The sequence below is a fragment of the Pseudooceanicola lipolyticus genome (assembly GCF_002786325.1).
In the GTDB taxonomy this organism is placed as follows: domain Bacteria; phylum Pseudomonadota; class Alphaproteobacteria; order Rhodobacterales; family Rhodobacteraceae; genus Pseudooceanicola_C; species Pseudooceanicola_C lipolyticus.
In genome coordinates this window covers 1-42605 of sequence record NZ_PGTB01000021.1, presented here as the reverse complement: position 1 = coordinate 42605, position 42605 = coordinate 1, and the positions used below count along the sequence as shown (strand labels likewise).

The 42605-nt window shown below is 64.3% G+C and carries 37 protein-coding genes and 1 pseudogene; 21 read left to right on the top strand and 17 right to left on the bottom strand.

Annotated features, from left to right (window positions below; all coding sequences use genetic code 11):
- Together CVM52_RS27675 and CVM52_RS08580 are read right to left on the bottom strand one after the other, a co-directional pair.
- Window positions 1-136 (bottom strand): annotated as a pseudogene (locus CVM52_RS27675) (DUF455 domain-containing protein); the annotation flags it as partial.
- On the bottom strand, window positions 133-594 hold the full coding sequence (locus CVM52_RS08580; RefSeq protein ID WP_100162095.1) for a peroxiredoxin: 462 nt from the start codon (window positions 592-594) through the stop codon (window positions 133-135). The pseudogene CVM52_RS27675 and the gene CVM52_RS08580, both read right to left, overlap by 4 nt.
- Window positions 595-764: 170 nt before the next feature.
- Here CVM52_RS08580 and CVM52_RS08575 point away from each other — a divergent pair, with 170 nt between their 5' ends.
- From CVM52_RS08575 to lpdA, 6 genes are all read left to right on the top strand, one after another.
- Entirely contained in the window at window positions 765-4037 is a 3273-nt protein-coding gene (locus CVM52_RS08575; protein ID WP_172720950.1) for a YhdP family protein, read from the top strand.
- A gap of 45 nt (window positions 4038-4082) precedes the next feature.
- Window positions 4083-5171, top strand: a complete 1089-nt coding sequence (gene queA / locus CVM52_RS08570) for a tRNA preQ1(34) S-adenosylmethionine ribosyltransferase-isomerase QueA (protein ID WP_100162093.1) — start codon at window positions 4083-4085, stop codon at window positions 5169-5171.
- A gap of 105 nt (window positions 5172-5276) precedes the next feature.
- Window positions 5277-6539, top strand: a complete 1263-nt coding sequence (locus CVM52_RS08565) for an MFS transporter (protein WP_100162092.1) — start codon at window positions 5277-5279, stop codon at window positions 6537-6539.
- 119 nt (window positions 6540-6658) lie between these two features.
- Window positions 6659-7240, top strand: a complete 582-nt coding sequence (locus tag CVM52_RS08560; RefSeq protein ID WP_100162100.1) for a DUF924 family protein — start codon at window positions 6659-6661, stop codon at window positions 7238-7240.
- Between the two features lie 112 nt (window positions 7241-7352).
- Window positions 7353-8099, top strand: a complete 747-nt coding sequence (locus CVM52_RS08555; RefSeq protein WP_100162091.1) for an SGNH/GDSL hydrolase family protein — start codon at window positions 7353-7355, stop codon at window positions 8097-8099.
- Window positions 8100-8162: 63 nt separating this feature from the next.
- The gene (gene lpdA / locus CVM52_RS08550) at window positions 8163-9557 is read left to right on the top strand and encodes a dihydrolipoyl dehydrogenase (protein WP_100162090.1); all 1395 of its coding nucleotides are present in this window, start codon (window positions 8163-8165) and stop codon (window positions 9555-9557) included.
- Window positions 9558-9612: 55 nt separating this feature from the next.
- On the opposite strand, the gene CVM52_RS08545 is transcribed toward lpdA, so the two are convergent.
- Window positions 9613-10119: a YciE/YciF ferroxidase family protein gene (locus tag CVM52_RS08545; protein WP_100162089.1), complete on the bottom strand. Its 507-nt coding sequence runs from the start codon at window positions 10117-10119 to the stop codon at window positions 9613-9615.
- A 215-nt stretch (window positions 10120-10334) separates the two neighbouring features.
- Between CVM52_RS08545 and CVM52_RS08540 the strand changes: the two genes are divergently transcribed.
- Both CVM52_RS08540 and uvrA read left to right on the top strand, forming a co-directional pair.
- Window positions 10335-11504: an MFS transporter gene (locus CVM52_RS08540; RefSeq protein ID WP_240620905.1), complete on the top strand. Its 1170-nt coding sequence runs from the start codon at window positions 10335-10337 to the stop codon at window positions 11502-11504.
- A gap of 81 nt (window positions 11505-11585) precedes the next feature.
- Entirely contained in the window at window positions 11586-14468 is a 2883-nt protein-coding gene (uvrA, locus tag CVM52_RS08535) for an excinuclease ABC subunit UvrA (RefSeq protein ID WP_100162087.1), read from the top strand.
- A gap of 34 nt (window positions 14469-14502) precedes the next feature.
- Here the strand turns inward: uvrA and CVM52_RS08530 are convergent, their stop codons facing one another.
- The 4 genes from CVM52_RS08530 to CVM52_RS08515 all read right to left on the bottom strand — a co-directional run bounded on the left by CVM52_RS08530 (window position 14503) and on the right by CVM52_RS08515 (window position 18130).
- Window positions 14503-14931, bottom strand: a complete 429-nt coding sequence (locus tag CVM52_RS08530) for an excinuclease ABC subunit A (RefSeq protein WP_240620904.1) — start codon at window positions 14929-14931, stop codon at window positions 14503-14505.
- Window positions 14932-15074: 143 nt separating this feature from the next.
- Window positions 15075-15947: a 3-hydroxyisobutyrate dehydrogenase gene (gene mmsB / locus CVM52_RS08525; RefSeq protein WP_100162086.1), complete on the bottom strand. Its 873-nt coding sequence runs from the start codon at window positions 15945-15947 to the stop codon at window positions 15075-15077.
- Between the two features lie 12 nt (window positions 15948-15959).
- Window positions 15960-16991 (bottom strand): enoyl-CoA hydratase/isomerase family protein, encoded by a 1032-nt coding sequence (locus CVM52_RS08520; RefSeq protein WP_100162085.1) that lies wholly within the window; start codon window positions 16989-16991, stop codon window positions 15960-15962.
- Window positions 16988-18130, bottom strand: coding sequence for an acyl-CoA dehydrogenase family protein (locus tag CVM52_RS08515; RefSeq protein ID WP_100162084.1), 1143 nt, complete (start codon window positions 18128-18130; stop codon window positions 16988-16990). The genes CVM52_RS08520 and CVM52_RS08515 overlap by 4 nt, the downstream gene beginning before the upstream one ends.
- Window positions 18131-18488: 358 nt before the next feature.
- Here CVM52_RS08515 and CVM52_RS08510 point away from each other — a divergent pair, with 358 nt between their 5' ends.
- Window positions 18489-19151 carry a VPLPA-CTERM sorting domain-containing protein gene (locus CVM52_RS08510; RefSeq protein WP_100162083.1) on the top strand — a complete coding sequence of 221 codons (663 nt, stop codon included), beginning with the start codon at window positions 18489-18491 and terminating at the stop codon, window positions 19149-19151.
- Window positions 19152-19210: 59 nt separating this feature from the next.
- Here the strand turns inward: CVM52_RS08510 and CVM52_RS08505 are convergent, their stop codons facing one another.
- Window positions 19211-20326: a carboxylate-amine ligase gene (locus tag CVM52_RS08505; RefSeq protein ID WP_100162082.1), complete on the bottom strand. Its 1116-nt coding sequence runs from the start codon at window positions 20324-20326 to the stop codon at window positions 19211-19213.
- Between the two features lie 343 nt (window positions 20327-20669).
- Here CVM52_RS08505 and CVM52_RS08500 point away from each other — a divergent pair, with 343 nt between their 5' ends.
- Window positions 20670-21389 (top strand): VPLPA-CTERM sorting domain-containing protein, encoded by a 720-nt coding sequence (locus tag CVM52_RS08500; RefSeq protein ID WP_133119815.1) that lies wholly within the window; start codon window positions 20670-20672, stop codon window positions 21387-21389.
- A 67-nt stretch (window positions 21390-21456) separates the two neighbouring features.
- Here the strand turns inward: CVM52_RS08500 and CVM52_RS08495 are convergent, their stop codons facing one another.
- Both CVM52_RS08495 and CVM52_RS08490 read right to left on the bottom strand, forming a co-directional pair.
- Entirely contained in the window at window positions 21457-21876 is a 420-nt protein-coding gene (locus CVM52_RS08495; RefSeq protein WP_100162098.1) for a hypothetical protein, read from the bottom strand.
- A gap of 66 nt (window positions 21877-21942) precedes the next feature.
- Window positions 21943-23442, bottom strand: a complete 1500-nt coding sequence (locus CVM52_RS08490) for a CoA-acylating methylmalonate-semialdehyde dehydrogenase (RefSeq protein WP_100162097.1) — start codon at window positions 23440-23442, stop codon at window positions 21943-21945.
- Window positions 23443-23547: 105 nt separating this feature from the next.
- On the opposite strand from CVM52_RS08490, the gene CVM52_RS08485 reads away from it, so the two are divergent.
- The 4 genes from CVM52_RS08485 to CVM52_RS08470 all read left to right on the top strand — a co-directional run bounded on the left by CVM52_RS08485 (window position 23548) and on the right by CVM52_RS08470 (window position 25817).
- Window positions 23548-24447 carry a LysR family transcriptional regulator gene (locus tag CVM52_RS08485; RefSeq protein WP_100162096.1) on the top strand — a complete coding sequence of 300 codons (900 nt, stop codon included), beginning with the start codon at window positions 23548-23550 and terminating at the stop codon, window positions 24445-24447.
- 56 nt (window positions 24448-24503) lie between these two features.
- Window positions 24504-24941, top strand: a complete 438-nt coding sequence (locus CVM52_RS08480; protein WP_100162080.1) for a CBS domain-containing protein — start codon at window positions 24504-24506, stop codon at window positions 24939-24941.
- A gap of 72 nt (window positions 24942-25013) precedes the next feature.
- Complete coding sequence (gene coaD, locus CVM52_RS08475) at window positions 25014-25508, top strand: pantetheine-phosphate adenylyltransferase (protein WP_100162079.1); 495 nt, start codon at window positions 25014-25016, stop codon at window positions 25506-25508.
- A gap of 126 nt (window positions 25509-25634) precedes the next feature.
- Complete coding sequence (locus tag CVM52_RS08470; RefSeq protein WP_100162078.1) at window positions 25635-25817, top strand: hypothetical protein; 183 nt, start codon at window positions 25635-25637, stop codon at window positions 25815-25817.
- A 65-nt stretch (window positions 25818-25882) separates the two neighbouring features.
- Here CVM52_RS08470 and CVM52_RS26855 read toward each other — a convergent pair whose 3' ends face one another.
- The 3 genes from CVM52_RS26855 to gap all read right to left on the bottom strand — a co-directional run bounded on the left by CVM52_RS26855 (window position 25883) and on the right by gap (window position 28415).
- Complete coding sequence (locus tag CVM52_RS26855) at window positions 25883-26026, bottom strand: hypothetical protein (protein ID WP_172720949.1); 144 nt, start codon at window positions 26024-26026, stop codon at window positions 25883-25885.
- Window positions 26027-26137: 111 nt separating this feature from the next.
- Entirely contained in the window at window positions 26138-27226 is a 1089-nt protein-coding gene (locus tag CVM52_RS08465; RefSeq protein ID WP_100162077.1) for a hypothetical protein, read from the bottom strand.
- A gap of 184 nt (window positions 27227-27410) precedes the next feature.
- Window positions 27411-28415, bottom strand: a complete 1005-nt coding sequence (gene gap / locus CVM52_RS08460; protein ID WP_100162076.1) for a type I glyceraldehyde-3-phosphate dehydrogenase — start codon at window positions 28413-28415, stop codon at window positions 27411-27413.
- Between the two features lie 181 nt (window positions 28416-28596).
- On the opposite strand from gap, the gene CVM52_RS08455 reads away from it, so the two are divergent.
- A complete protein-coding gene (locus tag CVM52_RS08455; RefSeq protein ID WP_100162075.1) occupies window positions 28597-29571 on the top strand; it encodes a DUF808 domain-containing protein in 975 nt (324 codons plus the stop codon).
- Window positions 29572-29693: 122 nt separating this feature from the next.
- Window positions 29694-30974, top strand: a complete 1281-nt coding sequence (locus CVM52_RS08450; RefSeq protein WP_100162074.1) for a DUF3422 family protein — start codon at window positions 29694-29696, stop codon at window positions 30972-30974.
- 19 nt (window positions 30975-30993) lie between these two features.
- On the opposite strand, the gene CVM52_RS08445 is transcribed toward CVM52_RS08450, so the two are convergent.
- The 3 genes from CVM52_RS08445 to CVM52_RS08435 form a co-directional block, all read right to left on the bottom strand.
- The gene (locus CVM52_RS08445) at window positions 30994-31995 is read right to left on the bottom strand and encodes an ABC transporter permease (protein WP_100162073.1); all 1002 of its coding nucleotides are present in this window, start codon (window positions 31993-31995) and stop codon (window positions 30994-30996) included.
- Window positions 31988-32995 carry an ABC transporter permease gene (locus tag CVM52_RS08440; protein ID WP_100162072.1) on the bottom strand — a complete coding sequence of 336 codons (1008 nt, stop codon included), beginning with the start codon at window positions 32993-32995 and terminating at the stop codon, window positions 31988-31990. Before CVM52_RS08440 ends, CVM52_RS08445 begins: the two co-directional genes overlap by 8 nt.
- Window positions 32996-33086: 91 nt before the next feature.
- Window positions 33087-34793, bottom strand: a complete 1707-nt coding sequence (locus CVM52_RS08435) for a peptide ABC transporter substrate-binding protein (RefSeq protein ID WP_100162071.1) — start codon at window positions 34791-34793, stop codon at window positions 33087-33089.
- A 267-nt stretch (window positions 34794-35060) separates the two neighbouring features.
- Here CVM52_RS08435 and CVM52_RS08430 point away from each other — a divergent pair, with 267 nt between their 5' ends.
- From CVM52_RS08430 to CVM52_RS08410, 5 genes are all read left to right on the top strand, one after another.
- A complete protein-coding gene (locus tag CVM52_RS08430; protein ID WP_100162070.1) occupies window positions 35061-36881 on the top strand; it encodes an ABC transporter ATP-binding protein in 1821 nt (606 codons plus the stop codon).
- A 1-nt stretch (window position 36882) separates the two neighbouring features.
- Entirely contained in the window at window positions 36883-38055 is a 1173-nt protein-coding gene (gene argE, locus CVM52_RS08425) for an acetylornithine deacetylase (RefSeq protein WP_100162069.1), read from the top strand.
- Between the two features lies 1 nt (window position 38056).
- Window positions 38057-39223, top strand: coding sequence for a M20 aminoacylase family protein (locus tag CVM52_RS08420; RefSeq protein WP_100162068.1), 1167 nt, complete (start codon window positions 38057-38059; stop codon window positions 39221-39223).
- Window positions 39224-39322: 99 nt separating this feature from the next.
- Window positions 39323-40486 carry a M20 aminoacylase family protein gene (locus CVM52_RS08415; protein WP_100162067.1) on the top strand — a complete coding sequence of 388 codons (1164 nt, stop codon included), beginning with the start codon at window positions 39323-39325 and terminating at the stop codon, window positions 40484-40486.
- A 27-nt stretch (window positions 40487-40513) separates the two neighbouring features.
- Window positions 40514-41677 (top strand): M20 aminoacylase family protein, encoded by a 1164-nt coding sequence (locus CVM52_RS08410; RefSeq protein ID WP_100162066.1) that lies wholly within the window; start codon window positions 40514-40516, stop codon window positions 41675-41677.
- A 73-nt stretch (window positions 41678-41750) separates the two neighbouring features.
- Here CVM52_RS08410 and CVM52_RS08405 read toward each other — a convergent pair.
- A partial coding sequence (locus CVM52_RS08405; RefSeq protein ID WP_100162065.1) for a glycosyltransferase family 4 protein occupies window positions 41751-42605 on the bottom strand: 855 nt, incomplete at its 5' end.

The window sequence follows — 42605 nt, the reverse complement described above, 5'->3', positions numbered from 1 at the left end:
CGATGGCAATCGGCGGCGCCTCACCGGCGCGCGCTGCGAACCAGTCGGCGGCATGGCTGCGCGACAGCGCCGTTTTGGCGCGCCCGTCGGCGGTGGTCAGGATCTCGGCCGCCCGCTCGGCCAGGCTGACGCTCAAAGCGCGCGCACCGCGTCCAGCACCTCGGCGACATGGCCGTCGACCTTCACCTTGGGCCAGACCCTGGCGATCTTGCCGTCGGCGTCGATCAGGAAGGTCGACCGCTCGATCCCCATGAAGGTCTTGCCGTACATCTTCTTTTCCTTCCAGACGCCGTAGTCTTCGCAGACGCTGCCCTCGGCATCCGACAGCAGCGGCACGGTCAGGTCATGCTTGGCAACGAACTTGTCATGTTTGGCCACCGTGTCCTTGGAAATCCCGAACACCTTGGCGCCGGCCGCGTCAAAGGCCGAGATATCGGCGGAGAAGCCGATCGATTCCTTGGTGCAGCCGGGCGTGTCGTCCTTGGGATAGAAGAACAGCACCACCGGCCCGCCGCGCTGACCCGACAGGGTCACGGTGCCGCCGCCGTCGCGGGGCAGGGTGAAATCGGGGGCGGTGTCGTTGACGTCGGGCATTGCGTGGCTCCGGTGGTTGGGGCAATTGTGAGTTTCATAATAATCTGCTCTGGGCGACAATAAAGGCATTGAGGTTGAAATCGAGGGCAACCGCCCGCATGAACACGGACGACGACAGCACGCCCCCCGTTCGACCCCGCCGCAGGTCGCGTTGGGGACACGCCCTGCATATGTCGATTTCGTTCGTGCTGGGCATCTCGGTCATGGCCGCGCTGCTGGTCTATGTCCTGGTGGGGCAGACCATCCGTGCGCCCAGCTGGGTCCGCGACCGGATCGAAACCCGCGTCGAACAGGACCTGGGCGAAGATCTGCAACTGAACTTCTCCGAGCTGGAATTCGTGCTGCGGAAAGGCTGGCGGCCGCGCGTGCGGCTGCTCGACATGGCGCTGATCGCGCCGGATGGGCAGACCCTGGTGCAGCTGGCCAATGCCGAGGCCAGCCTGGCAATGCGGCCGCTGCTGAAGGGGCGGATACAGCCGAAGCGGATCTACCTGTCGGGCGCCATCGCCACCTTGCAGCGCAATGTCGACGGCAAGATCGAGCTGTATTTCGGTGAGGGCAACGCCCCGGTGCGCAGCGCCGCCAACCTGCCACAGCTGATCGCAACCTGGAGCGAGCAGCTGGCGATGCCGCCCTTATCGGCGCTGACCGCCTTCGAAATCGAGGGGCTGACGCTGCGCTATGAGGATCTGAGCCAGGGGCGCGGTTGGACCCTGGATGGCGGCCGCATCCAGCTGGACCGCGACGGTGACGAGCTGCGCCTGGCCTCCAGTTTCGCGCTGCTGGGCGGCGGTGATTCCGCCAGCCTGGCCGAGGCGAATTATACGACCCGGATCGGCGCGCCCGACGCGGAGTTTGGCATTTCGGTGCGCGACGTGCCAGCGCAGGACGTGGCGGCGCAGAATGTCGCGCTGAACTGGTTGGGCGTGTTGCGCGCGCCGATCTCGGGGGCGTTGCGCGGCAGCGTCGACGCGGAGGGTGCGCTGGGGCGGCTGTCGGCGACACTCCAGATCGGCGCGGGGGCGCTGCAGCCGGCCGACGCGGCGCACCCGGTGCCCTTCGAGGGCGCGCGCAGCTATTTCACCTATACGCCCAGCGAGCGGATGCTGAGTTTTGACGAGCTTTCGGTTGCCACGGCCTGGGGATCAGGCAGCGCCGAGGGCCGCGCCTATCTCGGCGGCGAAGGCGGCGCGCTGAGCGATCTGGTCGGGCAATTCAGCCTGACCGGGCTGAGCATCGATCCCGAAGGCATGTATGACCAGCCGCTGGAGCTGGACCGGGCCACTGCCGATTTCCGGCTGGAACTGAGGCCGTTCCGCCTGACGCTGGGCGAAGCCGTGGTGCAGGACGGCGACAGCGCGCTGCACCTGTCGGGCGGTTTCGATGCGGGACAATCGGGCTGGCGGCTGGCGCTGGATGGCCGGATCGACCAAATGACGCCGGACCGGGTGGTGGCGCTCTGGCCGGCGCGGGTGGCGCCCAAGCCGCGGGACTGGGCCGCGCGCAACTTTACCGGCGGGCTGCTGCGCGACATCAATTTCGCCCTGCGCGGCGAACCCGGCGCGCGCCCGAATATCTATGCCGATTTCGATTTTCAGGATGCCGAGATCCGGTTCCTTAAAACCATGCCGCCGATCACCGGTGCGGCGGGGCAGGCCACCTTCATCGACAATCGCTTTACCGTCACCGCAACCGCGGGGCGGGTGCTGGCGGATCAGGGCAGCGCGCTGGACGTGTCGGGCACTTCGTTCATCGTGCCCGATACCGGCATCAAGCAGGGCGCGCCGGGGATCGTCCGGATCCAGGGGGCGGGGCCGGTCAAGGCGGTGATGTCGCTGCTGAACCGTCCGCCGCTTCAGGTGCTGAAGGGCACGCCCTTTACCCCCGATCTGGCGCAAGGGCAGGTGCAGGTCGGCGGCACCCTGGCGCTGCCGCTGAAGGACAAGGTGCCGTTAAGCGAGATCGAGTTCCATGTCGACGGCGCGATCGCGGATGTCGCCAGTGACGTGCTGGTGCCGGGCCACACCGTCACGGCGCCGCGGCTGCGGATCACCGGCGATCAAAGCCGGATCACCCTGGCCGGGGCGGGGCTTCTGGACGACGTGCCCGCCGATGTCAGCTGGACCCAGCCGCTGGGCCAGGGCGTGGGCAAGGCCAGCCGGCTTTCGGGGGCGATCACCCTGTCGCCGGATTTGGTCGACACGCTGAATATCGGCCTGCCCCCCGGAAGCGTCGCCGGAGAGGGGCGCGGCGACTTCACGCTCGACTTTGCGCCCGGCGAACCGCCGGCACTAAGGCTGCGGTCCGATCTGGAAGGTCTGCGGCTGAGCCTGCCGGAACTGGGCTGGGCCAAGGCTGCGCAGACCGAAGGGCGGCTGGAACTGGAGGGCCGGCTGGGAACCGCGGCGCGGATCGACCGTCTGGAGCTGCAGGCGGCGGGGCTGGCCGCCACCGGCACGGTGCAGACGCGCGCGGATGGCGGGCTTGACCGGGCCAGTTTCAGCTCGGTCCGGATCGGCAACTGGCTGAACGCGCAGGTCGACCTGGTGGGGCGCGGCGATGCGCCGCCCGAGACCCAGATCAGAGGCGGCAGCCTGGACATGCGCAGCGCCGCCTTCGGCGGATCGCGAGGTGCCTCGGGGCCGCTGTCAGTGGCGCTGGACCGGTTGCAGATCAGCGACACCATCGCGCTGACCAACGTGACCGGCGATTTCACCACCTCGGGCGGTTTGAACGGCGCGTTTAGCGGGCTGGTCAACGGCCAGACCGCGGTGTCGGGCGAATTGGTGCCCCAGGGCGGGCGCAACGCGGTGCGGCTGCGGTCGGACGATGCCGGGGGAGTGTTCCGTTCGGCCGGGATCTTGCGGCAGGGACGTGGCGGCGATTTCAACCTGGTGCTGACCCCGGTGGACACGGCCGGGCAGTTCAACGGCACGTTGCGGGTCACCGACACGCGGGTGCGCGACGCACCGGCAATTGCGGCGCTGCTGAACTCGGTCAGCGTGATCGGCCTGCTGGATGAAATGACCGGGCAGGGAATCCAGTTCTCCGAGGTCGATGCGCGCTTCCGGCTGTCTCCGTCACAGCTGACCCTGTATTCCTCAAGTGCGGTTGGGCCGTCCATCGGGCTGTCGATGGACGGCATTTTCGATATGGTCAGCGGCCGGCTGGACATGCAGGGGGTGATCTCGCCCGTTTATGTTTTGAACGGCATCGGCGCGGTGCTGACCCGCAAGGGCGAAGGGCTGCTGGGGTTCAACTATACCCTGCGTGGCACCGCGCAGGACCCGGCGGTCAGCGTCAATCCGCTGTCGGCCCTGACGCCCAGCGTGTTCCGCGAGATCTTCCGCGCGCCGCCGCCGCAGGACCCGGATGCGCCGGCGCGCGAAACCGTTGATCGCTCGACCCCCTATCAGGGGGCGGACAGCACCGGCGGACGCTGAACTAGCTGTGGCAAAGCCGCGAACAAGCCGCTAAAGCGCGGCGGCATGAAACTTGCCGATTTTGATTTCGACCTGCCCGAGGATCTGATCGCCGACCGTCCGGCGGTGCCCCGCTCGGCCTCGCGCCTGCTGGTGGCCGAGCCGGAGGCGATCACCGATGCGCGGTTCACCGACCTGGCGCGCTGGCTGCGCCCGGGTGATCGGCTGGTGCTGAACGACACCGCGGTGATTCCGGCGCGCCTGAGCGGACAGCGCCACCGCAGCGGCGCACAGGGCGAGACCGCCGCACGGATCGAAGTGACGCTGCTGGAACCGCGGACCGACGGACGCTGGGCGGCGCTGCTGAAGCCGCTGAAAAAAGTGAAGGTCGGCGAAGAGATCCGCTTTGGGGAAACGCTTGCCGCGCGGCTGGAGGCGGTGGAAGACGGGCAGGGACTTCTGCGGTTCAACCTGGCGGGTGACGAATTCGACGCCGCGCTGGCGCAGGCCGGCGAGATGCCGCTGCCGCCCTATATCGCCGCGCGCCGGGGTGCGGATGACCGCGACCGGACCGACTATCAGACGGTCTTTGCCCGCGTGCCCGGTGCGGTGGCTGCGCCCACCGCTTCGCTGCATTTCGACCAGGCGCTGCTGAACCGGCTGGCCGGGATGGGAATCGGGTTCACCTATGTCACTCTGCATGTGGGCGCGGGCACCTTCCTGCCGGTGAAGGTGGAGGATGTCACCACCCACAAGATGCATGCCGAATGGGGCGAGGTGACCGACACCGCCGCCGCCGAGATTGCGGCGACACAGGCCGCCGGCGGGCGGGTGATTCCGGTGGGCACCACCGCGCTGCGCCTGATCGAAAGCGCGGCGCGGGGCGGCACCATCGCGCCGTGGCGGGGCAAGACCGATATCTTCATCTATCCGGGCTTTCGCTTTCAGGTCACCGATGCGCTGATCACCAATTTCCATTTGCCGAAATCCACCCTGCTGATGCTGGTGGCGGCGCTGATCGGCCATGACCGGGTGCGCCGGATCTATGACCATGCGGTGGCGGCGCGATACCGCTTTTTTTCCTATGGCGACGCGTCGCTGTTGATCCCCGGCGACGGGCCTGAAAGAAACGGGCAAGATCAGGCTGACCTGTAACGAAAACGACAGGGCGGCTGTCGCAGATCAAGGCGACCCATCGCGAGTCACCGGCCGATACCGGCCCGAAATCGAAACGACACAGTCGAACACGGGGAGATCCCCATGCTGCAAGTTCTCACCAGCGCCTGGGCGCTGTTCCTCGGACTCGGCCTGCTTATGGTGGGCAACGGGTTGCAGGGCACGCTGCTGGGCGTGCGCGGCAATATCGAGGGATTCTCGACATTGCAGATGTCCTTTGTCATGGCGGCCTATTTCGTCGGCTTCCTGGGCGGCTCGCGCATGGCGCCCGACATGATCCGCCGCGTCGGCCATGTCCGTGTCTTTGCGGCGCTCGCCTCGCTGATCTCGTCGGTGATGATTCTTTACCCGCTGCTGAACGAGGCCGCGTTCTGGATCATTGGGCGGGTGATCATCGGGTTCTGCTTTTCCGGCGTGTATGTGACCGCCGAAAGCTGGCTGAACAATGCCGCCAGCAACGAGAACCGCGGCAAGGCGCTGTCGCTCTATATGATCGTGATGATGCTGGGCGTGGTGGTGGCCCAGGCGCTGATGCTGGTGGCCGACCCGTCGGGATACGAGACCTTCATCATCGCCTCGGTGCTGATCTCGGTTTCCTTCGCGCCGATCCTGCTGTCGATCAGCCCGACCCCCGCCTTCGAAACCACCAAGCCGATGAGCCTGCGGCAGATCATGAACATCTCGCCACTGGGCTGTGTCGGCATGTTCCTGCTGGGCAGCGTGTTTTCCGCCCAGTTCGGGATGAGCGCGGTTTACGGCGCCGAGGCCGGGCTGACGGTGGCGCAGATCTCGTTCTTTGTCGGCTCGTTCTATGTCGGCGCGCTGTTGCTGCAATATCCGCTGGGCTGGCTGTCGGACCGGATGGATCGGCGGGTGCTGATCCTGAGCGTGGCGGCGCTGGGCGGTGTCGGGTCGCTGATCGGGATGGTTTTCGGCGGGGTGTATCCGCTGCTGCTGATCGCCGCCTTCGTGATTGGTGGCACCACCAACCCGCTGTATTCGCTGCTGATCGCCCATACCAACGACTTCCTGCAGCACGAGGATATGGCCGCCGCCTCGGGCGGGCTGGTTTTCATCAACGGGCTGGGCGCGGTGGCGGGGCCGCTGGTGACCGGCTGGCTGATGGGCGACCAGGTCTTCGGCGCGTCCGGTTTCTTCCTGCTGCTGCTGGTTTTGCTGTTCGCGATGGTGGCGTATTCCGGCTATCGGATGACTCAGCGCCCGTCGGTTCCGGTTTCCGATACGGGGACAATGTCGCCGATGTCGCCGACTTCGACACCCGTGGCCGTGGAATTTGCCCAGGAACTTGCGATCGAGGCCGATCGCGAGGACCAATCAGCGGCTTAATGCGGATTTTGTGAAACATTTCGCGGATGTTGCAATTTGTTACTGTAACATACCCATAGATCCCCGTTTAGATTGAGATGTGCCCGGGGGTGTGTAGTGGAACAAGTGGAGTGGAGCCCATGATTGGCCCTGAAGATGTACTGAGTTTTTGGTTAGACGAAATCGGCCCGAAAGGCTGGTATGACGGCGGCGACGCCTTGGACGCGAAGATCAGCGAAAAGTTCAAATCCACCTGGGAAGGGGCCATGGAAGGGCGATATTCGCTCTGGCTGACCTATCCGAGTGGCGCGCTGGCCTATATCATCCTGACAGATCAGTTTCCCCGAAACATGTTTCGCGGCTCCGGGCGCGCCTTTTCCAGCGACCGCGCGGCGCTGACGGCGGCGAAGGCCGCCATCGGCAAGGGGTGGGATCTGAAGATCGACGAACCGGCACGGCAGTTTTTCTACCTGCCGCTGATGCATTCGGAAAACCTGTGCGACCAGGACCGCTGTGTCCGGCTGATGCATGAAAGAATGCCGAAGGCGGGAGCGGACAACCTGTTGCACGCCCGCGCGCATCGCGAGGTGATCCGCCAGTTCGGACGCTTCCCCTACCGCAACGAGGTTCTGCAGCGCAGTTCCACCGGGGCGGAAAGCGCTTATGTCTCCAATGGCGGCTATGGCCGCACGGTGCGCGAATTGCAGGCGGTGGTGGGCTAAGGCGCCACCTCGCCACACATCGCCTTGGCGTTGCCGGAGGCCGGCAACGCGCGCCCATTGATCGGCCTGGCCCGTGCCCTAACTGGTGGCGGAGTTGGGAAGAGGGGGCGGCATGGGATTTTTTCGTGAAAGCTGGCACCTTTGCCGCGCGCCCCGGTGGGGGATGTGCGCGTTGCTGCTGTGTTTGACCGCCGCCTGCGGCGGCCGGCCGGCGCCGCGGGCGGATGCGGAGATCCTGGTGATCGGCGACAGCATCCTGGCGTTTCATTCCTTCTGGGGCGCCTCGGTGGGCGATGCGGTGGCCGAACAGATGGGGGTGCCGGTGGAAAACCGCGCGGTGTCGGGCGCCCGATTTACTAGCACCAGCGCGCGGGTCACCGCGCGCGGCGGCGACATCCGGCGGCAATATGTGGCGGGTGACTGGGACTGGGTGCTGCTGAATGGCGGTGCCAATGACCTGATGTCGGAATGTGGCTGCCAGCGGTGCACCGCCAATCTGGACGGGCTGATCAGCGCCGATGGCCGGGATGGCGAGATCCCGCGCTTTGTGCGCGGTCTGACGACAGGCGGCACGCGGGTCATGCTGTTGGGCTATTACGACGGCAATGTCCGACCCAATCCCTTTGCCCGCTGCCAGGACGAGATCGATGCGCTGAACGCCCGGATGGCACGGCTGGCGGCGCGCAATGCAGGCGTGTTCTATGTGACGGCGGCAGGGGCGATCGATCCGGCGGATCAGCGCCACTGGTATGTCGACCGGGTGCACCCCTCGCAACTGGGGGCGCGGCGGATCGGCGCGCGGGTGGCGCAGGCCATGGCCGCGGCAGATAATCGGGATGGTGCGCCGACGGGGCATTGATGCGTTGCGGAATTTAGTTTAATGGTAAACTAGTTTCTGAACCAGCTTGCCCGAGGGACGCACATGGCTGCCAAATCCTATGACCTGATCGTAATCGGCGCCGGGCCCGGCGGCTATGTCGCCGCCATCCGCGCGGCTCAGCTGGGGTTGAAGACCGTAATTGTCGAACGCGAGCATATGGGCGGCATCTGCCTGAACTGGGGCTGTATCCCGACCAAGGCGCTGCTGCGTTCGGCCGAGGTGTTTCACCTGATGGAGCGGGCCAAGGATTTCGGCCTCAGCGCCGAGAAGATCGGTTACGACATCGATGCGGTGATCAAGCGTTCGCGCGGGGTGGCGAAACAACTGTCGGGCGGTGTCAGCCACCTGATGAAAAAGAACAAGATCGACGTGGTGATGGGCGCGGCGACCTTGCCGGCCAAGGGCAAGGTCAGCGTCAAGACCGACAAGGGCAGCGAAGAGCTGACCGCCAAGAACATCATCCTCGCCACCGGTGCGCGCGCCCGCGCATTGCCGGGGCTGGAGGCCGATGGCGATCTGGTCTGGACCTATAAACACGCGTTGCAGCCGCCGCGGATGCCGAAAAAGCTGCTGGTCATCGGCTCGGGTGCGATCGGCATCGAGTTTGCCAGTTTCTACAACACGCTGGGCGCCGAAACCACGGTGGTCGAGGTGATGGACCGCATCCTGCCGGTGGAAGACGCCGAGATCAGCGCCTTTGCCAAGAAGCAGTTCACCAAGCAGGGCATGAAGATCATGGAAAAGGCCAGCGTCAAGCAGCTGGACCGCGGCAAGGGCAAGGTGACGGCGCATATCGAGGCCGGCGGCAAAACCGAGAAGATCGATTTCGACACGGTGATTTCGGCGGTGGGCATCGTCGGCAATGTCGAGGATCTGGGGCTGGAGAAACTGGGGGTGAAAATCGACCGTACCCATGTGGTGGTGGATGAATATTGTCGCACCGGCGTCGAAGGGCTGTTTGCCATCGGCGATGTCGCCGGCGCGCCCTGGCTGGCCCACAAGGCCAGCCACGAAGGCGTCATGGTGGCGGAACTGATCGCCGGCGGCCATCCGCATCCGGTGCGCCCCGAGGCCATCGCCGGCTGCACCTATTGCCAGCCTCAGGTCGCATCGGTCGGCTATACCGAGGCCAAGGCGAAAGAACTTGGGCACCAGGTCAAGGTCGGCCGCTTCCCGTTTATCGGCAACGGCAAGGCCATTGCGCTGGGCGAGCCCGAGGGCATGATCAAGACGGTCTTCGACGCCAAGACCGGCGAGCTGCTGGGCGCGCATATGGTTGGGGCGGAAGTGACCGAACTGATCCAGGGCTATATCGTCGGCCGCACTCTGGAAACCACCGAAGCCGAGCTGATGGAAACCGTGTTCCCGCATCCGACGCTCAGCGAAATGATGCATGAATCGGTGCTGGATGCCTATGACCGTGTGGTCCATATCTAAGTTAATTTTCGAGTAGCACGTGCCGGCGCAGGGTCAGCCCTGCGCCGGTTTGCGTTTACGCCTCTTCCGGTTCCTTGGCGGCGTCGTTCACCGTCGCGTCTGCCAGCTCGGAGAGGGTTTCGTCCGTCTTGCTCTCTTGCTGGAGGGTCTCGTCGAGCAGTTTGGCGGCGTCTTTCATGCCCAGTTCCTCGGCCCAGCGGATCAGGGTGCCGTAACGGGCGATCTCGTAATGCTCGACAGCCTGCGCGGAGGATATCAACCCGGCATCAAGCGCCGGGCTTGACTTGAACTCGTCGATGATTTCCTCCGCCTCGTCGATCAGACCTTCGATGGCATCGCAGGTCTTGCCGCGCGCCGGCTTGTCCAGCAGGTCGAACACCTGCTGCAGCCTTTCGATCTGGCCTTCCGTTTCGGCGTGATGTTTCTCGAAGGCCTGTTTCAACGCTTCCGATTGAGCGGCGCGCTTCATCTTCGGCAGCGATTTCAGGATCTTCTTTTCGGCGTAATAGACGTCTTTCAGCGTGTCCAGAAAGAGGTCGTGCAAGGTCTTGGTCTTGGCCATTTTATGGTCCTTTCGGGGATGCAGAAAACAGCACGCTCCGTCCTTTGAAATCCACTTTCGAACGCGGTGCCGCGAGCTTCAAACCGCGTTGCGGGCTTCTGGGTTCCGTGCCACCGCGGCACGATGTTCCGCATGGGTGGAGAAGCGCCGACGCTAGCTGCCGCTTGCGGATTCGTCGCCGTCGCTCTACTCGCCATTTCATGACCGCTCCGTCCTTGCCCGGAACCCGAACCAACTGGCTTGTCGTTCTCAGCCTCTGGGCCGCGGGGCTGGGGGCGGCGGCGCAGTTCGGCAAGGTTTCGGTCTCGTTCCAGATGCTGGCCGAGCATTATGGCACGGCAGGCGCGCTGCTGGGCTTTGCCGTGTCGCTGGTGGGCTTCGTCGGCATCCTGTTCGGGGTAACCGCCGGGCTGATCGTCTCGCGCATCGGCTATCGCCGGGCGCTGATCGCGGCGCTGGCGCTGGGGGCGGCGGTGTCGGCCTGGCAGGCGCTGTTGCCGCCGCTGGGCCTGTTCCTGGCCAGCCGTGTGGTCGAGGGCGCCTCGCACCTGGCCATCGTGGTGGCAGCGCCGACGCTGATCGCGCAGCTGAGCGCCGAGCGGCACCGCGGCTTCACCCTGTCACTGTGGTCGACGTTTTTTGGCGTCGCGTTTGCGCTGCTGGTCTGGCTGGGCCTGCCGCTGGCGCGGGCCTGGGGCACCGGCGCGTTATATGCCGCGCATGGGGCCTATATGGCGGCGATGGCGGGGCTGGTTGCGGTGCTGCTGCCGCGCGACCTGGTGGCGCGTGGCGGCAGCGCGATCAGCCTGCGTTCGGTGCTGCGCGACCATATCCGCATCTACCGGTCGCCGCACCTTTCGGCGCCGGCGCTGGGCTGGGTCTGCTATGCCGGGTCCTGGGTGGCGATCCTGACGCTGATGCCGCGCTTCTTGCCGCCGGGCAGCCGCGACATGGTGGTCGGGCTGATGCCGCTGAGCGGTATCCTGGCGTCGATGACGCTGGGAGTCTGGCTGCTGCGCCGCTTTCCGGCGGTGACAGTGATCCAGGCGGGCTTTGCCGCCTGCCTGCTGGCCAGCCTGGCGGTCTGGGCCTTCCCCGGCCAGGTCTGGCCCTATCTGGCGCTGGCCCTGGCGCTGGGCCCGGTACAGGGGGCCAGCTTTGCCGCGATCCCGCAGCTGAATACCGGGGCCGAGGCGCAGGCCCAGGCCAATGGCGCGCTGGCGCAGATGGGCAATGTCGGCACCACCTGCGGCACGCCGCTGCTGGCGGTTTTGCTGGCCCAGGCCGGCATCGGCGGCTTCCTGCTGTTTGCCATCGCGCTCTATTCCTGCGGCTTTTTGCTGCATCTGCTGCTGGCGGGCCGGCGGCGGCGGCAGCTTGCCTAGGATGTTCTCTTTACGTTCGCATTTTTCTGTTGGAGATTCGGGCCAGCAGACATATGTCTACATCTCGTTAACGGGGGCAGCATGGCCGAGCTGAAACATATCGAGGTGCGCGGCGCGCGCGAACACAACCTGAAATCCATCGATGTGGACATTCCGCGCGATCAGCTGGTGGTCATCACCGGGCTGTCGGGATCGGGGAAGTCATCGCTGGCCTTCGACACGATCTATGCCGAGGGGCAGCGTCGCTATGTCGAATCGCTGTCGGCCTATGCACGGCAGTTCCTCGACATGATGGAAAAGCCGGATGTCGACCATATCAGCGGCCTCAGCCCGGCAATCTCGATCGAGCAGAAGACCACGTCGAAGAACCCGCGCTCGACCGTCGGCACGGTGACCGAGATCTACGATTACCTGCGGCTGCTTTTTGCCCGCGCCGGCACGCCCTACAGCCCCGCCACCGGGCTGCCGATCGAGGCGCAGCAGGTGCAGGACATGGTCGACCGGATCATGGCGCTGGAGGAGGGCACCCGCGCCTATCTGCTGGCCCCCATCGTGCGCGACCGCAAGGGCGAGTACCGCAAGGAGTTCCTGGAACTGCGCAAGCAGGGTTTTCAGCGCGTCAAGGTGGACGGTGCGTTCCACGAGCTGGATACGCCGCCGGTGCTGGACAAGAAGTTCCGCCACGATATCGACGTGGTGGTCGACCGCATCGTGGTGCGCGCCGGGATGGAAACGCGGCTGGCGGATTCGCTGCGCACCGCGCTGGACCTGGCCGATGGCATCGCGGTTCTGGAAACCGCGCCCAAGGCGGATGCCGGAGACGACGCGGCGGACGCGCCCGAGCGCATTACCTTTTCCGAGAATTTCGCCTGCCCGGTCTCGGGCTTTACCATTCCCGAGATCGAGCCGCGGCTGTTTTCCTTCAACGCGCCCTTCGGCGCCTGCCCGGATTGCGACGGGCTGGGCATGGAGCTGTTCTTTGACGAGCGTCTGGTGGTGCCGGACGCAACGCTGAAGATCGCCGATGGCGCGCTGGCGCCCTGGCGCAAGGGCAAGTCGCCCTATTTCCTGCAGACCATCGAGGCGTTGGCGAAACATTACGAGTTCGACCGCAACACCCGCTGGAAGGACCTGCCGGCGCATGTGCAGCAGGTGTTCCTGTATGGCTCGGGCGACGAGGAGATCGAGTTCCGCTATGACGAGGGCGGGCGCATCTACCAGGTGACGCGCACCTTCGAGGGGGTGATCCCCAATATGGAGCGGCGCTATCGCGAGACCGACAGCAATTGGGTCCGCGAGGAATTCGAACGCTATCAGAACAACCGGCCCTGCGGCACCTGCGAAGGGTATCGGCTGCGCCCCGAGGCGCTAGCGGTGAAGATTGCCGGGCTGCATGTGGGGCAGGTGGTCGAGAAATCGATCCGCGAGGCGCTGGACTGGGTGCAGACGGTGCCCGATCAGCTGAGCCACCAGAAAAACGAGATTGCCCGCGCCATCCTGAAGGAGATCCGCGAACGTCTGGGATTCCTGAACAATGTGGGCCTGGAATACCTGACGCTGTCACGGTCTTCCGGCACCTTGTCGGGTGGCGAAAGCCAGCGGATCCGGCTGGCCAGCCAGATCGGTTCGGGCCTGACCGGGGTGCTTTACGTGCTGGACGAGCCCTCGATCGGATTGCACCAGCGCGACAACGGGCGGCTGCTGGGCACGCTGAAGAACCTGCGCGACCAGGGCAACACGGTGATCGTGGTGGAACATGACGAAGAGGCGATCCGCGAGGCGGATTACGTCTTTGACATCGGGCCCGGCGCCGGGGTGCATGGTGGCCAGGTGGTGGCCCATGGGACGCCGGAAGAGATCGCTGCCGACAGCGCCTCGCTGACCGGGCAGTACCTGGCCGGCACGCGCGAGATCGCGGTGCCCGAGACGCGGCGCGAGGGCAAGAAGAACAAATCGGTGACGGTGGTGAAGGCCACCGGCAACAACCTGCAGGAGGTCACCGCCGAATTTCCGCTGGGCAAGTTCGTCTGCGTCACCGGCGTGTCGGGGGGCGGCAAGTCGACGCTGACCATCGAGACGCTGTTCAAGACCGCCTCGATGCGGCTGAACGGGGCACGGCAGACCCCGGCGCCCTGCGAGACGATCAAGGGGCTGGAACATCTGGACAAGGTGATCGATATCGACCAGCGCCCGATTGGCCGCACGCCGCGGTCGAACCCGGCCACCTATACCGGCGCCTTCACCCCGATCCGCGACTGGTTTGCCGGTCTGCCCGAGGCCAAGGCGCGCGGCTACAAGCCCGGGCGGTTCAGCTTCAACGTCAAGGGCGGCCGCTGCGAGGCCTGCCAGGGCGATGGCGTGATCAAGATCGAGATGCATTTCCTGCCCGATGTCTATGTCACCTGCGAGACCTGCAACGGCGCACGCTATAATCGCGAGACCCTGGAAATCAAATTCAAGGGCAACAGCATAGCCGACGTTCTTGACATGACGGTTGAAGATGCGCGCGAGTTCTTCAAGGCGGTGCCGTCGATCCGCGAGAAGATGGACGCGCTGCATCGCGTCGGGCTGGATTACATCAAGGTGGGCCAGCAGGCGACGACCCTGTCAGGGGGCGAGGCGCAGCGGGTAAAGCTGTCAAAGGAACTGGCGAAGCGGTCGACCGGACGGACGCTCTACATCCTTGACGAGCCCACCACCGGGTTGCATTTCGAGGATGTGCGCAAATTGCTGGAAGTGCTGCACGAACTGGTCGACCAGGGCAATTCGGTGGTGGTGATCGAGCACAATCTCGACGTGATCAAAACCGCCGACCACATCATCGATATCGGCCCCGAAGGTGGCGATGGCGGCGGCCGCATCGTCGCAACCGGCACGCCGGAAGACGTGGCTGAGGTCGCCGACAGCCACACCGGACGCTATCTGAAAGACATGTTGAAACCGCGCAAGGTGGCGGCGGAATAGGACAGGGCGCCCGGCAGGACGCCCTGATCCGTCGTCAGTTCAGGACGCGCGCGGCAAGACCGATGATGCCGAGGATCTCGCGCGTCTGGCGGTCGACCTGGTACACCCCGCCATTGACGCGGTAATAGGTGCCGTTCGGGTCCAGACCGTGGCGCGCGGTGCGTTCGATCACCACGTAATCCCGTTGGATGCGGTCGCCGATGCGATAGCCGCGCAGCGCGTCGACATGGCCGTCTTGGTAACCGTTTTGGTAGGCGTTATCGTCGCGGTCGCGCTGCGGCTGTTTCGCAAGCCCCGGCGGCTGACAGCCATTGCCCTTCTTGGCCAGGCCGGGCGGGCAGCCAGCGGCCTTTACCACCTCCGCGCCGTGCCCCGTTTTCTGAAAGTCCGGTGCCGCCTGAACGGTGGCGGGCAGGGCCAAAAGGGCGCCACAGGTGAGCAATACGATAGGGTTGAGTTTCATGGTTTCCTCGCGTTCTGATGTAAGTAAAACGCGCAGGCGCCAGTTTCCGTTGCTGAAACCTTCCCGAGTTGCGGATTTCTGCGCAAAAACGCCAACACGCCGCCAGAAGGCTGGCGGCGCACTTGTTTCGCGAGGCGATGTGGTTATCCGCGCCCGCGCTTTTCGAACCGCGGCAGCATGGCCGAGAAATCGCGCCCCTTGCCGCCTTCTTCTTCGACAAAGCGGGCGTAAAGCGTTTCGGCCAGCGCCCCCATCGGGGTGTCGGCATCGGCGCTGGCGGCGGCCTGCTGGCTGAGCCGCAGATCCTTCAGCATCAACTCGGCGGCAAAGCCGGGCTTGTAGTCATTATCCGCCGGGCTTTGCGGGCCGACGCCGGGCGCCGGGCAATAGGCGTTCATCGACCAGGAATAGCCGGATGAGGTCGACACCACGTCGAACATCTTTTGCCGGTCCAGCCCCAGCTTGTCGGCCAGGGCAAAGGCCTCGCAGGTGGCGATCATGGTGGCGCCCAGGATCATGTTGTTGCAGATCTTGGCGGATTGGCCGGCACCGGGGCCGCCGCAATGCACCGCCTTCTGGCCCATCACCTCGAACAGCGGTTCGGCCTTCTTGAACCCGGCATCCGAGCCACCCGCCATGAAGGTCAGGGTGCCGGCCTGCGCGCCGCCGACACCGCCCGAGACCGGCGCGTCGACCAGCAGCAGGCTGGCCGCCTCGGCATCGGCGGCGACGGCGCGGGCGCTGTCGACATCGACGGTCGAGCAGTCGATGAACACCGCGCCGCGTTTCATTGCCGGGATGATCTCGGCCGCGACGCTGCGCAGGATTGCACCATTGGGCAGCATGGTGATGACCACGTCCTGATCGGTCACCGCCTCGGCGGCACTCGCCGCCATTTCGACGCCCTCGATCGAGACATCCGCCATGTCAAAGCCGGTGACGTTATGTCCGGCCTTGGCCAGGTTGGCGGCCATCGGTCCGCCCATGTTGCCGAGGCCGATAAATCCGATATTCATGATGCTCTTCCCTCAGTCAAATGTCAGTTCGTCTTCGCCCAGCGGCGCCAGCAGGTCGGTGACCACCGATGCGGGAACCACCGCGTCAGCATAGCGCCATTTCGGGTTGCGGTCCTTGTCGATGATCTGCGCGCGGATGCCTTCGAGAAAGTCGCCATGTTCGATCACGCGCCAGGTGGCGCGGTATTCCTGCCGCAGGGCGTCGCGAATGGTGGCCGCGGGGCGCAGCCGGTCCAGCATGTCCAGCGTCAGCGCCATCGACAGCGGCGAGTTGCGGTTCAGCGCCTTGGCGGCGTCACGGGCAAAGTCGCAGTCATCGGACTCGGCCGCGGCGCGGATCGCGGTGATGTCACCGGCGCCGAAGATCCGGTCGATCCGCTGCGTTTGCGCGGCATAGACGGCTTCCGGAGCGGGGCTCGTGGCCTCGGTCAGCGCGGCAAGCTCGCCGGTGGCGCAGAGCCGCTCCACCAGGCCGGGCCAATCCTGTTCCGGCAGGTAGTGGTCGGCAAAGCCGGCGCGGATCGCGTCGCCGGGTCCCATCCGTGCGGTGGTGAGGCCCAGATATTCGCCCAGCCGTCCGGGCGCCCCGGCCAGCAGCAGCGAGCCGCCGACATCCGGCACCAGGCCGATGCCGGTTTCCGGCATGGCGATGCGGGTGCTGTCGCCCACCACCCGATGCGAACCGTGACAGCCGATGCCGACGCCGCCGCCCATCACGAACCCCTGCATCAGGCTGACCACCGGCTTGGGATATTCCGCCAGCCGGGCATTCATGCGGTATTCGTCCCGCCAGAAGCGGCGGGCGTAACCGTAGTCGCCGGCCGTTCCGGTGTCATACAGCTGGGCGATATCGCCGCCGGCGCAGAACGCCTTTTCACCCTCGGCATCCAGGATGATCAGCGCAACGCGGTCGTCATCGCGCCAGGCCTTCAGCGCCGCGTCCAGCGCCAGGCACATGTCATAGCTCAGCGCGTTCAGCGCCTTGGGGCGGGTCAGGGTGATGCGCCCGGCGCGGCCCTGAACTCGGATGTCGAGATCGCTCATCGTGCGGCCAGCAGCGAACGGACGGTGATCAGGCGCATGATCTCGTTGGTGCCCTCCAGGATTTCGTGCACCCGCAGGTCGCGCACCAGCTTTTCGATTCCGTAATCGGCCAGATAGCCATAGCCGCCATGCAGCTGCAGGCACTGGTTGACGATGCGCGAGCCGGCCTCGGTGACGAATTTCTTGGCCATCGCGCAGAACTTGGTGGCGTCGGGATGTTTCTGGTCCAGCTTCCAGGCCGCCTGGCGCAGGAAGGTGCGCGCCGCCTGCAGCTCGATCTCCATATCGGCCAGCCGGAATTGCAGCGCCTGGAACTGGTCGATGCTTTTGCCGAATGCCTTGCGTTCGCCCATATAGGTCAGGGTTGCGTCCATCGCCGCCTGCGCCGCGCCCAGCGAACAGGCCGAGATGTTCAGCCGTCCGCCATCCAGCCCGATCATCGCGTATTTGAAACCGTCGCCTTCGACGCCAACCAGGTTTTCCGCCGGCACCTTGCAATCATCGAATTGCACCTGCGCGGTGGGCTGGCTGCGCCAGCCCATCTTGTCCTCAAGCGCGCCAAAGCTCAGGCCGGGTGCGCCATCCTCGACATAGAGGGTCGAAATACCGCGGGGGCCGTCCTCGCCGGTGCGCACCATGCAGACATAGGCGTCGGAATAGCTGCCGCCCGAGATGAATGCCTTGGACCCGTTCAGCACATAGCCGTCATTGCTGCGCTCGGCCCGCGTTTTCAACGCCGCGGCGTCCGATCCGGCGCCGGGTTCGGTCAGGCAATAGGACAGCACGGTTTCCATCGACACCGCGCTGGCCAGCACCCGATCCTTCAGCGCGTCGCTGCCGAAGGCGTCGATCATCCGGGCGCACATGTTGTGGATCGACAGGAAGGCCGCCACCGACGGGCAGGCCATGCTGAGCGCCTCGAAGATCAGCGTCGCATCCAGCCGCGACAGGCCCGCGCCTCCGGCCTCTTCCGAGACATAGATGCCGCCAAACCCCAAGGCGCCGACCTCAAGCCAGAGCGATTTGGGAATGGTGCCGTCCTTTTCCCATTGCCGGGCAAAGGGGGCGATTTTTTCCTGTCCGAAATCCCGCGCCATGTCGAAAATGGCGGTCTGTTCCTCGCTCAGGGCAAAGTCCATGAACGTCTCCTCCCGGCCCGGCGCTCCCTCACGCCTGTGACTTGAACCGTCCCTACGTGGTACTGCCCACCCGGCGACCTGACAAGGCGAACAGGTGCAAAACCGATTTGCGCGGATGTCCGTGGGGCGAATCTGGCCGGAATGAGCAGATTTTCAGGGTCTCATATCGTCAACAATGGCAACAAAAAAAGACGGATTGGACGGATAATGGGCCATATCTGCTCAATCAGCGGTGGTGAAATGCGGGGTGTGAACACAAAATAGTCACAATATGATTGATTTGAGTGGTGCGTTGTTGCTCAAATGTAGAACGACCTGCTGTTTGGCAGTGCGTCTATAGCGCGTTACGGGGTACACCATGAAATTACGACTATTCAGCCTTGCCGCCACCTTTGTCCTGTGCTCGTTCGGTGCAGCCCAAGCGGCGGTCATTTCCTTTAACAACTTCACCTACAACGACAAGCCCAACAGCGTCACGCCAACCGTGACCATCGAAGATACGACGGGCGGGGTGAAGGTGACTGTCGGCCTGGCGCCGACTTCGACCTTTGTCGGCACGCTGACGGGCCTGTTTTTCGATTTTAGCAACTCGGTATCTACGGTTTTCTTTGCCCCCGGAAGCCCGGCGGCTCTGGCTTTCGAGGCGCTTTCGACCAACACCAACAATGCTGGCAATGGTGCGAACCTGAACGGCGACATCGATGACCAGACCGCCGGCAATCAGTCGTCGGGCAACTTCGATCTGGCGCTGCGTTTCGACAAGCTTTCGGTCTCGCCGACCCCGGCGATGATGACTCTCCTGGGCACCGCGACAGCAAGCGATTTCACCCGCGTCGGCCTGCGCTTCCAGGAAGTGGGCGTTGGCGGCCTGGGCAATGGCAGCAACAAGATCATCGCCACTCCCGGTGGTGGTACGACACCGCCGCCGCCGGCGACGCCGGTGCCGCTCCCGGCCGGGGGCGTGTTGCTGCTGACCGGTCTGGGCGCATTGGCGCTGCGCCGCCGGATGCGCAAGGTCTGAAGCTCGGCGCATTCGCATTCGGGAAGAGAAGAGGGCGGCCATCAGGCCGCCCTTTTTTGTCAGAGATCGGCCTGAAACTCGTCGATCAGGTGCTGCACCACCGCCTTGTCTGGATCTCCGCCCGCCGCCTGCGACGCGGCGCGAACCGCGCGTTGCCGGGTGGCGCTGGTGCCGGTTGCCACGATGTCGCGCAGGGTGGCGATCTCGTCGGCGACGCCCAGCGCCTCGATATCCTCCTCCAGCAGCGCGACCAGCTCGTCCAGCAGGTCGGGGAAGGGCTTGATCGCCTTTTCGCCGAAATCGATCAGCCCCTCGGTGATGCCATAACGCTGTGCCCGCCAGCGGTTTTCGCCGATCAGGAACCGCTGGTAGATGCGCCAATGGAGGTTGCGGTCGCGCAGGCGGCAGAACATCCGGATCAAGGCCTGGATCAGCGCAGCCAGTGCTAGGGTATGCTCCAGCCGCGGCTGCACATCCATGATCCGGGTTTCCAGCGTCGGGAACTGGTGCGAGGGGCGCAGATCCCACCAGATTTTCGAGGTGTCTTCGATCAGCCCCAGATCGATCAGTGCACCGGTGGCCCGTTCATAGGCGGCCCAGCTGTCGAAGGTGGGCGGCAGGCCGGTGCGCGGCAGGTTGTCGAACACGGTCAGCCGGTACGAGGCCAGCCCGGTATCTTCGCCCTGCCAGAACGGCGATGAGGTGGACAGCGCCAGCAGATGCGGCAGGAAATAACTGAGCTGCGGCATCAGGTCGACGCGCAGCATCTTGTCCTCGACCCCGACATGCACATGCATGCCGCAGATCAGCATCCGCCGCGCCACGCCCCCCAGCGCCTGACGCAAATCGTCATAGCGTTCGCGCGGCGTGTGGTGCTGGGTCTTCCAGTCGGCAAACGGGTGGCAGGATACCGCGATTGGCGCCAGATTGTGTTGCGCCGCGTGGCGCGACACTTCAGAGCGCAAGCGCCTGAGATCGTCGCGTGCTTCGCCGATATCGGCACAGACCCGGGTGCCGACCTCGATCTGGCATTGCAGGAATTCCGGGCTGACCTGGCTTTCCAGCTCGGCCTTGCAGGCCTCCATCAGCGATTGCGGCGCCACCGCCAGGTCGAGCGTGTCGCGGTCGACCAGCAGGTATTCCTCTTCGATCCCCAGCGTAAAGGCGCTTTGCATCGGCTTGGCTTCCCGGTTGCGCGGTGCGTCCGCCGTCGGGGCGGACCCTGTAGACCAGCAAGGCGCAATATCGGCGATGCGTCAACATCAGGGGCATCCCCAGACAGGCAAAGACCGGCATTTCCGGGAAAAAACAGTGATTATCCGGCTTCGAAACAATAAATCATTGAATTGTTTCCGGTAGGAAATCATTCAACCAAAGGGCGATACATTGTTGCCACGGTTCGAGGTTCGATTGCCTCAATTTTGCCATTTTCTGTTGCCGGAGCGGAACTGGGTTTGCTATATTCGGGTTAGGTTCCGGTGGTTATCCACCCTGGTAAAAGTTTCTTGGAGGTTCTCTGTGCTTAAACAGTTCTTGGCTGTTGCGACGTTCGCAGCGTTTTCTGTTGGTTCTGCCGACGCGGCCCCCCTGAAATTCTGGGTCAACCTGGGGGGCGCCGCTGCCACCGGCAACAGTTTTTCCTATTCCAGCAACGGCGTCGACTTCACCGTTTCGGGCTTTACCCACACCGACGGCGTGCTTGGCGATGCCATCAGCCTGGTCAAGCGTGGCAAGGGTCTTGGCGCCGAAAGCTCTGGTGGCGGCAACCTGATCGACGGCCGCGGCAAGGCCGAAATGCTGGTGTTCGATTTCGAACAGGCGGTTCGGATCAAGAAAGTGATCGTCAAGAATTCGGATCACCGCGACGACCTGGTGGTGGCCAGCTATAACGGCACCACTCTGGACGGGTATCAAAGCGGTCTGAACGTGCGTAAGCACAGTGCCAAAGACGGGGATTATGACGGCTCGGCCCGCGATACCGGGGTCACCCGGCTTGGCCAGAACCGTTTGCTGCAAGGCAGCGTTCTGGGCATCGGTGCGGGCGAGCGTGACGACAATTTCGCGATCAAGCGGATCCGCCTGATTGTCGATGTTCCCAGTGGGGCGACCCGCGGCCGCACCGCGGCGGACGGCAATTCCAACCCGCCGATTTCTCCGGTGCCGTTGCCCGCCGGCGGTCTGCTGTTGCTGACCGCACTTGGCGGGGTCGGGCTGATGCGGTATCGCCGCAAGGGCTGAGGCCCAGGGGTTTTTCCGATTTGGGAACAAGGGCGGCTTCGGGCCGCCCTTTTTCGTGGTGCCACGCCTAGACCGCCGCCGCCAGCAACTCCTCGAAACTGGTTTCCTTCTGCCCCAGCAGGGCCAGCGCATCGGCCTCGTTCGCCTGCACCAGGGCCACGACGGCGGGAAACGGTTCCCAGGACCGTTCGACCAGATGGGCGATCTCCTGGGTGATCTTGGTCGGGGCGTAATACATCACCAGCGTCTGTGCGCCTTCGGCCATGAAAACATCGGCCTTGCGCGCCTGCAATTCGAACAGCTTGGGAAAATCGCGGTCATAGGCGGTGATCCGCGACAGGTCGACCAGCTGTTTCTGGCCCGGCCGGCAGTCCGGGTGCCGGGCATAGCGATCAAAGGCGGCGAGGCTGTCCCGCACCGTCGCAAGGCCATCGTAGCGGATATAGACCAGCCCCCGGCGGGGCAGGATGCGGAAATCGACTGACATGGCGTCACCAAAATAACGAAGCCCGGCACCGGGCCGGGCTTCATTGTTCATGGATCGGCTTTGGGATCAATCCATTGCCTTGAAGTGGAATTCCCCGCCTTCCTTCAGGCCCGAGGGCCAACGCGAGGTGATGGTCTTGGTGCGCGTGTAGAACTTGAACGCATCCGGGCCGTGCTGGTTCAGGTCACCGAAGACCGATTTCTTCCAGCCGCCAAAGGTGTGATAGGCCAGCGGCACCGGGATCGGCACGTTGATGCCCACCATGCCCACATTGACCCGGCTGGCAAAATCGCGGGCGGTGTCGCCGTCGCGGGTGAAGATCGCGGTGCCGTTGCCATATTCGTGGTCCATGGCCAGGCCCAGCGCTTCTTCGTAGGAACCCGCGCGCACGGTGGACAGGACCGGGCCGAAGATCTCCTGCTTGTAGATGTCCATGTCGGGCGTCACCTTGTCGAACAGGTGCGGGCCGACAAAGAACCCGTCCTCATAGCCTTGCAGCGAAAAATCACGCCCATCGACCACCAGTTCGGCGCCTTGATCGACGCCGGACTGCACCAGCCGCAGGATGTTTTCCTTCGCGGCGCTGGTCACCACCGGGCCGTAATCGACATCCTTACCCGAGGTGTAGGGGCCGACCTTCAGCTTTTCGATGCGCGGAACCAGCTTTTCGATCAGACGGTCGGCGGTTTCGTCGCCCACCGGGACGGCGACAGAGATGGCCATGCAGCGTTCGCCCGCCGCGCCATAGCCCGCACCGATCAGGGCGTCTGCGGCCTGGTCCATATCGGCATCGGGCATCACGATCATGTGGTTCTTGGCGCCACCGAAGCACTGCACGCGTTTGCCGGCTGCGCAGCCTTGGGCATAGATATATTCGGCAATCGGGGTCGAGCCGACAAAGCCGATGGACTGAACCACCGGGTGCTGCAACAGCGCGTCAACGGCTTCCTTGTCGCCGTTTACCACCTGCAGGATACCTTTGGGCAGCCCGGCTTCCTCGGCCAGTTCCGCCAGCATCAGCGGCACCGACGGATCACGTTCGGAGGGTTTCAGGATGAAGGCGTTGCCGCAGGCGATTGCCGGGGCGAACATCCACATCGGGATCATGGCGGGGAAGTTGAACGGGGTGATACCCGCCGTCACGCCCAAAGGCTGGCGCATGGAGTACATGTCGATGCCGGGGCCGGCGCTGTCGGTGAATTCACCTTTCAGCATTTGCGGCGCGCCGATGCAGTATTCCACCACTTCCAGGCCGCGCTGCACATCGCCGGCAGCATCGGGCAGGGTTTTGCCGTGTTCGCGCGACAGCGCCTCGGCCAGCTTGTCCATGTCGCGGTTCAGCAGGTCGACGAATTTCATCAGCACACGTGCACGCCGCTGCGGGTTGGTGGCGGCCCAGGCCGGCTGTGCCGCGGCGGCGATCTCGACCGCCTTGGCGACTTCCTCGGCCGAGGCCAGCGGCGCCTTGGCCTGGATTTCACCGGTGGCCGGGTTCATGACATTGGCGAAGCGTCCGGACGTTCCTTTGACATGCGCGCCATCGAGGTAGTGAGTGAGTTCCTGCATTTCCATGCTCCTCCTGAGTCATTTGTCGCGGATCATAGGCTTGCAAAAATCCCATGAACAGAGGCAAGGTCTCAAATGCGCTTTGCGAAATTGCAACGGGAAACCATGACCGAGCCACATTGGGACGATCTGAAAATCTTTTTGGCCGTGGCGCGGCTGGCCAGCCTGTCCGCCGCCGGCCGGGTGCTGAAGCTGGATCCGGCCACGGTGGGCCGTCGGATTGCCCGGCTGGAAGCTGCGCTGGACGTGCCGCTTTTCGTGAAGACGCCGCAGGGCTATTCGCTGGCCACCGCGGGCGAGCGGCTGCTGGCCCATGGCGAAGCCGCCGAACAGGCGATGCGCGCCGGGGTCGAGGCGCTGACCGGCCCCAGCGAAAGCCTGTCGGGGCAGATTCGGATCGGCGCCCCGGATGGTTGCGCCAATTACCTGCTGCCGCAGGTCTGCGCGGAAATCCTGCGGGAAAATCCGGACCTGGACATTCATATCGTGGCGCTGCCCCGCGTGGTGAACCTGTCCCGGCGCGAGGCGGATATGGCCATCACCGTCAGCCCGCCCACCGCGGGACGTTTGCTGGTGCAGAAGGTCACCGATTACCACCTCCACCTGGTTGGCGCGCGCGGCTATCTGGCGGCAAATCCGCCGATCGCGGAACCTGCTGATCTGAAGGGCCACAGCGTGATCGGGTATATCCCCGACATGATCTATGACGACGAACTGGACTATCTTTCCGAACTGGGCGTGACGCGGGTGCCGCTGGCCTCGAACTCGGTTCCGGTGCAGTTGCGGCTGGCGGCGCAGGGCAGCGGCCTGTGCGTCGCGCATGATTTCGCCCTGCCAGCCCATCCGGAATTGGACAAGGTTCTGGCGCAGCAGGTCGCCTTTGCCCGCAGTTTTTACCTGGTCCGACATCAGAGCGACCGCAAAAGCGAACGGCTGAACCGTTTTGCCGCGCGGCTGGGGGATGGGATCCGGTCGGAAGTTGCCCGACTTGAACGCCTGACTTGACAGGATTTTATGTTGCGGCAACGCTGAGCACATGGAGTATTCCCGAGGAGGTCACCATGCTTGTGCAGCAGATCCTGAAGTCGAAGGCGAAAACCGGAATATTGATTGTCAAATCCGATGCAAAAGTATCGGAGGCAGCCAAGGTTCTGGCCGAAAACCGCATCGGCTCGGTGGTGGTGTCTGACGATGACGGCGCAACGGCGGTCGGGATTCTGTCCGAGCGCGACATCGTGCGCGAACTGGCGCGAGTCGGCGCGTCGTGCATGGAACAACCGGTCAGCGCCTATATGACCAGCAAGCTGGTGACCTGCACCAGCCAGACCAGCGCCGAGGAAGTCCTGACCACGATGACCGAAGGACGATTTCGCCACATTCCGGTGGTCGAGAACGGCAAATTGACCGGGCTGGTAACAATCGGCGACGTTGTTAAGGCGCAGCTTTCCCAACTTGCAATGGAAAAACAGGCGCTTGAAGGCATGATCATGGGGCATTGATCGGCCAACCCTTGCTTTTTTACGCCCGGTGGTGTTTGCAGGTGCAGCATGGCAGGGGGCAGGGAGGCTAACATGCGTGTGGCGTTGTATCCGGGGACGTTCGACCCGATAACTTTCGGTCATACCGACATTATTCGTCGTGCTTCGGTCCTGGTGGACAAGCTGGTGATCGGCGTTGCCATCAACCGCGACAAGAAGCCGTTATTCTCGCTGGAAGAGCGGGTGGCAATGATCAAACCCGAGATCGACGCGCTGAGCAAAGAGACCGGGACGCAGATCATTGCCCATCCTTTCGAGAACCTGCTGATCGATTGTGCCCATGATGTGGGCGCGCAAATCATCGTGCGGGGCCTGCGCGCGGTGGCGGATTTCGAGTATGAATTCCAGATGGTCGGGATGAACCGGACGCTGGATGCCAGTGTCGAAACCGTGTTCCTGATGGCCGATGCCAAACGCCAGGCCATCGCCAGCAAACTGGTCAAGGAAATTGCCCGGCTGGACGGCGATGTGTCGAAATTTGTCCCGCCCCATGTCAACACCGCGTTGATCGAGCGGTTTCAAGGCTGATCGGCAGGATCGCGCCGCCACGGCGCCGCGTCGTGCGCTTGTGCGGGATCTGGTGTATGTTGTGCTTCCCAAGGCGACTCGGGCCAGTCCCGGGGCGTGCCATACCGTGAACGGGAGGAGATCACGATGGAGGCAATAAAGACAGCCGAATACGCGCGCGCGCTGTACAGCGCGCATGGCGACCAGGCCGAGGCCGAAGCGGCCCGGCGGGCGCGCGAATGCGTTGCCGCGGGGCGCCCGGAAGAGGCCGATGACTGGACGGCGATCCGGCGTGCCATCAGCGGGCTGCGCGGCCCACGCCAGGGCTGAAATCCCGATATCGGAGCGGTGCGGGCTGTCCGTACCGCGTCCGGCAGGCCCGGCTCTGCACCGGGTCATCGCCAGAAGGCGATCCACTCCAGAAACTGCAGAAACTTCTTTCCCAGAAAAATCAGGTGCCGGTCGCCATAGACCAGCAGATCGATCGCAAGCGCGGCGAGGATCAGCAAGGCCAGGACAAGTGCGATCCGGTTGGTCATGCAGGCCTCGTGCCCATTGCGATGCCCGTCCGATATGCCGGGTCTGCAGTCTCCCGACAAGTCACGGCGGATGGCAGCGGGGCGATTGTTGCCGCCCGGGCGCAAGTCACCTCAGCCAAAGCGCCAGCGCCGCAATATCCGACGCGCGAGATTCTTGAGCGCCCGAATGCGGCCGCGCGCGCTTTTGCGTTCGGCCTCGTGCAACCGCGCCATCACCTCGGCCCGCTCGCTCCAGATGTCGATCACGAGATCCAGCGCGTCTTCATAGCCGGCCATTTCCGGCACCGGTGCGTCGCTGAGATCGGTGGCGAACAGCGTCGCGCGATCCGGAAAAAACCGCGCGCGCACCGCCTCGTTTCCCTCGGCATAGTCATCCAGCAGCGCCTGGCGCGCCGCCAGCCCGATCTCCAGCTTCGGACCGTTCGACCGCGCTTCGAGGAAATCGACCAACCCGGCGCGCGCCGGGTTGGGCGCCATGTCGACATGGGTGGGCAGACGCTTGTTCAGATCGGCCAGCAATGAGGCGTTCAGGTGATCCAGAGAGGGGTTGAGATGTTCCTGCGGCGGCGACGGGATATCAGGAAGACCACAGGCATCGGTGAATTCCTTCAGCAGGTCGCCACCTTCCGGCGGAAAGGTGCGGATCACCAGGTTCTCTGCGCCGAACACCTCGGCCCAGTCACCCAGCACCTTGTCGTAATCCAGCCAAAAGGCGCGTTGGTCATAGACATCCAGCCGCTGGTCACAATTGCCTTTGACGGTTGTCGAATAGTGGCTGACGAACGTGTCGTCCTGCCGGCGGATACCGGCGACGATGGTGAAGTCATCACTCCAGGGCGCAAAGAACTCCTTGATCGAGCGCACGGCAACCGCGTCTTCCAGCCGTGAAGACAGGAATTCGGTCGAGACAACCATGGTTTCGGGTTTCACCCGTGCGATCTGGCGCCCAAGCCGTTCGCGGATATCGGCGCGGAACGTCGGAAACTCATCCGGGTTCTGGACCAGCTGCTGCCAATAGCGGATATCGGTCATCAGCTCCGGCGCGATCATCGCCAGCGCCAGATGTTCATGGCCACGCCGTCCGAACCCCAGCGGATAGAGGACGCCCTGACGGCGCAGGACCTTGGCGGCGTGCCACATCGCGTTCTGAATCGTCGTGGTGCCGGTTTTCTCGAAGCCGATGTGAAGAACGATGCGCATGCCACTCCTGAACCTTTGCCGTCCTGCGGTTCTAACAGAGCGCGTATTAACGAATAAAGAGGTGGGCCGCCTTCACTTTTCTGCGCTGTGGTCCAATTGCCGCCGAGACCGCGACGTCAGCGCGCCGCGGCCAGTGGCCAGATCGGAGGCAACCCGATGTCCCGGCGCCCGGGCCGGGGCTGGTTTAGTCGATCAGACGGCCCATGGTGACGGCGACATCTGCCATGCGCACCGAAAAGCCCCATTCGTTATCATACCAGGCCAGCACCCGCACCATGCGGTTTTCCACCACGCGGGTCTGATCGGGCGCGAAGATCGAGCTTTCCTCGGTATGGTTGAAGTCGATCGAAACCTTCGGCTCGGGGTCATAGCCCAGCACCTTGCCCATCGGGCCGCGGGCGGCCTCGGCGACGATGGCGTTGATCTCTTCGGCGGTCACGTCGCGGCCGGCGCGGAAGGTGAGGTCGACGCAGCTGACATTCGGCGTGGGCACGCGGATCGACGAGCCGTCCAGCTTGCCCTTGAGGTTGGGCAGAACCTCGCCCAGGGCTTTGGCGGCGCCGGTGGTGGTGGGGATCATCGCCATGGCGGCGGCGCGGGCGCGGTACAGATCCTTGTGGCGACGGTCGATGGTGGGCTGGTCGCCCGTATAGGAATGGATCGTGGTCATCAGGCCGTGCTCGATGCCCACCGCCTCGTCCAGCACCTTGGCCAGCGGCGCCAGGCAGTTGGTGGTGCAGGACCCGTTCGAGACCATCACGTCATCGACGCCCAGCGACTTGTGGTTGACGCCGAACACGATGGTCTTCTGCACATTCTTGGCCGGGGCCGAGATCAGCACCTTCTTGGCGCCGCGCTCCAGATGCACCTTGGCCTTGTCGCCGTCGTTGAACTTGCCGGTGCATTCCAGCACCACGTCGCAGCCCGACCAGTCCAGTTCCTGCGGATCGTAGGTCGAGAACATTTCGATCTCGCCGCGGCCCAGGTCCAGGGTGTTCTCGCCGACGCGGATATCGTTGGCAAAGCGTCCGTGAATGCTGTCATAGCGCATCAGATGCGCGGCGGTTTCAAGCGGCCCTGTGGCGTTGGCCTTGACCACCCGAATGTCGTTGCGTCCGCTCGACGCGATGTGAGAAAGAGCGCAACGGCCGATCCGGCCAAATCCGTTAATACCAACATTGATCGTCATTATACCTACTCCGCGAATCCGTCACCGCGCCGGATATAGCCTTCCGGCCGGCTGAGCCAAAGCAGAAAAGGGACGTATTTAGAATGTGTTAGCGCAAACTTCCGTTGTTAACGCTCACGCTTGCTCTCAATGCTGGTTCGGGTACGGTATTGTTCGCAAAACAGGCGAAAAGGGGCAGGGCATGAGCGGCCTTCTGGCACTTCTCGATGACGTGGCGGGAATCGCCAAGGTGGCGGCGTCGTCGTTGGACGATGTGGCGTCGCAGGCGCTTAAGGCCGGCTCCAAGGCCGCGGGCGCGGTGATCGACGATGCGGCGGTGACACCGAAATACATTCATGGTTTCGATGCCAGCCGTGAATTGCCCATCGTCTGGCGGATCGCCCGAGGATCGTTCAAAAACAAGCTGTTATACCTGCTCCCGGCGGCGATGCTGTTGTCGCAATTCGCGCCCTGGATGATCCCGCCGCTGCTGATGCTGGGCGGAGCCTATCTGTGTTTCGAGGGCGCAGAGAAGGTCTGGCACACGCTGGTGCCGCATGACACGCACGAGGTGTTTCCCGAGGACGCGCCGGGCGATCCCGCGCATCTGGAAGAGACCAAGGCGCAGGGCGCGATCAAGACCGATTTCATCCTGTCGGCGGAAATCATGACCATCGCGCTGGCGGCGATTCCGGAGTCGAATATCTGGCTGGAGGCGGCCACGCTGGCGCTGGTGGGTATCGGCATCACCGTGGTGGTCTATGGCTCGGTGGCGCTGATCGTGAAGGCGGATGATGTCGGCCTGCTGCTGGCCAGCAAGGGCCGGCTGGGGCTGACCCGCGCCTTCGGGCGGGGACTGGTCCGGGCGATGCCGGGCTTTATGCGGCTGCTCAGCCTGGTGGGCACGGCGGCGATGCTTTGGGTCGGCGGCTCGATCGTGATCCATGGCGCCGGTGAAATGGGCTGGCACGCGCCTTATGACTGGATCCACCACCAGGCCGAAGCGGCGGCGCAGCTGGTCGGGCAGGCAACCGGCGCGGTGAAATGGTTTGTCACCGCTTTGTTTGACGGGCTCTTTGGCCTGGCCCTGGGCTTTGCGCTGATTCCGGTGGCGCTGAAGCTGCTGGTCCCGCTGAGCCAGCGGCTGTTCGGCAAGGGAAAATCCAAGGCGCATTGAGCAGGTCCGGACCATCGCCAAGCTGGGTATACCGCGGTATTCCGTAACATCTTGAAATACATCATTAAAATTTGACCCGGTTGCAACTCTGATATAGCTGTCCTTCAATCGAGGGACAGTTCATGACACCGTTTTCCGATCACCCCCTGCGCTATGCGCTGGCCAACGAGCTGCACGCGCGGCCGTTTCCGGTGGTTTCCGTGCCATCGACCGCCGTGTTCCTGGCGATCAAACGCCCGGTCGATGCGGCGGCGCGCGACCGCGAGTCGGACCTGGCGCACCTGGTGGCGCTGCTGGACCGCTATGGCGTGGCGCATCCGCCGCCGGGCGCGACGCATTATTCCGGCCAGATCGGTCGCCACAGCCTGAAATGGGAACAGCATACCGAATTCGTGACCTATACCGCCATTGTCGTAGGCAATGGGTCGCGGGCCTTCGACCCGGCCGATTTCGATGTCTTCCCCGCCGAATGGCTGGGGCAGGCGCCGGGCCAGAGGATCACTTCGATCACCCTGCGCATCTGTCCCTATGACAGCGACCAGGCGATCGAAACCGCATTGGATGACTGGTTCGTACCGGAAAGCCTGGCTGTTGCGCGGGTGCTGGATGACGCGGCGGTGGTGGCGGGCGATTTCCGCATAGATCCGGCGGGGCATATGCGCTTTGCCGTGTTCGCGGCGCCCGATACCGGGCAGCGCCGGGTTGGCCGGGTGCTGCAGCGCCTGTGCGAGATCGAAACCTACAAGGCGATGTCGATGCTGGGCTTTGCCCGCGCGCAGCAGATGGCCGGGCAGATCGGCGAAATGGAAACCAAGCTGACCGAGCTGATGGTCGAAATGACCGACGAGGCCAATCCGGCGGAGGACACGTTGAACCGGTTGCTGAAAGCCTCGGCAACGCTGGAAACCGCGGTGGCGCGGGCGGCGTTCCGCTTTGGCGCCACCGGGGCTTACGAGGCGATCGTCAATCAGCGCATCGCGGCCCTGCGCGAAACCCGGTTCAAGGGGCGACAAACCTTTTCGGACTTCATGATGCGGCGCTATCAACCGGCGATGCGCACGGTAAACGCCACTCAGACACGCCTGAGCGCGCTGTCGGAACGGGCGATGCGCACCGGCGATCTGCTGCGCACGCGGGTCGATGTGGAGCGCAGCGCCCAGAACCAGGCGCTGTTGGAAAGCATGGACAAACGCGCGGCGCTGCAACTGCGCCTGCAGCACACGGTCGAGGGGTTGTCGGTGGTGGCGATCAGCTATTACGCCGTCTCGCTGGCCGGCTATCTGCTCTACCCGCTGACCGCGGCGACCGGGATCAGCAAGGGGATGCTGACGGCGGCGATCACCCTGCCGGTGGTGGCGCTGGTCTGGTTGCTGGTGCGGCGGATCCGGCGGCGGATCGGCTGATCCGCGCGCCGGAGGTGGTTCAACGGCCGCGGATGCGCGGATCCAGCGCGTCACGCAGCCCGTCGCCCAGATAGTTGACGCTGAGCACCGTCAGCGAAATCAGGATGCCTGGCAGGATCGGCCGTTCGGGATAGCTGACCAGCCGGTCGACGCCGTCATTCAGCAGGCGCCCCCAGGTCGGGAAATCCGGCGGGAAGCCGAAGCCGAGGAAGGACAATGCGCTTTCGGTGATGATCGCGGTGGCGATGCCGAGTGTCGCCGATACCATGATCGGCGACAGGATGTTGGGCAGCATATGGCGCAGGATGATCTTGGAGTTCGACGTGCCGATCGACCGGGCCGCCAGCACGAATTCACGTTCCTTCAGTGCCAGTACATCGCCACGCACGATCCGCGCCGTATGCATCCACGAGGTGATGCCGATCAGCAGCACCACCAGGATGAAAATACCGCCCTCGGGGCCGAAATTGGCCGACAGCGACTCTCGGAACAGAAGCGAGGCGACCAGGATCAGCGGCAGCAGCGGCAGCGCCAGGAACAGGTCGGTCAGGCGCATCAGCGGGCCGTCCAGCTTGCGCGAAAAGCCGGCAAGCACCCCCACCAGCGTGCCCAGCAGCAGCGACAGCAGCATCGCCACCAGGCCGACGGCGATCGAGACCCTGCCGCCGAACATCAGCCGCGCCAGCGTATCGCGCCCCAGATTGTCGGTGCCCAGCGGATAGGCCCAGTTCACCTTGGCGCCGCTGTCATACAGCGCGACCCAGATCGGCCGCGTGTCGCGCAGATTGAGGAAATCACGCCCCTGCGGCAGGAATTGCGGGTCGACCCGCCAGACCAGCGGCCCCAGATAGACGCCGGCGACGATGAAGATGAACACGAAGGCGCCGAACATCGCGCCCTTGTGGTGGCGGAACTGGTCCCAGACATCGGCCCATTGGCTGCGCGGCGGTTTCGACGGGATCGGCCCGGCGGCCGAAGGCACGGGACCGCTGGCGGGAACGGGGGCTTTCTGCTCAGTCATAGCGGATCCTCGGGTCGAGAACACCGTAAAGCACGTCGGCGATCAGGTTGAACAGCACGATCAGGACGGCGAAGATGAAGGTCAGGGTTTGCACCATCGGCAGATCATTGGCCTGGATGGCGGTGATCAGAAGCTGGCCGATCCCGTTCACCTTGAACACCTGCTCGGTGATGATGGCGCCACCGAAGATCGCCGGCACGCCCAGCGCGATCACGGTCACCACCGGGATCATCGAGTTGCGCAGCACGTGGATCATCACCACGGAATATTCGCTCAGCCCCTTGGCGCGGGCGGTGCGGACGTAATCCTGGTTCAGGTTGTCCAGCATCGAGGCGCGCATGAACCGGCTGGTCTGCGCGGTGATCTGCAGCGCCAGCACCGTCACCGGCATGATCATCTGCCTGAGCTGGGCCATGAAGCTGTCCCAGTCGGTGACTTTGAGCGTGGTGTCGTAGATCGACGGGAACCAGCCCAGCTGGACCGAGAAGATCACGATCACCAGAACGCCGGAAAAGAACGGCGGCACGGAAAAGCCGATCATCGACACGAAGGTGCCGGCCTGGTCGAACCAGGAATATTGCCGATAGGCCGAATAGATGCCGATGGGAATGGCGATCAGCGTGGCAACCACATAGGCGGTGCCGACCACCCACAGGGTCTGCGGCAGGCGCTGAATCACGATATCCATCACCGGAGAACGGGTCTGCCAGGAAATCACCCTGAGATCACCGGCGCTGAAACTGGTTCCCAGGTAGTGGTCGATCAGAACCTGCGGTTCGATCCAGAAGAACTGCACGATCCATTTCCAGAACCGGACATGCATGGGCTGCCCCAGCCCCAGCGCCTCGCGCATCTTTTCTTTGACTTCGGGCGGCACCGTCAGCGGCACCTGCGCCATCGGGTCACCCGGAGCGAGTTCAAGCAGCAGGAAGATCACCAGGCTGATGAACAAGAGTGTCGGAACCGCCAGAACCAGACGTCTGATGGTGAATGTCAGCATAAAGCAGAGCCCACCCTGTTGGGATATTATAGTTTTTTTTGGCGTCAGGTAAATGTGCGGCCCCGCATGGGGCGGGGCCGCGCGTTCAGGCTCAGGAGCCTTCGAGGCGATACCAGTCAGCGACGTTCCACAACTCGCTGTCCCAGACGTTCAGGATGACGCCGCCCAGGGTGTTGGCATGGGCCGACAGGCGGCCGCGATGGACCAGCGGGATCATCGCGCCGCCCTCGATCACCATGTCGTTCAGCCGTTTGGCAATCTCGGCGCGGGCTTCCAGCCCGGCAGTCTGCGCAAGTTCAGCGTGCAACGCATCATATTCTTCGCTGCACCAGCGCGAGATGTTTTCACCCTGCCACTGGGTCTCGGGGCGCGGGGCCTTGTCACACAGCATGTTGCCCAGATAGCTTTGCGGATCGGTGCCATTGAAGGTGTTGGCGTACATCTCGACATCGGCATAGAACTTCTGGAAGGTGTCCGGGCTGCCCGGATCGCCGCCGAAGAAGACCGAGGCATTGACGTTGCGCAGCTCGGCTTCGATGCCGATTTCGCTCCACCACTGCTTGATCAATGCCTGGAAGTCCTGGCGCACCGCGTTGGTCGAAGTCTGGTACAGAATCTTCAGCGGCACTCCGTCCTTCTCGCGGATGCCATCGCCATCGGTGTCGACGATGCCGGCATCATCCAGCATCTTGTTGGCGCCGGCGATGTCCTGGGTGTCGCAGGTCATCGAGGTCGAGGCGAATGCCTCCGGTGCGGGAACCCAGTTGCAGGTGACCTTGCCGGCCTGGCCATAGCCGACTTCAACCAGAAGCGGCCGGTCGATCGCCATCGACATCGCCTTGTAAACCGCCGGATCGGTCAGGAACGGGTGCGGGTGCTTCGCGGTCGACCGTTCGCCTTCCGGCAGGTTGGGGGACGGATCGGTCTGGTTGATCATAATCCGCTCAAGCAGCGGGCCAAAGCCAGCCACCGGAACGCCCTTGCCGCCTTCCTGCATCTCGGCGATCACGTCGGGCGCCAGCTGCAGGTTCCAGGCATAGTCGAATTCGCCGGTTTCCATCACCGCCCGGCCGGCCGCGGTGGCATCGCCGCCGCCCTTGAAGGTCAGGGTGGCAAAGGCCGGCTTGTCCGGGTCGCGGAAGTTCGGGTTGGCCGACATGGTGATCACGTCATTCGGGCGGAATTCGTCCACCACGAACGGGCCGGTGCCAATCGGGTTGAAGTTCTGCTCGGTGCATTCCGGCGCCTTGGCGCCCATGCAATCGGCAAATTGTGCGGCCTGGATGATCGGGCTCTCACCGCCGACGAACGGTCCATAGGGGAACGGCGTCGGTTCGCTGAAATTCACCACCACGGTCAGGTCGTCCGGCGTTTCGACGCTTTCCACGCCTTCGAACTTGGTCACCTGGGCGCAGCCGCCTTCGGGATGCGTGCAGTAATCATAGGTGAATTTCACATCCGCCGAGGTGAAGGCGGTGCCATCGGACCACTTCAGGCCCGGGGTGATCTTCCAGGTGATCGTGGTCAGATCCTCGCTGACGCCGCCATTTTCGACGGTCGGGATCTCTTCCACCAGCCAGGGGACCAGCTCACCGGCTTCGTTGTAGCGGGCCAGCGGTTCGATCACCAGGCTGGCGCTTTCCACGTCCTTGGTCCCGCCGGACAGGAACGGGTTCAGAATTGAGGGGGCTTGCCAATAGAGGATGCTGACATTGCCGTCCGACCCGCGCTCGGCAAAGGCTGCTGAGGCCATTGCCGCGCTTGCGATCGCGCCTAGCAATAGGGTTTTCGTTTTCATGATACACTCCTTGTTGGACACATCCGTGTCTCGTTTCTTTGCTTGTCCAGCGGACAGAGGCTGTGCCGTGCGTGGGGCAAACCCCCGGAAACAAGAGGGAAACACCAATCTTGACTGCGAACTCTGCAACTTCCCCGATCACGGATGCGGATCATCGAAACAGAGTTTGAGAAAAATGCAAGCCTTGCCTTAGGGAAATCAGCAAGGCGTTTGACAGCCGGAAGAATCCGGCCTTAGCCTTGATCATCCAAACAAACGGAGGGCGCTGTGCTGGATCATCCGATTGCTCAGATCAGGGAACTCAGAGTCGAGTTCCAGACCAAGGATGGGCCGGTGGTCGGGGTCGAAAACGTGTCGTTCTCGGTCAACCCCGGCGAAACCGTCTGCATCGTCGGCGAATCGGGGTCGGGCAAGTCGGTCTCGTCGCTGTCGCTGATGCGCCTGGTCGAATATGGCGGCGGCGCCATCGCCGGTGGCCAGCTGATCTTTGACCGCAAAGAGGGCAAGGATGTCGACCTGGCCAATGTCGAGCAGGACATGATGCGCCAGATTCGCGGCAACGAGATCGGCATGATCTTTCAGGAGCCGATGACGGCGTTGAATCCGGTCTTTACCGTCGGCCGGCAACTGACCGAGGGGCTGCGGGTGCATCGCGGCATGTCGCGTACCAAGGCCGAGGCGCGGGCGCTGGAACTGCTGCGCGAGGTGCGGATCCCGGAGCCGGAACGCCGCCTGCGTCAGTTCCCGCATGAATTGTCGGGCGGCATGCGGCAACGGGTGGTGATCGCGATGGCGATGGCCTGCCAGCCGCGGCTGCTGATCGCGGATGAGCCGACCACCGCGCTGGACGTGACCATCCAGGCCGAGATCCTGGCGCTGATGGACCGGCTGAAGCGGGAAACCGGCACCGCGGTGATGTTCATCACCCATGACATGGCGGTGGTGGCGCAGATGGCCGACCGGGTCGTCGTCATGTTCCGCGGCAACAAGGTGGAAGAGGGCCCGGTCGAGCAGATCTTCGAAAACCCGCAGCACGATTATACCAAGTCGTTGCTGGCCGCGGTGCCCAAGCTGGGCGAGATGCGCGGCAAGGCGGCGCCCGAGCCAATGAAGCTGATGGGCGTCGAGAATCAGGATCTCAGCCCGATTCCGGGCACCAACCAGACGCTGCTGACGGTGAAGAACCTGACCACCCGCTTTGCCGTCAAGGGCGGGTTCTTCCGCCGCACGGTGGCCAATGTGCACGCGGTCGAGGATGTGTCCTTTACCATCAACAAGGGCCAGACGCTCAGCCTGGTGGGCGAATCCGGCTGCGGCAAATCCACCGCCGGCCGGTCGATCCTGCGCCTGGTCGAGCCGCTGTCGGGCGAGGTCAATCTGGACGGTGTCGATATCATGGCGCTGGATCCGCGCGGTTTGCGGCGGGCGCGGCTGGACATGCAGATGATCTTCCAGGATCCCTTTGCCTCGCTCAATCCGCAGATGCAGCTGGTCGACCAGGTGGCCGAGCCGATGCGCAATTACAATATCGCCTCCGGCTCGGAACTGAGCGACCGGGTCGCCGGGCTGTTCGACCGGGTGCACCTGCCGCGCAGCTTCATGCGCCGCTATCCGCACGAGATGTCGGGCGGGCAGCGCCAGCGAATCGCCATCGCCCGCGCCCTGGCGCTGAACCCCAAGCTGATCGTCGCCGACGAGGCGGTCTCGGCGCTGGACGTGTCGGTGCAGGCGCAGGTGCTGAACCTGATGATGGAATTGCAGGCCGAGCTGGGCCTGTCCTATCTGTTCATCAGCCACGACATGGCGGTGGTCGAACGGGTCAGCCATTATGTCGGGGTCATGTATCTGGGCCGCATCGTCGAGCTTGGGCCGCGCGCCTCGGTCTTCGAAAACCCGCGCCATCCCTATACCCAGGCGCTGATGAAGGCGGTGCCCATCGCCGATCCGCGCAATCGCAAGTCCGAGAAGGACCTGAACTTCAAACCGATTCCGTCGCCGATTCACGGGCCCGGCTATACCCCCGAACCCTCGGCCTTTGACGAGGTCGAGCCGGGACATTTCGTGTTGACCACCGACAGCGGGTACTGACATGGCCAAGACACTCAGCGCGCGGGAGATCATGGAAAAGCTGGTGTCGTTCCCGACCGTCAGCAGCGACACCAACCTGCCGCTGATCGACTGGGTCGAGGATTATCTGCAAGGCCACGGCGTGAAGACCCAGCGGCACCCGCATCCCGAACAGCCGATCAAGGCGGCTCTGTCGGCGCATACCGGGCCGTGGGAGGAGGGCGCGGTGGTGCTGTCGGGCCATACCGACGTGGTGCCGGTGGAAGGCCAGCCCTGGGACAACGACCCGTTCACCGTGGTCGAGAAGGACGGCAAATATTTCGGCCGTGGCTGCTGTGACATGAAAGGCTTCGACGCGATCGCCATCTGGGCGATGGTCGAGGCGCAGAAACGCGGGGTGAAACGGCCGCTGCAACTGGCGCTGAGCTATGACGAAGAGGTCGGCTGTATCGGCGCGATCCCGCTGATCGAGGCGATGGAACCGGTTCTGCCCAAGGGATCGGCGGTGATCGTAGGCGAGCCGTCGATGATGCAGGCGGTGACCGGGCACAAGGGCGGGCAGGGCTATACCGTGCGGGTGCGCGGATTCGAGGTGCATTCCTCGCTGCTGCCCACCGGGGTCAGCGCGGTGCTGGAGGCGGCAAAGGTGATCGAATGGATCAACCGCACCAACGCGGCCAACCGGAACGCCGCGCCGGACGAGGTGGCGGCGATGTTCTTTCCGCCCTACACCACGCTGCATGTCGGCCGCATCCATGGCGGCACCGCGCGCAACATCACCGCCAAGGATTGCTGGTTCGATCTTGAGATGCGGGTGGTGCCGGGCGAGGACAAGAAAACCTGGCGCAATGCCTTTAAGGCCCATGTCGCCGAGGTGCAGGCGGCGATGCAGGCGATTCAACCCGGCAGCGGCATCGACCTGGAGCCGCTGTTCTCGGTCGAGGCGTTGAAGCCGGAAGAAAACGGCGAGGCCGAAGCGCTGGTGCGGGCGATCACCGGCGACAATGCCACCCATGTGGTAAGCTATGGCACCGAGGCGGGCTTCTTCCAGACCAAGGGCTATTCCGCCGTGGTCTGCGGGCCCGGCGACATCGCCCAGGCGCACCAGCCGAACGAGTTTATCACCGTCGCCCAGTTCGATGCCGGCATCGCCTTCATGGAGCGGCTGCTGACGCGATTGCAGGAAGGACGCTGACATGCCGATCAAGAACCGCCTGGCCGAGATGCAGGACGAGATCGCCGGCTGGCGCCGCCATTTGCACACCATCCCCGAATTGCAGTTCGACCTGCCGCAGACCACCGCCTTTGTCGAGGACAGGCTGCGCGAGATGGGGATCACCGACATCACCCCCGGCATCGGCCGGTCGGGCATCGTCGCGGTGATCGAGGGCAAGACCAACAGGTCGGGCAAGGTGATCGGCCTGCGTGCCGATATGGACGCGCTGCCGATCACCGAGGCGACGGGGCTGGACTATGCCAGCACCCATCCCGGCAAGATGCATGCCTGTGGCCATGACGGGCATACCGCAATGTTGCTGGGCGCGGCGAAATATCTGAGCGAAACCCGAAACTTCGACGGCAAAGTTGTGCTGATCTTTCAACCCGCCGAAGAGGGCGGCGGCGGCGGGCGCGAGATGGTGGCCGACGGGCTGATGGAGCGCTGGGGCATCCAGGAGGTCTATGGGATGCACAACATGCCCGGCACTCCGGTGGGCAGCTTCCACATCCGCCCCGGCGCGCTGCTGGCCTCGGCCGACCAGTTCGACATTGTTCTGACCGGCAAGGGCGGCCATGCCGCCGCGCCGCACGAGGCGATCGACACCAATCTGGCGGCGGCGCATGTGCTGATCGCGCTGCAATCCATCGCGTCGCGCAATGTCGATCCGCTGAAACAGCTGGTGGTTTCGGTCTGCACTTTGCGCAGCGAGACCGAGGCGCATAACGTGATCCCGCAGACCGTGTTGCTGCGCGGCACGGTGCGCGCGCTGGAGCCCGAGGTGCGCGACCTGGCGCAGGCGCGGCTGACCAGGATCGCGACGCTGACCGCCGAGGCCTATGGCTGCACTGCGGCGGTGGAGTATGAACGCGGCTATCCGATCACCATGAACTCCGAGGCGAATACCGATTTCGCCGCCGATATCGCCGAGATCGTCGCCGGCAGCGTCGACCGGGACACGCCGCCGATCATGGCGGGTGAAGATTTTTCCTATATGCTGGAACAACGCCCCGGCGCCTATATGTTCCTGGGCAACGGGGCCGGCGCCCATGTGCACCACCCGGAATATAACTTCAATGACGCGGCGATCCCGGCTGGCTGTTCCTGGTTCGCCGAGGTGGTGGAACGCCGAATGCCGGCCGCCTAGCGGGCTGCCGACCTGGAACGGGGTGGCGCGCCATCGTGTCTGATCGTTTTGCGCGAAACCTGAATGCTGCGCTGCAACCTATTGAGAAAAGGAAACAACATGCCGGTCAAGAATCGTCTTGCCGATCTGCAGGGGGAAATTGCCGCCTGGCGGCGCGATATCCATGCCCATCCCGAGCTGGGTTTCGAGGTGCGGCGCACCGCCGCCCTGGTGGCCGACATGCTACGCGAATTCGGCGTCGACGAGGTGATCACCGGGGTTGGCGGAACTGGCGTGGTCGGGGTGATCCGCGGCAGATGCCAGGACTCGGGCAAGGTGATCGGCCTGCGCGGTGATATGGATGCGCTGCCGATCCGCGAGGCCGGCGCGGCGGACTACAGGTCGCAGACCGAGGGCGTGATGCATGCCTGCGGCCATGACGGCCATACCGCGATGGTGCTGGGCGCCGCCAAATACCTGGCCGAGACTCGCAATTTCGACGGCACCGTGGTGGTGATTTTCCAGCCCGCCGAAGAATTGGGCAGCGGCGCCAAGGCGATGATCGATGACGGGCTGATGGAGCGCTGGTCGATCGACGAGGTCTATGGCCTGCACAACATGCCCGGCCTGCCGGTTGGGCAGTTCGCCATCCGCCCCGGCCCGGTCATGGCCGCCACCGATGAATTCTTCATCGATGTCGAGGGCAAGGGCAGCCATGCCGCCGCGCCGCATGAAGCGATCGATCCCACGGTGATCGCCAGCCATATCGTGATTGCGCTGCAGACGATCATCTCGCGCAATCTCGACCCGGTGTTGCAGGGGGTGCTGTCGGTCACCGCCTTCGAGACCTCGTCCAAGGCGTTCAACGTCATCCCGCAGCGCGTTGCCCTGCGCGGCACCGTGCGCAGCCATTCGCCGCAGATGCAGGACATGATCGAACGGCGCCTGGGCGAGGTGGCGCGCGGCACCGCCGCCACCTTTGGCGGCACCGCCGAGATCCGCTATCTGCGGCATGTGCCGATCACCATCAATTCCGACGAACCCGCCGCCTTTGCCGCCGAGGTCGCGGCCGCGGTCTCGGGCGGTTGTTCCGAGGCGGCGCTGATCATGGGGGGCGAGGATTTCTCCTATATGCTGCAGCAGCGCCCGGGGGCCTTCATCTTCCTCGGAAATGGCGATAGTGCTGGTCTGCACCATCCAGAATACAATTTCGACGACGAGGCGATTCCGGCCGGATGCAGCTGGTTCGCCGAACTGGTCGAGCGCCGCCTTCCGGCCGCGTGAGACCTTACGCACAGGAGCCTGTATCAGATGCCAGTCAAGAACCGCTTTGCCGAGTTGCAAACTGAGATCACCGCCTGGCGGCGGGATCTGCACGAGAACCCCGAGATCCTGTTTGAAACCCACCGCACCAGCGCGCTGGTGGCGGGCAAGCTGAAAGAGTTCGGCTGCGACGTGATCGAAACCGGCATCGGCCGCACCGGCGTGGTCGGTGTGATCCGGGGCAAAACCGATACCGCGGGGAAGGTCATCGGCCTGCGCGCCGACATGGACGCGCTGCCGATCAACGAGGCGACCGGGCTGGATTATGCCTCGAAGACGCCGAACGCGATGCATGCCTGCGGCCATGACGGCCATACCGCGATGCTGCTGGGCGCGGCGAAATACCTTTCCGAGACGCGCAATTTCGACGGCACCGTGGTGGTGATCTTCCAGCCGGCCGAAGAGGGCGGCGGCGGTGGCCGCGAAATGTGCGAAGACGGCATGATGGAACGCTTCGGCATCCAGGAAGTCTATGGCATGCACAATTGGCCCGGCCTGCCGGTGGGCAGTTTCGCCATCCGCCCCGGTGCCTTTTTCGCGGCGACCGACCAGTTCGAGGTCACCTTCGAAGGGCGCGGCGGCCACGCGGCCAAGCCGCATGACACCGTCGACACCACGGTGATGTCGGCGCAGGCGGTGCTGGCGCTGCAGACCATCGCCAGCCGCAACGCCGATCCGGTCGACCAGGTGGTGGTCTCGGTCACCTCGTTCGAAACCTCGTCCAAGGCGTTTAACGTGATTCCGCAAAAGGTGACGATGCGCGGCACCGTGCGCACCATGTCGCCCGAGATGCGCGCGCTGGCCGAGAAGCGTATCAACGAGATCTGCGAGGGCGTGGCGGCCACCTTCGGCGGCACTGTCGAGGTGCAATATTTCCGCGGCTACCCGGTGATGGTGAATTCCGAGGAACAAACCACCTTCGCCGCCGGTGTCGCCGAAAAGGTCGCGGGCGCCTGCGGCGAGGCGCCGCTGGTGATGGGCGGAGAGGATTTCGCCTTCATGCTGGAGGAACGGCCCGGCGCCTATATCCTGGTCGGCAATGGCGACACCGCGATGGTGCATCACCCGCAGTACAACTTCAACGACGAGGCGATCCCGGCCGGCTGTTCCTGGTGGGCGGAAATCGTTGAACAGCGGATGCCGGCGGCCTGAGGGCGGCCGGCGTCGCGGTGAACCGGAACCTCCCGGTTTGCCGCATGACCCCGGTGTCAGAGCCGGTGCAGCCTCAGCCGTCCTCGGCCCATAGCCGTTCATAGACCGCGCCGATGCCGTCGGCTTCGGCGCGGGCGCTAAAGCTGGTCACCGCCAATTCGCGGGCGGCGCGGCTCATCGCGGCGTGGCGCTCGGCATCGCTCAGCAGCGCGCGGGCGGCCTCGGCGACCTCTTCCTGCGCGATCACCCCGCTGCGCCCCTGGGCGGAAAACGCGCGGTAATCGCCGGCGTCCGAAGCCACGAAGGGCACGCCCGAGGCCATGCCTTCCAGCGGCACCATGCCATAGCCCTCATAGCGCGGAAGTTGCACAACCAGGGACAGCGCCCGCATCAGTTGCGGCAGCTGATCGGCCGGGATCTCGCCGGGGAACAGGATGCGCTCGGCCAGGCCCGCCGCGGCGATCTTGGCCTTCAGTTCGGCGAGGAACCCCTGATGTTCGCGCGCCGCGCGGCCCACCACCAGCGCCACCGCGCCGGGCAGGTCGGGCAGCAGGCGCAGCATCGCCGCGACAAAGCGGTCGGTGCCCTTTTCCGGACGGATCCGGCCGATGGTGGCGATGCCCAGCGTACCGCCAAAGCCCAGCGCCGCCCAGGCGGCGGCGCGGTCGGGCGCGGGGGTGAACAGGTCGGTATCGACCCCGTGCGGCACCACCGCGCGCACATGCGGCACGAATTCGGCGGCATATTCGGTGGTGGCAATCACCGCGTCCATCCGCGAGATCAGCCAGCGCGGGATCGCCGAATGCCGCCGCTGCGCCGCCGAGGTGAAGACCAGCCGCACCGGCAGGCGCAGCACATCGCGGGCCCAGATGCCGGCGCGCATCTCGGGGTTGCGGCGCAGGTGCCAGATGGCAAAGGGGCGGCGCCC

Bases quoted from the DNA above. Each gene is read 5' to 3' on its own strand.
- CVM52_RS08580 (WP_100162095.1), bottom strand. From the start codon at position 594: ATGCCCGACGTCAACGACACCGCCCCCGATTTCACCCTGCCCCGCGAC.
- CVM52_RS08575 (WP_172720950.1), top strand. From the start codon at position 765: ATGTCGATTTCGTTCGTGCTGGGCATCTCGGTCATGGCCGCGCTGCTG.
- queA (WP_100162093.1), top strand. From the start codon at position 4,083: ATGAAACTTGCCGATTTTGATTTCGACCTGCCCGAGGATCTGATCGCC.
- CVM52_RS08565 (WP_100162092.1), top strand. From the start codon at position 5,277: ATGCTGCAAGTTCTCACCAGCGCCTGGGCGCTGTTCCTCGGACTCGGC.
- CVM52_RS08560 (WP_100162100.1), top strand. From the start codon at position 6,659: ATGATTGGCCCTGAAGATGTACTGAGTTTTTGGTTAGACGAAATCGGC.
- CVM52_RS08555 (WP_100162091.1), top strand. From the start codon at position 7,353: ATGGGATTTTTTCGTGAAAGCTGGCACCTTTGCCGCGCGCCCCGGTGG.
- lpdA (WP_100162090.1), top strand. From the start codon at position 8,163: ATGGCTGCCAAATCCTATGACCTGATCGTAATCGGCGCCGGGCCCGGC.
- CVM52_RS08545 (WP_100162089.1), bottom strand. From the start codon at position 10,119: ATGGCCAAGACCAAGACCTTGCACGACCTCTTTCTGGACACGCTGAAA.
- uvrA (WP_100162087.1), top strand. From the start codon at position 11,586: ATGGCCGAGCTGAAACATATCGAGGTGCGCGGCGCGCGCGAACACAAC.
- CVM52_RS08530 (WP_240620904.1), bottom strand. From the start codon at position 14,931: ATGAAACTCAACCCTATCGTATTGCTCACCTGTGGCGCCCTTTTGGCC.
- mmsB (WP_100162086.1), bottom strand. From the start codon at position 15,947: ATGAATATCGGATTTATCGGCCTCGGCAACATGGGCGGACCGATGGCC.
- CVM52_RS08520 (WP_100162085.1), bottom strand. From the start codon at position 16,991: ATGAGCGATCTCGACATCCGAGTTCAGGGCCGCGCCGGGCGCATCACC.
- CVM52_RS08515 (WP_100162084.1), bottom strand. From the start codon at position 18,130: ATGGACTTTGCCCTGAGCGAGGAACAGACCGCCATTTTCGACATGGCG.
- CVM52_RS08510 (WP_100162083.1), top strand. From the start codon at position 18,489: ATGAAATTACGACTATTCAGCCTTGCCGCCACCTTTGTCCTGTGCTCG.
- CVM52_RS08505 (WP_100162082.1), bottom strand. From the start codon at position 20,326: ATGCAAAGCGCCTTTACGCTGGGGATCGAAGAGGAATACCTGCTGGTC.
- CVM52_RS08495 (WP_100162098.1), bottom strand. From the start codon at position 21,876: ATGTCAGTCGATTTCCGCATCCTGCCCCGCCGGGGGCTGGTCTATATC.
- CVM52_RS08490 (WP_100162097.1), bottom strand. From the start codon at position 23,442: ATGCAGGAACTCACTCACTACCTCGATGGCGCGCATGTCAAAGGAACG.
- CVM52_RS08485 (WP_100162096.1), top strand. From the start codon at position 23,548: ATGACCGAGCCACATTGGGACGATCTGAAAATCTTTTTGGCCGTGGCG.
- CVM52_RS08480 (WP_100162080.1), top strand. From the start codon at position 24,504: ATGCTTGTGCAGCAGATCCTGAAGTCGAAGGCGAAAACCGGAATATTG.
- coaD (WP_100162079.1), top strand. From the start codon at position 25,014: ATGCGTGTGGCGTTGTATCCGGGGACGTTCGACCCGATAACTTTCGGT.
- CVM52_RS08470 (WP_100162078.1), top strand. From the start codon at position 25,635: ATGGAGGCAATAAAGACAGCCGAATACGCGCGCGCGCTGTACAGCGCG.
- CVM52_RS26855 (WP_172720949.1), bottom strand. From the start codon at position 26,026: ATGACCAACCGGATCGCACTTGTCCTGGCCTTGCTGATCCTCGCCGCG.
- CVM52_RS08465 (WP_100162077.1), bottom strand. From the start codon at position 27,226: ATGCGCATCGTTCTTCACATCGGCTTCGAGAAAACCGGCACCACGACG.
- gap (WP_100162076.1), bottom strand. From the start codon at position 28,415: ATGACGATCAATGTTGGTATTAACGGATTTGGCCGGATCGGCCGTTGC.
- CVM52_RS08455 (WP_100162075.1), top strand. From the start codon at position 28,597: ATGAGCGGCCTTCTGGCACTTCTCGATGACGTGGCGGGAATCGCCAAG.
- CVM52_RS08450 (WP_100162074.1), top strand. From the start codon at position 29,694: ATGACACCGTTTTCCGATCACCCCCTGCGCTATGCGCTGGCCAACGAG.
- CVM52_RS08445 (WP_100162073.1), bottom strand. From the start codon at position 31,995: ATGACTGAGCAGAAAGCCCCCGTTCCCGCCAGCGGTCCCGTGCCTTCG.
- CVM52_RS08440 (WP_100162072.1), bottom strand. From the start codon at position 32,995: ATGCTGACATTCACCATCAGACGTCTGGTTCTGGCGGTTCCGACACTC.
- CVM52_RS08435 (WP_100162071.1), bottom strand. From the start codon at position 34,793: ATGAAAACGAAAACCCTATTGCTAGGCGCGATCGCAAGCGCGGCAATG.
- argE (WP_100162069.1), top strand. From the start codon at position 36,883: ATGGCCAAGACACTCAGCGCGCGGGAGATCATGGAAAAGCTGGTGTCG.
- CVM52_RS08420 (WP_100162068.1), top strand. From the start codon at position 38,057: ATGCCGATCAAGAACCGCCTGGCCGAGATGCAGGACGAGATCGCCGGC.
- CVM52_RS08415 (WP_100162067.1), top strand. From the start codon at position 39,323: ATGCCGGTCAAGAATCGTCTTGCCGATCTGCAGGGGGAAATTGCCGCC.
- CVM52_RS08410 (WP_100162066.1), top strand. From the start codon at position 40,514: ATGCCAGTCAAGAACCGCTTTGCCGAGTTGCAAACTGAGATCACCGCC.